The organism is Proteus myxofaciens ATCC 19692, assembly GCF_001654855.1.
Taxonomy (GTDB): domain Bacteria; phylum Pseudomonadota; class Gammaproteobacteria; order Enterobacterales; family Enterobacteriaceae; genus Proteus; species Proteus myxofaciens.
Genome location: NZ_LXEN01000050.1, coordinates 1 through 45,170, shown reverse-complemented (window position 1 = coordinate 45,170; position 45,170 = coordinate 1). Strand labels below are relative to the sequence as shown.

Below are 45,170 nucleotides of genomic sequence, written 5' to 3'. Positions count from 1 at the left end.
GATAGACAGTTCGTTGCAATATCAATGTATAAGCAAAAGGAACAGGTGTATTAGAAATACGCTCACAACCACCTAATACTTCAGATAAACAATTGATATCTTTATTTATTGATTGAAATATTACATCGCTAATTATTTTTTTATCTCTTAGCTCACCAATTTTTAAACTAATATGTAATAAAATTCGATTAGTGGGATAGGGACTGTGACTAATTTCATCAAATAATGGGCGAGGGAGTAAGCGATAAAGATCAACCATAGAACTAGTCTTTCTTAATTCATGTTTTAAGCTCCAACTAAAGGCAATTAATAAATTAGAAAATTCTCTATTAAAATTTTTATCTTCAGGCAATAAGCTTTTTACATTTCTTAATATATTTCGATGGGTAATTAACATATTACCCCATAAAGTTCTCGCCTCAACTAGGCGACTATAACTTGCATTATTTCTAAAACCAAGGAATATCGCGATAGCGATACCTAGCAAACTAAAGGGGGCTACTGTTAAATGTACACCTAATAATTCATACCATTGATATACTAGAATGGCGATAATAGACATAACGACATTAAGAAACAAACGAAAGGTTATTTTTGAAAGCACAGAACCATGCCAATCAAATAACCGAAAAAACCAGTGTTGATTAGGACGAATAACCATAATTATTTTGTATTTTAAATTGAATTAATTAATATATTATCTCAATTCCCGTATAAATAATCTATTCTTATTTTGTTATGGTTAGAGTATTAAGTAAATATTATTTAAAAAGTTTGTAATATAGTGAGATAACAATATTTAATGATGTTATTTTACTGCCCCTCTTTTTGTTCTAAATAATTATTAGCTATTTTTTTCGTGGTGTCTGAAGTGCGTTGTGTTGCCGAGTTAACTGGAATGAAAGATTGTTTTTCTTTTTTGTATTTTCTGAATTTGCATCCTATACCTGTATTATCTTTTTTGAAGCATCACAATTGATAGTTTATCAAATATCTTATCTATTAAGAGATTTAAGGTAAAAGGGAGATAACTGATATGAATAAAGCTCAGTGATAAAGATCGGCGCTAGGAAAGCAAGTGACAAATGATGAAGTAATACGAGGTATATAAAGCATTGTAGACATTTTGTCGCCATTAGCTTTTAGATACAAAAAAGCCACTTGCTAAGAAGTGGCTTAATGCGCTGATTTAACAGCTAAAATTTGGTGGCCCCTACTGGACTTGAACCAGTGACCAATCGATTATGAGTCGACTGCTCTAACCAACTGAGCTAAGGGGCCTTAATGGAGAGTGATTATACGTGCCATTTATCGCGAGGTCTAGCCTTTGTGTGACTGTATGCGCAATTTATGTTCAATTTAAACAAGAAAATTTTTTGTAAGATAATAACTTTGATATCAATAACATAGCGTATGTATTTTTGTTGATGTGGATACGTAAAAAAAGAATGAAGAATATTAGGGCTGTTTTTTATAAACTGATAAAAAAATATCATATGTTTACGATATAAAATATTAATTTATATAAAAAAGCGCCTGTGGTTTCTCACAGGCGCTTATGATGATTAATCTAAAGCGGATAAAGCTTTATTCATCAAGGAAGCTACGCAATACCTCAGAGCGACTAGGGTGACGTAATTTACGCAATGCCTTAGCTTCTATCTGACGAATACGCTCACGAGTAACGTCAAATTGTTTACCTACTTCTTCTAAAGTATGGTCAGTATTCATATCGATACCAAAACGCATACGAAGAACTTTTGCTTCACGCAGTGTTAAGCCACCTAATACATCATGTGTCGCTGAACGTAAGCTTTCTGATGTTGCTGAATCTAATGGTAATTCAAGCGTCGTATCTTCGATGAAATCGCCTAAATGTGAATCTTCATCATCACCAATTGGCGTTTCCATTGAGATTGGCTCTTTTGCAATCTTCAGCACTTTACGGATTTTATCTTCCGGCATCAGCATGCGTTCTGCTAATTCTTCAGGTAAAGGCTCACGTCCCATCTCTTGTAACATTTGACGAGAAATACGGTTTAGCTTATTAATCGTTTCAATCATGTGAACAGGGATACGAATTGTACGTGCCTGATCCGCGATTGAGCGAGTAATTGCCTGACGTATCCACCATGTTGCATAAGTTGAGAACTTATAGCCACGACGGTATTCAAATTTATCAACCGCTTTCATCAGACCAATATTCCCTTCTTGAATAAGATCAAGGAATTGTAAGCCACGGTTGGTATATTTTTTCGCGATAGAGATAACTAAACGTAAGTTCGCTTCAACCATCTCTTTTTTCGCGCGACGCGCTTTAGCTTCACCGATAGACATACGACGGTTAATATCTTTAACTTGTTCGATTGTCAGTCCAGTTTCGACTTCAATTTGTTGTAACTTTTGTAAGCTACGTTGTACTTCTTCTTCAATGCCTGCCAGTTTTTCAGACCATGGCTTGTTCATTGCACGTGCTGCTGTGAACCATGTATCGTTAGTTTCATTACCTGTAAATAATGTAATGAAGTTCTTCTTAGGCATTTTTACTTGTTCAACACAAAGACGCATGATGTGACGTTCATGAGTACGAACTCTATCCATCATTTCGCGCATATTGTTAACTAAATAATCAAACTGTTTTGGTACAAGACGGAACTGTTTGAATATTTCAGATAACTCAAGAATTTCGCGCTCAGTATCTTTGTGCTTGCGACCTTTCGCCTTGATAATTTGGCGAGTCTTTTCGTATTGCTCACGAAGATCAGTAAATTTTTGACGAGCTAATTCAGGATCGATGCTGTTATCGTCATCGCTATCGCTGTCATTGTCGCCATCTTCATCTTCGTCTTCATCTTCGTCATCGTCGGCGATTTCTTCGTTTTCTTTTTGTTTACCTAAATTTACATCTTCACTTTCTGCCACTTCTTCGGCATTAGGATCGATAAATGCGGTAATTAAATCAGAAAGACGGGCTTCGCCTGCTTCAACACGATCATATTGTTCAAGAAGGTAAGTAATAGCTTCTGGATATTCAGCAACTGAGCATTGAACTTGGTTAATACCATCTTCAATACGTTTTGCAATATCAATTTCACCTTCCCGGGTAAGCAGTTCAACAGTACCCATTTCGCGCATATACATACGCACTGGATCTGTTGTACGGCCAATCTCAGATTCTACGCTAGAAAGTACCTGAGCCGCGGCTTCTGCCGCATCATCATCAGTGTCATTTGAATTTTCTGCCAGCATCAGATCATCGGCATCAGGTGCTTGTTCCATAACCTGAATGCCCATGTCGTTAATCATCTGGATGATGTCTTCGATTTGATCTGAATCGACGATATCTTCCGGCAGATGGTCATTGACCTCAGCATAGGTCAGGTAGCCTTGCTCCTTACCTTTAGTAACAAGAAGCTTTAGCTGTGACTGCGGGTTTTGCTCCATAAGACGGTATCCACACTTCAAAGTAATTTGGGTTGGTGTCGGTCGGCGATAAACTGTTTAGCCAACAATAACTATAACTGCGAAGAGGCTTTTTCATTGTCTATTGCTACGGGCCTCTCAACGTAGCAAATGTAGGTTTATTTCCTACCGATAGCGGCAATTAAGCCGTGTTTTTAATCTTAATTCTGTATTTACTTTTTAACGCGAGCCTGTATTATCAATTGGACTTCTTTGCGCTCATCTTGCGTTAGTCCTTCTGTTCTCTCTTTGGCTATCAGATGGTTTAATCGTTCATCCATTGCCGTTAAAAAAAGATGATCTAATGTATCTGTGAATGTTTTTTCTGCAATCTCATCTATATCTATATCGTTCCACATTGCCAACTTTTCAAGCTGTTTACCGAATTTATTCTCTCTGTAGAGTTCGATAATTTGTCCTGTATTCAGGCCTGGCTGTGATTGGCAGACAGAAACTAATTCAACAAATAACGATAATCCTGCTATTTTTTCAGTGTTTAATCCCTCAAGAGGGGGCACTAATTTAGAGAACTCTGGATTTTGTATCAACAACGCAATAAGTATTCTCATTGGTGTCGTACGCAATTTCGTTGGTTGATACGATATTTCGTGATTATTTGTGGCTCGACCAAATAAACGATCCATCTGCTCAATATCGGGATTCCCCGTTAAACTTCCAAGCTCTCTTAATAAATATAGACGTAAAGTTTCACTTGGGATCTGATCAATTAATGGTCGGGCTAAGCTGTAGAGCTTGCCATTACCTTCTTGCGTGCTCAAATCCACTTGTGGAACTAAAGATTCAAATAAAAATTCTGATAAGTAATGTGCTTCTTCCATGCGCTTTTCAAAGGCTTCTTTACCTTCGCGACGCACCAATGAATCAGGATCATCACCGTCAGGTAAAAACATAAAGCGCAAAGAACGGCCATCATTTAAAAAAGGTAGCGCGGTTTCTAATGCTCGCCATGCAGCGTCGCGTCCGGCTCTATCCCCATCATAACAGCAAAAAATATTATCTGTTGTTCTAAAAAGTAACTGTATGTGTTCTGCTGTTGTTGATGTACCTAATGAAGCGACTGCATAATCAATACCAAATTGCGCTAACGCCACAACATCCATATAACCTTCGACGACTAATAATTTAGTCACATCTTGGTTTGACTGCTGTGCTTCATACAAACCATAAAGTTGACGACCCTTATGGAATATTTCTGTTTCTGGTGAGTTTAAATATTTGGGTAAATCATCCCCTAATACGCGGCCACCAAATGCAATAACGCGTCCACGCCTATCCCTAATAGGAAACATAACACGCTGACGAAAACGATCATAAGTACGACCATTATCATTCGTTATTATCATGCCTGCTTCGAGAAGTAGGGCTTTGTTATCGGCACTTTGTCCAAAACGTTTTAGGATATTATCCCAACCACTCGGCACAAATCCGATTGAAAAACGTGTAATAACATCTTCACTTAAACCTCGATGCTCAAGATAATGCCTTGCTTCTTGTGCCTCAGGTATATTGAGTGCATCACTATAGTAGTGATTTAGTTTCTCCATCACCTGATAGAGATTTTGTCTTAAATGTCGTTCAATTGGGCTACTGCCTGTTCCTGATTCATAAGGAACTTCTAACCCATGCATTGCTGCTAACTCTTCAATGGTTTCGACAAAATCTAATCTGTCGTAGTTCATTAAAAAATCAATAGCATTGCCATGCGCTCCGCAACCAAAACAGTGATAGAACTGTTTATCGCTATTTACTGTAAAAGAGGGCGTTTTTTCATTATGAAACGGACAACACGCTGAATGATTTTTGCCTTGTTTTTTAAGCGGCACACGAACGTCGATAAGATCGATAAGATCAGTTCGAGCTAATAAATCATTAATAAATGAACGTGGAATTCGTCCAGCCATAAGCCCTTTTACGCCTGTTGTTGAACGAGAATAAGCCGCGCTCTCAAAAGAAAGCACGGCCTTTAACTGCGACTACAGTGTCTGCATAATTTGCGGTGTTAACCCGCAAGTTACTAGTACAGACGAGTACGACGTGCGTTTTCGCGAGCTAATTTTTTAGCGTGACGTTTTACTGCTGATGCTTTAGCGCGTTTACGCTCAGTCGTTGGTTTTTCATAAAACTCACGACGACGAACTTCTGCTAATACGCCTGCTTTTTCACAAGAGCGTTTGAAACGACGAAGAGCAACGTCAAATGGCTCGTTTTCACGTACTTTGATTACCGGCATGTGCCTCTCACCTCAATAGAAATCGGTTTGTGCTGGCCTATTTTTAGCCAGCCGACATTTAAAATGGTGCGGAATTTTACTTCAATGCAGGGCACTTTGTAAAGAGATGCACAAAAATTGAAACGCAAACTCTCACTTTTGTGTCTTTTTTTAGTTAGCACACAAAGCGATAGTCGTTAACCACACATTTAAATTACATAAAATAGGCATAAATTATAGACCAAAAAAAGAAATTTGTCACATACTGGTGTGTAAAAGTTGTTATCGGGGCATATTAAATCATCGAAATAATGCTACAATTGCGTTATTACGCGAATACGCGAGGAATAATTTGGAAGCGTCATGCGAGTTTTAGGTATTGAAACATCATGCGATGAAACCGGTATCGCAATTTATGATGATAAAGCCGGTCTATTAGCAAATCAACTTTATAGCCAAATAAAAGTGCACGCTGATTATGGTGGTGTCGTTCCTGAGCTTGCCTCACGAGATCATATTCGTAAAACTGTGCCACTGATTCAAGCCGCTTTAAAAGAAGCAAACTTAACAGCAAAAGATATTAATGCCGTTGCTTATACAGCAGGCCCTGGGTTAGTAGGTGCTTTGCTTGTTGGCTCAACGATTGGTCGCTCACTGGCGTTTGCGTGGGATGTTCCTGCTATTCCTGTTCATCATATGGAAGGGCACCTACTCGCGCCTATGCTTGAAGAGAGAACGCCTGAATTCCCTTTTGTGGCTTTACTTGTTTCTGGTGGTCATACACAGTTAATTAGTGTGACAGGTATTGGCGAATATACCCTTTTAGGCGAATCTATTGACGATGCTGCTGGCGAAGCGTTTGATAAAACAGCTAAATTGCTAGGATTAGACTATCCTGGTGGGCCTGTATTATCAAAAATGGCACAACAAGGTGTTGAAGGGCGATTTGTCTTTCCTCGACCAATGACGGATAGACCCGGACTTGATTTTAGTTTTTCAGGATTAAAAACCTTTGCGGCTAATACTATTCGTAAAAATGATGATTCAGACCAAACTCGCGCAGATATTGCTCGTGCATTTGAAGATGCAGTTGTTGATACGCTAGCTATCAAATGCCGTCGTGCTTTAGAACAAACGGGCTTTAAACGTTTAGTGATGGCAGGTGGTGTAAGCGCGAATCGGGCATTACGAGCCAAAATGGAAGCCGTCATGAAGCAAATTGGTGGCGAAGTGTTTTACGCTCGTCCTGAGCTTTGTACTGATAACGGTGCAATGATTGCACTTGCTGGCATGATCCGTTTTAAAGGTGGCACGCAAGGTCCCCTTGCTGTTACGGTTCGTCCTCGTTGGCCATTAGCAGAACTTCCACCGTTAAAAGATAAATAATTATCTGAAATTTCTAAATAAAATGGCCCCTAACTGATTATTAGGGGTTTTTATTTTTTTAATATGTGGCAGGCAATATTCTGTTTTCATCTGCTTTCATAAATGTAATAAATTGTTCTATTGCAGTCTCATTTCTAAAACTTGCCCATGCAAGACAAGTCTCTGTTTTTATTAATTCTTTACCTACGATATTTTCTGGAAATTGAAGGTCAGTTATCACATTTTGTGGAACAAAACTGATACCAAATCCGTTGATGACCAATGCTTTAATTACCTGATAACTTTCAATATCCACGATATGGTAACGACCTTTAGGTTGACGTTTGATCCATGCTTCAATCATTGTTCGATATAGACAATCATTACCAAAGCTATAGACATTAATTCTAGAATCTCTTTTAGAATCCTTTGTTGGTAAACCTACTTTTTGTAAATATGACTGAAAGCCTGCTTGGCTCTCAATTTCAGGATGCTTTAGCGGGCCATCAGAACAAATAATATCGTAACGATTATCTAATAGCCCATTTTCAAGTTCACGTGAGTAGCCACGATAGAGTTTTAATTCATAATTCGGATAGGCTTTTTGAAAGGCAATTATTTTAGAAGGTAACCAATAATCAGCAGCAATATCAAGAGCACCAATTCTTAGAGTACAATAAGATGTATTTGATTGATATTTCTTCTCAATATCGCCTGCTAACGCTAAAAGTTGGCAGACTTCATCATAATAATGTAGCCCAAAAGTCGTGACGGTTAAGCGTCCTTTTTCTCTGGTGAAAAGAGGCGCTGAAAGATCTGATTCAAGTTCTTTAATCATTTTTGTGATATTTGAAGGAACACAAAATAATGCATCAGCCGCTGCTATTACACTTCCTAAGCGGACTACATGATAAAAAGCCTCTAAATATCTTATCTTTAGCATATTGATTCACTTTTTTTGAACTGTATTGTTTATTTTAATTCATTTTTATTAAAATATCACTTGCCTTAGGATCCATGCATCGGAAGTGGTATCGAAAAGATGAGCACTTCCTTTACTGAGTATTGAGAGATTTAAGATCCTCTCATGAAAATAATTCAAATAGGGCTATATATCATGATTATTCTCAATGTGTTTTTTAAAGTCGATCCTATGAAAAAAGCTGATTTTTTGCAGGTTCTACACAATATGGTCACCGAATCGAATAAAGAAGAAGCTTGTCTACGCTATCAACTTTGGAATAACGATGCAGATCCTTGCCATTATGCCTTAATAGAGGCATGGAAAAATAAAGAAGGATTAGAAAAACATCAAAAAACAGCGCATTGGATAGCATTTAATGATGTAGTGAATAGTTTTCTAACTGAAAATTATGACGAGAATCATTACCAAGAAATTATTAGCTAATGATATATGTCTTGATACTCGAGGCATTTAACAGAGTATTTTTATGAATAATACAATAAATAGTTCAGAAACCGACGATTACATCTTTAATCACACGATGATCCGAGTGAAATCATTAGGCCCATCATTGCATTTTTATCGTCAAGTATTCGGATTTATTCCAGTATATCGCCAAGATTTCAGCGAAGATGCTTTTACTATTGTGTATATGGCAAGAGTCGCTGAAAGTGATATACCTCAAGATGATACAATGCGCTATAAATGGGTGTTATCACAGTCTGGGATTCTTGAACTTACTTGGAATCATGGTACAGAGCAACAAAAGAAATTTAGATACCATAATGGTAATGATGAACCTCGTGGTTTTGGTCATCTGTGTATGGTTGTACCCGATATTACAGAGGCTTGTGAGCGTTTCGAACGTCTAGGCGTGACTTTTAAAAAGCGTCTTTCTGAAGGTCGTATGAGAAACGTTGCTTTTATTCTTGATCCCGATGGTTATTGGATAGAAGTATTAGAACTACCTCGTTAATATTACCTAAAATTAACGTTTCTATTGTATTAGAAAGCCACTTATTTTAGCTGTCATCGAATGATTGGATAGTTAAAATAAGTGGCTTTCGTATTTTAATTTTCAGTGGCGCTATTTTACATTAATCTTCTTTTTCTTGCTCTTTTGCTTCTTGAATAATTTCTTTATCTGTTTTTGCGGTCTTTTTTTTCAATTTATGCCAAATTCGGCTCTCTTGACCACGCCATAAACGTTGAATATTGTCATGATGGCGGTAAAGTACTAAGCAGGATAATAAAGCAACGGGATAAGTGAACTCGGGTTTAAACCACCAAACGTAAAAAGGTGCGAGTAATGCACTAACAATCGCACCTAGTGAAGAGTAGCCACTTAGTAATACGGTTAATAGCCATGTTCCTGCGATTAATCCACTGAGATCCCAACCAATAGCGGCTATGGCACCAAAGGCTGTAGCAACACCTTTTCCACCTTTAAAGTGGAAAAAAACGGGATAAATGTGGCCAAGACAAGCAGCAATAGCAACGATACCAAGGTAAAAAGGAGGCACATTGAGATAGTAAGCGAGCCAAACAGGGATCATCCCTTTTAGGACATCGCAAATAAGAACAGCGGCCGCTGCTGTTTTTCCACCGATACGTAAAACATTGGTGGCGCCTGGGTTACCAGAGCCAAATTTTCTTGGATCAGGTAATCTAGCTAATCGGCAGATCAAAATCGCGCTGGAGATTGAGCCGCACAGGTAGGCGAAAATGATCATTCCAAGTGCGTTAGCACTCATTTGTATTCTCCAAGGTTTAAGTAAGTTCGTTAAGCATGTATGGATAATACGCATATTTCATCGGAAGTGGTATCCGATGGGCAGAAAAAATAAGAGATGACGTGATGGATATCGTATTTATTGAGCAATTATCAGTAATAACCACAATCGGCGTATACGATTGGGAAAAAACCATAAAACAAAAATTAGTGTTCGATATCGAAATGTCTTGGGATAACAAACGCGCATCCCAAACTGATGATGTTGCTCATTGTTTAGACTATGCAAGTGTAAGTAATGCAATTATTGAGTATGTTGAATCGCAGCGTTTTGAATTAGTTGAACGTGTTGCAGAAGAAATTGCTCAATTGCTTATTACCCAATTTGCTGTGCCTAAAGTTAAAATAAAATTAGCAAAACCAGGTGCTGTATCACAAGCAACGAGTGTTGGTGTGATTATTGAGCGTAGTGCTTAATTTGTTATTCACTAATATTAGTGTGTACATAGTCGCGATTTCCATTTAATGATCGCGACTTCTCTTTGTTTTGTGAGAGCCTCTCTGATAGCACTGCCTTTTAATCCACTTTCTATAATCGGTTTTATATCAACTTGACTCGCTATATTAAAGGCTTGTCGTAAAAAATCCCCTTGAGGATAAGCGGTATTTTCTAATCCTTTACGGCCTCTTGCATCTGCTTCACTAACGAGTGCTAACTGATTGATACGCTCTGGTTTTCGCCAAGCATCAATCGCATCAAAAAGTCGGATAATTTTAGAAGGACGCATTCTATCAATGCGATGAATGTGATCATGATATTTTGCCACGAGTTTAGCTAAATCACGAATAGAGTTAGGAATGTGATAACGTAGACACAATGCTTCGACTAAAGGTACACCAGCAGGACCATGACCATGATGATGAGGCCATTTCTCCGGTGGTGTAATGCCTTTACCCAAATCATGACAAAGCGCGCTGAAACGGACTGCAATATCTTTTGAGAGCTGACTTGCCATCGCAAGTACCATCATGGCATGAATGCCTGTATCTATTTCAGGATGCCATTTTTCAGGAGCAGGAACACCAAATAGCGCATTAATTTCAGGGAATAGAACGCTTAGTGCACCACATTGGCGTAATACCTCAAAATAGACTTGAGGCGCATCACTTTCGAGCGCTTTTTCAGTTTCTTTCCAAACACGTTCAGCGGTAAGCGCATTAAGTTCACCACTTTGTGCCATCATATGCATTAATTGTAATGTTTCAGGTGCAATGCGAAATCCTAAAGGAGCATAACGTGCAGCGAAACGGGCTACGCGTAAAACTCTTAAGGGATCTTCAGAAAATGCATCTGAAACATGACGAAGCACTTTATGATGAATATCATCAATACCGTGGTAAGGATCAACATACTCACCTTCAGATGAGTATGCTATCGCATTAATCGTAAGATCACGGCGCTGTAAGTCTTCTTCTAAAGTGACATCAGGTGCAGCATAGCAACTAAATCCAGTATATCCTGAGCCTGATTTCCGCTCTGTCCTTGCTAATGCATATTCTTCATGAGTATCAGGATGAAGAAAGACGGGAAAATCTTTACCCACTTGTTGATAGCCAAGCTGTAAAAGCTCTGCCGGCGTTGCACCAACAACAACCCAATCTTTATCTTTAACAGGGACATTTAGCAGTTGGTCACGAACAGCACCACCGACAAGGTATATTTTCACTGGATTTATTCCTTATTTAGTGAATCTTAATTCATCCAACGATCATTACGCTTACGACGACGAGGAATAATGTGCGGAAGTAACAAACCAAGAATAAGACCGGCACCGGCAACACCACCACCATACATAAACCATTGTAAAATAATATCTCTTTGACGATCATCAAGTTGTTGATTAGCAAAATCGAGTTTTTTCTCAGCGACAGCGAGTTTGGTTCTCATTTGTTCGTTTTCTTTCTTCAAACCATTGATAATATCATCGCTGTTTGACACTTTATTTTGCATTTCTGTCGTACGTTGATTCCAGCTTTGGTCGATATTTGCTAGCTTATCGCGCAATGTTTGGATCTCTTTTTCCATTTCAGGAATACGAATACGCATGCTAGGTTGCGTATTTAATTGATTTTCAGGTAGCCAGACTGTGCGATTTTTATCGTCCTTAATTTGAACATAATCTGTTGCTGCATCACGAGAAAGAACCGTGACAGCAGTGCCTGAATTTAATGAGCCAACAATTCGATACTGGTTTCCTGGACCACTGTGAACATAAGTGGATAATTCATCGGAAACATAACGAGTTTCATCTGCGTGTGAGCTTAGAGAAAAGCCTAAGCCAAGTAAGGAAATAAAAAGTAAAGGTAATTTGCGCATTATGTTTTCAACTTTTTTATCTATACAAGAGAATATTTTTACTGATACTAAAGAGTAAAGTTTGCGTAAGCAAATAGTAAACCAGAATGAGAACAGTCTTAACTAGTAGAATATAGAGGAAATATACCTTTTATTCGTTCTTGTTATTAGGCTAGCATTTGCTAAGTAAAAATGCGTTAAAATTTTAATAATTAATTGATTTACTTAAGGTAAATAGAATGAGCCAATTAGAAACAGAACTTAAGTTGAGTGCTATCCCTGCTATAATTCCCCATATTATTCAGCGTATTCTGACTCTACCTAACCAGCATACTCCACCTAAAAAGCTGACTAATCTTTACTTTGAAACAGCTAATAATCAAATGCGCAAATGGGATATGGGATTACGCATTCGTGGTGTAGATACTCACTATGAAATGACAATAAAAACGTCAGGCAAGATTGTGGCGGGTTTACATCAGCACCCTGAGTATAATGTCAATCTTAAAGAGCCTAAGCTTAATTTATCTCTTTTCCCTGCTGATATATGGCCAAATGAATGTGATATAGAAGAGCTTCAATCGCAATTAACGGTATTATTTAATACAGATTTTCATCGTGAAATCTGGCTTGTTAAGTATCAAGAAAGCGTGATAGAAGTTGTATTAGATAAAGGTACAATTCGTTCTCACCAGCATGAGTTGCCTATTGAAGAATTTGAACTTGAACTTAAAAAAGGTAGTGTTGAGGCCCTTATTGCATTAGCGACCTTTTTAGGTGAAAAAGGTGGGTTGCGTTTAGCGTCTCGCAGTAAAGCGGCTAGAGGCTACTATTTAGCGAAAGATAAGCCTGCATTATCACTGAGTGTTGTTAATCTTTCTCCTAATGAAACAACCGCAGAGCAATTAACAAAATGGTTAAGTGCAATTCAATCATTAGAAGAAGCGATTTTTGCTAATTCAACGCCACCGACCATCACGATGGTAGCAATGCTCGCACTTTTTTCTGATTGGTGTAAAAAACAGGCTGATTTACCTGACGCTGTTAGCCAATCATTATCTGATATTTCATCACTGACATTTATCTCTGCAACGGATTATTATCATGTGCTGTGGCTAAACTTTAAATTATCGTCAATGGCATGGTTACTATCTATCGCTTAATTTTTTGACAACATGAGAGCCTTATTTATGTCTGTTATTGGTTTGTATCAACCATTGTGGGATAAAGCACAGCACTATTTTTCTACAAAGCTTAGTGCGCTAGCGCCTTTTAGTCAGCAAGAGCAACAATTTTTTGCCTTTAGTTCATTTGCATTAGAGCATCTTGCTATTCATCCTCAATGGTTAACGCATATTAGACAATATCCTCCAACAGGCATGGAGTGGCAGACTTATGAAACTCAGTTAGTCAGTTTATTAGCGAATATAGAAAATGAAGATGAATTGATGCGCACTTTGCGTGAATTTCGTCATCAGCAGTTAATACGTATTGCTTGGCTACAGCTATTTGAATTATGTGACATTCCTTGTGTATTAAAGCATTTAAGCATATTAGCGGAAACCTTAATTTGTACAGCAAGAGATAAGCTATATCAGCAATGTTGCGAACAATGGGGCACCCCTTGTGATAGTAATAAAGGTAAGGCTCAACCTTTACTTATTTTAGGTATGGGCAAATTAGGGGGTTATGAGCTCAATTTTTCATCTGATATCGATTTAATTTTTACGTATCCTGAGAATGGCGTTACACAAGGCGGACGACGAGAATTAGATAATGCCCAATTTTTTACACGATTAGGGCAAAAACTGATTAAAGCGCTAGATCAACATACGAGTGATGGTTTTGTATATCGAGTTGATATGCGATTGCGTCCATTTGGTGAAAGTGGACCACTTGTTATGAGCTTTGCTGCATTAGAAGACTATTACCAAGAGCAAGGACGTGATTGGGAACGCTATGCCATGATAAAAGCAAGAGTATTAGGCGCTGAAAAGAAAGAATATTGCCAAGTATTGCGTCAGATGTTACGTCCTTTTGTTTATCGTCGTTATATTGATTTTAGCGTTATTCAATCACTTCGTAATATGAAATCGATGATAAGTCGTGAAGTGCGTCGTCGAGGTATGATTGACAATATTAAACTGGGGGCTGGTGGTATACGTGAAATTGAATTTATTGCTCAAGTTTTCCAGTTGATACGTGGTGGTAGAGAGCCCGAACTACAAAGTAATTCACTTCTCATTGTGCTCAATGCAATTAATAAACTCGAATTATTAACCCAAGAAGAAACGCAAAAATTAATAGATTGCTATCTCTTTTTACGACGAGTAGAAAACTTATTACAATCTATCGAAGATAAACAAACTCAGACGCTACCCGATAACGAAGAGAATAAATTACGCTTAACGCTGGCTATGGGATATCAAGATTGGTCAACGCTATATCAAAATATCAATGATAAAATGCAAACGGTATCCGCTATTTTCACTCAACTTATTGGTGAAGATGATGAAAGTGAAGATGAAAAAGAAGTTTCTGAGTTTAAACGTCTTTGGTTATTAGGTCGCTTTCCTGAAACCTCAACATGCTTTCATGACGCATTAACAACAGAGGATATTGATTCTATTCGACATATCCTTCAGCTATTTCGCCAAGATATTGCTAAACGCACGATAGGACCAAGAGGGCGAGATGTTCTTGATATTTTAATGCCAAAATTGCTAGCAAAAGTTTGCCAGAAAGCACAAGCTTCAATGATTTTAAAGCGTATTACGCCTTTATTATTGAGCATAGTGAGTCGCACAACATATTTAGAATTAATGCAAGAATCTGACGAGGTTCTAACGCATGTTGTTCGCTTATGTGCTGCATCACCGATGATTGCAGAGCAGTTAGCCATTCACCCTTTATTATTAGATGAATTACTCGATCCTAATACACTCTATCAACCCTTACCTTTACATGCTTACCAAGATGAATTACGCCAATATTTATTGCGAGTGCCTGAAGATGATGAAGAACAACGCTTAGAGGCATTACGTCAATTTAAACAAGCGCAATTATTACGAATAGCCGCCGAAGATATTGCAGGCGTACTTCCTGTGATGAAAGTCAGTGATCACCTGACTTATTTAGCTGAGGCGATAATTCAAGCAGTTGTACACCAAGCATGGTCATATATGGTGAAACGCTATGGTGAACCTGAACATCTTGCACAGCGTGAAGGACTAGGCTTTGCTGTTATTGGTTATGGTAAATTAGGGGGCTGGGAATTAGGGTATGGTTCTGATTTAGACCTTGTCTTTTTATTGGATTGTCCAATAAATACAGTAACGACAGGTGATAGATCAATCGATGCACGGCAATTCTACTTACGATTAGCACAGCGTATTATCCATCTTTTTAGTACAAGAACCTCCTCTGGTGTGCTTTATGACGTTGATGCTCGTTTACGGCCTTCTGGTGAGTCAGGTATGTTAGTGAGTACTATCCAAGCTTTTGATGAATACCAAAAAAATGAAGCATGGACATGGGAACATCAAGCACTTATTCGTGCTCGTATGATTTATGGTGATGATGAATTACAGCAGGTATTCTCACGTATTCGTCATGAAACACTCTGTTTTTCTCGTGATGATAAAGTGCTACAAACCGAAGTGCGAGATATGCGAAAAAAAATGCTCGAACACCTTGCGCCAACTCAAGCTGATAAATTTGATTTAAAAAATTCATCTGGCGGCATTACAGATATTGAATTTATTGCACAATATCTGGTGTTGCGTTTTTCACATCAATATCCTGCATTAACACGTTGGTCTGATAATGTGCGTATCTTTGAATTAATGGCAAAATATCATGTTATGTCAAAAGAAGAAGCCCAAGCATTAACACATGCTTATGTGACATTACGAAATGAATCACATCATCTCGCGTTACAAGTTGTTCCTACTATTGTGGATAGCGGCTGTTATATTGCTGAGCGTGAGAGTGTATTGAAAAGTAAAATAAAATGGCTTGATGACGAGCCTTGATAAATAAGATATGCATTTAATCGTATATATCTGTTATGTGTTTCTCTTTTCGTTTAACAAGTTATGATATTATTCGAGCTTATTATTGAAAATAAATGTGGAGTATGGGATGAAAGTAACGCTGCCGGATTTTAATAAAGCCAATGTTTTGGTTGTCGGTGACGTCATGTTAGATCGCTATTGGTATGGTCCAACTAGTCGAATTTCGCCTGAAGCCCCAGTTCCTGTTGTTAAAGTTGATACAATAGAAGAACGTCCTGGTGGCGCGGCTAACGTTGCGATGAATATTGCCTCTTTAGGTGCGAGTTCACGTTTAGTGGGTTTAACCGGCATTGATGAAGCGGCTAAAGCATTGAGTAATACGTTAAATCAGGTCAATGTGCGTTGTGATTTTGTCTCTGTTGCAACACATCCAACAATTACTAAATTACGAGTGCTTTCTCGTAATCAACAATTAATCCGTCTTGATTTTGAAGAAGGATTTAATAATGTTTCTCCTGAGCCAATTTATGAACGCATTCAACAAGCGCTTCCTTCAATTGGTGCACTAGTTCTGTCAGATTATGCCAAAGGTGCACTCTGTCATGTGCAAGAGATGATCCTAAAGGCAAAAAAAGCAGGTGTACCCGTTTTAATTGATCCTAAGGGAAGCGATTTTGAGCGTTATCGTGGAGCAACACTGCTAACCCCTAATATGTCTGAGTTTGAGCAAGTAGTCGGCGTTTGCCATGATGATGATGAACTTGTTGAAAAAGGTGCAAAACTCGTTAAAGAATTAGAACTTGAAGCATTATTAATTACACGCTCTGAGCGTGGTATGAGCTTATTACGCGCTAATGAGCCTCCTTTGCATTTACCAACGCAAGCACAAGAAGTCTACGATGTTACAGGGGCTGGTGATACGGTGATTGGTGTTTTAGCAACAGCATTAGCAGCTGGTAAATCATTAGGTGAGGCCTGTTTCCTTGCCAATGCAGCAGCGGGTGTTGTGGTTGGAAAACTAGGCACATCAACTGTCTCACCAATAGAGCTTGAAAATGCGATTCGTGGTCGTTCAAACGATGGTTTTGGTATCATGACAGAGGCCGAGCTTAAACATGCTGTTGAATTAGCTCGTCAACGCGGTGAACGCATAGTTATGACGAATGGTTGTTTCGATATTCTTCATGCAGGCCATGTTAGCTATTTAGCAAATGCGCGTAAATTAGGTGATCGCTTAATTGTTGCTGTAAATAGCGATGCATCGACAAAACGTCTTAAAGGTGAGACACGTCCAGTTAATCCACTAGAACAGCGTATGACGGTATTAGGCGCATTAGGTGCGGTTGATTGGGTTGTTGCCTTTGAAGAAGATACCCCACAGCGTTTAATTGCCTCTGTTTTACCTGATATATTGGTTAAAGGGGGAGATTATAAACCTGAAGATATCGCAGGAAGCCAAGAAGTTTGGGCTGCTGGTGGTGATGTTAAAGTGCTTAATTTTGAAGATGGTATCTCGACAACTAATATTATTAATGCCATTAAAACAAAATAGCGTAATAACATAAACTTTTATTACGATTGTAAAAGCACTCTTTGGAGTGCTTTTATTTTTAATGATAGATAAATTCAAAATAAATAAAATAATAAAGAAAGACAAAATGAGAATAATTATTGTTCTCTCTTTAGATGGTATTCAACAATATAATCTTGAGTATTACGATACATAATAGAATAATTAATATAATCCCCTTGAACGCTATAAGATAATGTACTTAGTCTTAATATTGGAATATTATTTTCAACTTGAAGTAACTGACAAATATTTTGGTCTGGAATAATAGGATGAAAAGTTTCATAACTTCCGGCAATTTTTATTTGGCAAACATTTTCAATAAAATCAAACTTAGATCCTTCTAAATGGGCTAACGTTAAATTACCAAAATATTTTACAGGCATGTAGCTATCTTCAATAATAAGAGGTTTATTATCGACATAGCGTATTCTTCGTGAATAAAAAATACGTTCATTAGAGTTAATTCTTAATTTACTTGCTATAGATAAAGGACATTGAATAACACTAAATGCAATAACCTCACTTTTTACGTTATGCCCCGTATTTGCCATTAATTCAACAAATCCTTTTAAGCTCGCATTCTCATGGTGTACATCTTTATCTTTGATATACGTTCCTGAACCATGCTTTCTTTTTAATAATCCCGCCTCAACTAATAAATCAATCGCTTTGCGTATGGTCATTCTCGAAACATGGTATTGCTCTGCTAATTTCTTTTCAGAAGGTAAGTGATCACCAATTTGGTATCCAGCTGAATTTATTTGTATTCGTAATTTTTTTGCAAGTTTTTTATAGATCACTTTTATACCTCTTATTATTTTTTTATTTTTAATTATTTATTTATCTAAAATAAGACTAATTCATTGATAAAAAAGATAATAATAATTAATTTAAAAGTGTGAACACTATCAAATAATTAAAAGTGATCTACTTTATAGACAAATATTAGATCATTTAATTTAAATATTAATATGAATTAGATCACGAATAACTAATTTTAGCTGAGAGAATAAATAAAAAAAAACTTAGTCTGAATGCACAGAATAAAAATGAATTAAACAAAATTTAATTTAAGTGGCAGTCAATAAGAGGATATTTCTATGCTCAGTCAAATACAGCGATTTGGCGGAGCAATGTTTACTCCTGTCCTGCTATTTCCCTTTGCAGGTATTGTCGTAGGCATTGCAATTTTATTACAAAACCCATTATTTGTTAGTGAAGATTTATTACAGCCCGACAGTTTATTTGGACAAATAGTACATATTCTTGAAGAAGGTGGTTGGACTGTCTTTCGCAATATGCCACTTATTTTTGCTGTTGGTTTACCAATAGGATTAGCAAAAACAGCACACTCTAGAGCATGCCTTGCCGTTATGGTGAGTTTCTTAACTTGGAACTATTTTATTAATGCAATGGGGGTTATTTGGGGAAGTTATTTCGGCGTTGATTTTTCCAGTGAAGTTGGTGGAGAAAGTGGATTAACAATGATTGCCGGAATAAAAACACTCGATACGAGTATTATTGGAGCGATTATTATTGCGGGTATTGTGACAGGAATTCACAATCGCTATTTTGATAAACAATTACCCGTTTTCTTAGGTATTTTCCAAGGCTCTTCTTATGTTGTCTTAATTAGTTTCTTTGTCATGTTGCCTTTAGCATGGATAACACTTTTCTTTTGGCCGAAAGTACAAATAGGCATTCAATCATTACAAGTTTTTATGGTTGATTCAGGCTCCTTTGGTGTGTGGATATATACTTTTCTTGAGCGTATTTTAATTCCAACAGGATTACATCACTTTATTTATGGGCCTTTTATTTTTGGTCCTGCTGTGACTGAACATGGTATTCAAGTTGATTGGGTACAAAATTTACAATATTTCAGCCAAAGCACTGAACCTTTGAAATCACTTTTCCCTGAAGGCGGATTTGCATTACATGGGAATAGCAAAGTTTTTGGTTCTATCGGTATTGCATTAGCGCTTTATTATACAGCGGCACCTAAAAATCGGGTAAAAATAGCAGGGTTACTTATTCCTGCAGCATTAACCGCAGTTTTTGTTGGTATTACAGAACCTTTAGAATTTACTTTCTTATTTATTTCACCTTTATTATTTGCAGTTCACGCAATATTAGCTGCAACACTGGCAACCACACTTTATTACTTCGGTGTTGTAGGGAATATGGGGGGAGGAATTATTGATAATTTCTTACCGATGAATTGGATACCGATGTTCCACAATCACTACACCATGATTATTACACAAATTGTCATCGGTCTTATTTTTACCTGTATTTGGTTTGTTGTATTTAGAACATTAATTATCAAACTTGATTTAAAAACACCAGGTAGAGAAGACAGTGATGACGATATAAAGCTTTATAGCAAACAAGATTACAAAAATAAGAAATCTCAAACATCAGACACAGCAACTGTATCCAAAGAAGACGCAAAACGTGCACTTCCTAAAGGCATTCTTGCGGGGTTAGGTGGATGCCAAAATATCAAATCGTTAAATAACTGTGCAACACGTTTACGTATTGAAGTGATTGATAGTGAAAAAGTAGAAACAGATAGTTATTTCAAATCATTAGGAGCTCATGGTGTGGTTCGTAAAGGCCATGCGCTACAAATTATTATTGGATTACATGTGTCTCTCGTCAGAGACAAAATCGAACAACTTATGAAAGAAGATACACAAAATATCACCTTGTCGGAGGCTATAGAATGAAAAAGTTTTCAGTCGTAATCGCAGGCGGCGGTAGTACATTTACACCAGGTATCATTTTAATGTTACTTGAAAACTTAAAACGTTTTCCTCTAAGAGCGATTAAGTTTTATGATAATGATGCACAACGCCAAGAAACTATTGCTAAAGCATGTGAAATCGTTCTTACTGAAAAAGCGCCAGATATTGAGTTTTGCTATACAACTGATCCTAAAACGGCATTTACAGATGTGGATTTCGTGATGGCGCATATTCGTGTTGGTAAATATCCAATGCGTGAAAAGGATGAAAAAATACCTTTACGTCACGGTGTATTAGGCCAAGAAACGTGTGGTCCTGGTGGTATTGCTTATGGTATGCGTTCTATTGGTGGTGTATTAGAACTTGTTGAATATATGGAAAAATACTCACCAGATGCATGGATGTTAAACTATTCAAATCCAGCAGCAATTGTTGCTGAAGCGACACGTCGTTTAAAACCAAATTCAAAAATTTTAAATATCTGTGATATGCCAATTGGTATAGAATCGCGCATGGCGCAAATCGCAGGATTAAAATCACGTAAAGAGATGAAAGTTCGTTATTACGGCTTAAATCACTTTGGCTGGTGGACTCAAGTTGAAGATTCACAAGGTAATGATTTACTTCCTGTTATTCGCAAACATGTTGCTGAGCATGGTTATATCCCTAAAGTAGAAGGTGAACCAGTCGAAGCTAGCTGGAATGATACTTTTGGTAAAGCAAAAGATGTTTGGGCATTAGATCCTGAAACAATGCCAAATACTTATTTGAAATATTATTTATTCCCTGATTATGTGGTTGAGCACTCTAACCCAGATCATACGCGTGCTAATGAAGTGATGGAACACCGCGAAAAGAATGTGTTTAGTGCATGTCGTGCTATTACACAAGCAGGTAAATCATCAGCAGGCCACCTAGAGATTGATGAACACGCTTCTTACATTGTTGATCTGGCTACAGCGATCGCCTTTAATACACAAGAAAGGATGCTATTAATCGTACCTAATAATGGCGCGATTATTAACTTTGATCCTGAAGCAATGGTTGAGATCCCATGTATTGTTGGTAGTAATGGACCAGAGCCTTTAGTCATGGGTAAAATTCCATTATTCCAAAAAGGGATGATGGGACAACAAGTCGCTGTTGAAAAACTGGTTGTTGAAGCTTGGATTGAAAAATCGTACTTAAAACTTTGGCAGGCGATTACGATGTCTAAAACAGTGCCAAGTGCCAGTGTTGCTAAGGCTATTTTAGATGATCTTATTGAAGCGAATAAAGAATATTGGCCTGAACTAAAATAAAATTTTATTACTAAATTATAGAATATTAATCCCTGTATCTATTGTTGATGCAGGGATTTTTTATTGCTAGACCGTAATTGATTTAATGCGATTTAAGCTTTAGTTTCAGGTTGAGTCTCAACAACAATATCGACTTCTTCAACTTGTGCCATTTCTGGTTGAGAAACAGCCTGCTGTCCAGCTTCTAAGTCATTTAAACGTTGTTCTAAACGAGCTAATTTTTCACGAGTACGCAGCAGTACTTGAGTTTGTACATCAAACTCTTCGCGATTAACTAAATCTAATTTGTTTAATTGAGATTGCAAAACAGTGCGGATTTTTTTCTCAACATCATCACCAAAATCTTTCAAGCCTTGTGGCATAACATTTTGAATTTGGCGCGCAACCTGCTCAATTTTTTTAGGGTCCAACATGGGAAGTCCTCATCATAATATAGAAAGCTAAGGCTAAGTGTAATATGAGGGCAACGGGAATTAAACAAGATATCAGAATTATTGTTACTTTTTTATGATAATTCGCTAAAACTCGCAGTATTATTGGATAAAGATGTGATATCGCAAAAAGAGTCATCGATTGATGATTGCCTCTTATAATTTTAAAGCGTATAGTTTCCTCGTTAATCTCAGGGCGGGGTGAAAGTCCCCACCGGCGGTAGATATCTGATTTATTAAGATAAAGCCCGCGAGCGCTTTGTGTTGCGATAGCAATGCTTAGGTCAGCAGATCCAGTGTGATTCTGGAGCCGACAGTTAAAGTCTGGATGGGAGAGAATAAAATAGCATCAGTAGGATCATTGTATCCATTCCTGTTGTTTCTGCTTATTTATTGTTTAAGTAGAGATCCACTCCTAAGACTGCCCTGGTTCTGGTAACTTTCATTAATTATTGAGGTTTTATTACCATGAATCAGACGCTACTTTCCGAATTCGGTAATCCATTTGAGCGTGTAGAACTTGCTCTTGAAGCACTTCGTGCTGGTAAAGGCGTAATGGTACTCGACGACGAGAACCGCGAAAATGAAGGCGATATGGTGTTCGCTGCAGAAACAATGACCACAGAGCAGATGGCAATGTCTATTCGCCATGGTAGTGGCATTGTGTGTTTATGCATTACAGAGGAACGCCGCCAACAGCTTGAATTGCCTATGATGGTTGAAAATAATACTAGTCATTTTCATACGGCATTTACTGTCACTATTGAAGCATCACAAGGTGTGACAACAGGTGTTTCAGCATCAGATCGTTTAACGACAGTACGTGCAGCCGCTGCTGATGATGCAAAACCAAGTGATCTTAATCGCCCTGGTCATGTATTCCCATTACGTGCTCAACCTGGCGGTGTATTAACACGTGGTGGACATACTGAAGCCTCTATTGATTTAGCAACACTTGCCGGTTTTAAACCTGTTGCAGTGTTATGCGAGCTAACGAATGATGATGGTACTATGGCAAGAGCACCAGAAGTAGTGACTTTTGCTAAACAGCACAATATGCCTGTGTTGACGATTGAAGATTTAGTGGCTTATCGTCTTCGCGAGGAGAAAAAAGCTGGCTGAAATTAACATGTTATAAACGACACTGAAAACACACACACACTTATATCAAGCCGTCTAAAGAAATTTAGGCGGTTTTTTCATTTTTTTTGAATAACTATTTCATGCTTCTTTGACTATATTTCAAGTAAGAAACTTGTATTCTTATGTCATAGAATAACAATGCCATAGAGGTGATTATGGACACAAAAATGATGCCAGCACTATTTATTGGACATGGTAGTCCAATGAATGTATTGGAAAATAATCGCTACACTCGCCTCTGGACTAAATTAGGGGAAACACTTCCTCAGCCCAAAGCGATTTTAGTGATATCAGCACATTGGTATACAGAAGGCACTTTTGCTACGGCAATGTCTCAACCAAAAACAATTCATGATTTTTATGGATTTCCACCAGAGCTTTATGAAATAGAATATCCAGCAAAGGGATCTATCAGCCTAGTTGCACTTATAGAGGATCTCATTAATCCGATCCCGTTAAAACTCGATATGGATCAATGGGGACTTGATCATGGTAGCTGGGGAATACTGGAAAAAATGTACCCTAATGCGAATATCCCTGTAGTTCAACTCAGTATAGATATGCGTCAATCAGCTCAATGGCACTATGAGTTAGGGCAAAAATTAATTGAATTACGTCGTGAAGGTGTTCTCATTATAGGAAGTGGTAATGTTGTACATAATTTACGTATGATGGATTGGCAAAATGACAATTCAGAGCCGTATCCATGGGCGTTATCATTTAGTAAAACAGTCGAGAATGCTTTACAAAGTGAAGAAAAACCTGAAATATTATTTGATATTTTATCAACGGAAGAAGGGCATCTTGCACATCCCACACCAGAGCATTTTATTCCCGTTTTATCTCTTTTAGGACTAAGAAATGAGAATGAAAAAGTCACATTACTTAATAATGATATCATTAATAAATCACTTAGTATGATGACATTTCAGGTAGGATAAAATTATTCAAAGAAATATCTTTAATTATTTAATAAAGAAATTAAAGAGATAAGAGGCTAAATAAAGTTAATATTATTTAGCCTTTTTTATTAAAATTACATATGTAATTTATTAAATAATTATTTTCTTATTTCCTTTCTAATTTTCTAAATCTATATAATTAATAATTTTAACTATTTGTTTTTATTTGTTTTATTCTATTTTTAATAAAAATTTGGTAAGCTTTATTATCATTAAATAAACAGCTTTTTATAATGGTTAAATAAATTGCTTAAATTTTTTGTATATATTCTAATTTGATGCCAATAATTATCTGCTCTACAATTATGTGTATAAATAATACGCATAAATGGAGCGAATAACATTGATGACGAGTAAAAAGAATAAGCGGGGGGTTAATGTGTATCTAACAGCAAAATTAGTGGATGAGGCGCGAGAGCTTGGAATTAATCTCTCTGCAACACTCGATCATATGTTATCTGATGCAATTCGTGAAAAAAAACAGGAAATTTGGAAAACGGAAAATAAAAAAGGTATTCAAGCTCTTAATGAATTTGAACAAGAGGTGGGATTGTTTACTGATGATGATGAATATGGAGTTATTTAATGTCTCAATATACGGTATATCGTAATACGTCGCCTAATTCGAGAGAGCAATACCCATATTTCATTGATATTCAAAATGAATTGCTTAGTGATATTGATTCTCGCGTTATTATGCCTATTTCGCTATTAGTTAATAAGAATTCACAAGTAAAAATAATCACACCTGTTATTGAGATAAGTAATCTAAAATATGTAATTATGACAAAATCAATAACAACACTACCAAAGGATAGATTAAAGGTATCTAATATTGTCTGCATTAAACCTGAGGTACATTCCTCCATTGTAGCTACGATGGATTTGATAATTTCGGGTATTTAGTTATATTCAAAAATAATGAATAGATTCAAAATATAAAGATATTACAATAAAAAAACACCCCATGATAATTTACCAATGAGGTGCTTAAATAAATATTTAACTGATTTTAGATCAATCCAAAATAATATGTGGATAGAATCGTGAAAGATCTTGTGTAATTAGCTCTTTATCTTCTCTGATACAAATACCTGCGGATTGATCATTGACTAACCAGCTACCAATCAGTGTGTAGTTATCACCAAATTTTGGTAATGGATGGTATTCTTGAACAATAAAGCCTTCTTCGCCATAAGGTCCATCAGCTACTGCGATTTCTTGTCCATATTCTACAATGCGAATATTTGCGCCTTCACGTGAGAATAATGGCTTAATTACGTAACGAGATAGCGTATGCGGTACTTTCCCATCATAGAAATAAGCCGGTAACAAGTTTGGATGATTAGGAAACATTTCCCAAAGCATTGGTAATAGCGCTTTATTGGAGATAATACTTTTCCAAGAAGGTTCTAACCAGCGAATACCTGCATCTGCAAGCTTGGTTGAAAAATCTTCACGGAACATAAATTCCCAAGGATAAAGCTTAAACATGTTACTGATAATCTGATCTTGTAGATCAGTTAATTCACCGCGTTCACCTAAACCGATATCTTCGATAAAGACAAATTCTGTCGCAATTTCGGCTTCTTCTGCGCAATCTTGTAGATATTGTACTGTACCGCGATCTTCTTGAGTATCTTGGCAACACGTCATATGTAAATAACGCATACCTTGCTTATCACGCATTTCGCCAAAGCGATCGATCAGTTTTTCTTGGATACTATTAAACTGATCTGCATTTTGCGGTAAATTTCCTGCGTTTATCTGATCTTCAAGCCAGATCCATTGAAAAAATGCAGATTCATAAAGTGAAGTCGGTGTATCTGCATTATTTTCTAACAATTTTGCAGGGCCTTTACCGTCATAAGCTAGATCAAGGCGTGAATAAAGCGAAGGTTGTGACGATTTCCATGAATCACGCACAAAATCCCAACAATGACGAGGAATTTGAAAGCGAGTGAGAAGCTCTTCACTGTTCGCGACTTTATCTGCAACTTGCAGACACATCTGGTGAATTTCTTCTGTTGTTGCTTCTAGTGTCTCAACTTCTTCCATTGAGAATTGGTAGTAAGCATCTTCTGACCAATAAGGTTCGCCATACATAGTATGGAAATTGAAGCCAAATTCATTTGCTTTTTCACGCCAATCAGGGCGCTCAGTAATTAGTTCACGCTTCATACTCTATTAGCCACCTGAACGATAGGAAGATGATCCTGTTGAGCTACGGCTGTTGTTTGTTGCACTTGCACGCTGAGTTGCCGCTTGTTTTGATACGGTATGACCAAAGCCACCACGTGTCATTGTTGATGTGGTTGATGGTTTTGGTGTCATTGCTGTTTTTGGTACGTTCATTTGACGACCACCGACAGCAGGACCATAGTTACGGCCTGTTGAGTCAACAAATTTGCCATTAGCTGGACTTGTTGGGTTACGAGAACTAAATAATGGCTGAGCTGGCGCACCACCTCCCATTAATCGACCCATCATATAACCCGCCATTAATGGCATAAAAAAGCTACCACCAGAGTTGGCTTGAGCAATTTGTGAGTTATCTGTATTGTGATTATTGGCATTTTCAGTATGTGTATTTGTATTATTTACTGGTTGCCCATCAATAGAAGCTGTTTGCGTACATTGTGAATCACCAAATTCAGCCACACACTCTTCCAATGTTGCGTATTTAGGTGCAGTACGTGATGCCTCTTGTAATGCAGTGCGATAAGAGTCTTCACATTGTGCTGCTTGTGAAGGATTTGCTTGCGCGCACTCTTGAGCATTCATATACAGTGATACAGTCTCATCGCTCTCTTCACATCCTGAAAGAGCAAATACAGCGGTTAATGCAATAGCAACAGGGGCTAAGCGATAAGGACGAAATGCTTTACGAAAAGCATCACGATTAATGGATTTGGTACGTTTCATTGGCATATCGGTAAGGTCCATAAAAAAGTAAAACGTTCAAAATAGAAGCTAGAATAGGTTAAATGCTAGAGAAAATAAATAAGAAACGCCTTATCATCAGGGATAACAGGAAATTTGTGATCTTTATAGGGTTAAACCTAGTGATATTGGCTAAGTTCTCTCTTTTTAACGAAATTGTTTAGTATAATCGCTATTATAGTACAGATAAAAATAACGATTAGTAGTCTATAATTGTATCAGTTTAAGACAAAATATCTTGTTTTATTATTGGATTATAAACGAAAAAACCGCTTATCAGTAAGCATTTCACTGAAAGCGGTTTTTGTCTAAAACAACATAAAACAGTGGTAATACGTTGATTACCGATTGCTTATAACAATTAACGAACGTTAATTGCAGGGCTTGTTAAGTTACGAATTATGCTATCTGGTGACGTTGAAACTTCTTGACCTAATGCATTATTCAGCTGGATTAAATCGTTTTCATTTAACATACCACGAGCAAATTGAATGTTTAATTGGTTAATTAAATAGTCGTAACGTGCACTTGATAATTTTTGTTTTGCATCATAAAGCGTTGTAGTTGCATTTAACACATCAACGATAGTACGAGTACCAACTTGATAACCTGCTTCTGTTGCATCTAATGAGCTTTGTGCAGACACAACAACTTGTTGATATGCTTTGATGCTACTGATTGATGCAGAAATATTGTTATAAGAAGAACGTGCGATTTGTACAATAGAACGATAAACCGATTCTAATTGCTCGCTTGCACCCGTAAAGCCATATTGTGCTTGTTCAACTTGTGAACTTGTTCTTCCGCCTGTGTATAAAGGAATACTTAAAGACAGACCAATACTGTTTTGACCGGTATAGCTGTTACGGCTAGAGCCAGTGCTTTCTGGTGGTAATCCACTACCATGGTTATGTTTATTTGAAACACCAGTAGAGGCTTTTAAATCTACGGTTGGTAGATGGCCTGATTGCGCTAATCGAATATTTTCGCGAGCTAAATCTTGCCCTAAACGTGCACTTAATAAGCTTAAGTTACGTTCTTCTGCATCTTTTAGTAATTTATCAATAGCTTCTGGTGGTGTTGTAGAGAATTTATCAATATTCAGTGACGCTAAGTTGATATAATAAATACCACTTACTTGGCGTAATTTCTCTAATGCATTATCTAAGTTATTACGGCCAGAAACTTCTTGTGCCAGTACGCTATCATAGTTTGCACGAGCATTTTGAACGTCAGTAATTGCAACTAAGCCTACGTTAAAACGTTGGGTTGTTTGATCTAACTGGCGATAAACTTGTTCTTTTTGCGCTTCGATAAATGAGAGAGAATCAATTGAACGCAGAACATTAAAGTATGCTGTTGCTGTATCTAAAATCAGTTGTTGCTGACTCGTTTGATACGTGACATCACTCATACCAGCTGTTTTTTCTTGAACATTAAGTTGACGCCATAACGACATATCAAACACCGTTTGTGTCAATGTTAAATTCGCGCCAAGAGAGTTTGATTCAGTATTTCTACTATCACGATAGCCACTACCATAATCCATAGAACCGGTTAGTCCTAATTGTGGTAATAATGGGCTACGAGCTTCGTTAATTTTCTCAAACGCTTTGTTTCGTTCCGCTAATGACTTACGTAACTCAGGGTTACTGTCCTTTGCTTTTTGATAAACTTGAAGCAGATCCTCAGCCTGGCTTGCAGTGCTGAATCCTGCCAAACTCATCGCGACCAAAAGAGAGAGCAGTTTTTTCATTTTAATTCCTTGTTGCAACAGTTTCGCTGAGTTGCCTCTGTTAATCTTGAACGGGAAAGATTCTAGCAGATAGTTTCCCAAAGTAGGGGTAGCCATTTGTGCCATATCCTTTTATTTTAGATTAACTTTACATGAATTGTTGGCAAATATCTTTAAATCTGTATTAAACATCATCAACAAAAGACGTTTAAATATAACTTAAGGAGCATTGTATGAAGAAAAAGGAAAATATACCATTTTTATACACTCGTCATGATGTGGAACTTTTAGGTAAAAAAGATCTTTATAAAGGCTTTTTTCGCATGACGGAATACCGCTTTAAACATCGATTATTTGCAGGTGGTTGGAGTAACGAAATTAAGCGAGAAGTGTTTGAACGTGGTCATGCTGGCGTGTTATTAGCTTATGATCCTAAAAAAGATAGCGTGGTTCTTATCGAGCAAATTCGTATTCCTGCTTATGAAACGAGTGATACGCCTTGGTTACTTGAAGCTATTGCAGGCATGATAGAAGAAGGTGAAACACCCAAAGAGGTTGTTAAAAGAGAAGCTCAAGAAGAGGCGGGAATTTCGATAGGACGATGTGAGCCGATTATTAGCTATCTTTCAAGCCCAGGTGGTGCAAGTGAAAGAATGCACGTATTTGTGGGTGAAGTTGATTCGACAACAGCAAAAGGTATTCATGGTTTAGACAGTGAAAATGAAGATATTCGTGTGCATGTTGTCAGTAGGGAACAAGCTTACCAATGGGTTGAGCAAGGTATTATTGATAATGCGGCGACAGTTATCGCTATTCAATGGTTACAACTTCATTATGAGACGCTAAGAAAACGATGGTTGTAGCATTTGTATACAATTAAGAATTGTTGAGATGCTTTAGTGGATATTATCAAGTAGAGTTACTATCTGTAAGTATACGAGATCCAACCATTTAGCGTATAAATAAGGCTAAAAATTAGGTGTTGATATCGAGAATATTTCTCAACAATTTTTTTGAAATGTGTATTGGTTGGCAGATCTTTAATACGATAATACGTTAGAATTACGCCTAAAAGAAGTGAGACAAGGAAACCTTTTGGAAAGCCAGCTTGAGTTATCAGTGTCACCAAAAAGCACTGTAAGAATACTACAAATCACTGATACCCACCTTTTTGCAAATGTGGATGATACGCTATTGGGCATTAATACTTATCGCAGTTATCATGCAGTATTAAGCTCTATTAGAGCGCAAGGATTAGATGTTGACTTGATTGTCGCCACAGGCGATTTAGTTCAAGACCAAACATTTAAAGCGTATCAACATTTCGCAGAAGGGATTTCAACATTAACACCACCTTGTGTGTGGTTGCCGGGTAATCATGATTATCAACCCGCAATGATTGATGCGTTAAATCAAGCAGGTATTCTTTCAGCAAAGCAAGTGCTTATTGGTGATGATTGGCAATTATTATTGCTTGATAGCCAAATCCAAGGGGTTCCTCATGGTGAATTATCGGATTGCCAATTAGATTGGTTAACGCGATGCCTTGAGAGCCAAAAAGACAGAGAAACCATCATATTGTTGCATCATCATCCTATGGCATCAGGTTGCACATGGTTAGATCAACACAGTTTGAGAAATTCGCAACAACTTTCTGAACGTGTAAAAGGGCATTCCCAAGTTAAAATGATGCTATGTGGCCATATTCATCAAGAAATGGATGAAATGTGGCATGGTGTTCGTTTATTAGCGACGCCATCAACATGTATTCAATTTCGACCTCATTGCACTAATTTTACGTTAGATACGGTATCTCCAGGATGGCGTTATTTAGAGTTATCCATTGAGCCTAATGGCCAACGAAAAATAGAAACGCAAGTGTATCGATTAGAAGGAACAGAGTTTTGCCCTGATCTTGATTCTGAAGGCTATTAGAATATGCCCAGTATTCTTTATTTACATGGTTTTAATAGCTCACCTAAGTCGGCAAAAGCGCAAGCTTTTCGTCAATGGCTTAAGGTTACCCATCCTGAAATTAAGCTCTTAGTTCCTCAATTACCGTCTTTTCCTGAAGAAGCTGCTAAATTTATCGAGCAGATTGTTAATGAAAACAGCAAAGATAAACTTGGGCTGATAGGTTCCTCATTAGGAGGCTATCTTTCAATCTGGTTATCTCAACGTTTTCATTTACCTGCGGTTGTGATAAATCCCGCTATTAGGCCATTTGATTTATTGCAAAATTTTCTTGGTGAAAACGAAAATCCTTATACATATCAAAAGTATACGTTAGAACCTCATCATATAAATGAATTACTTGCTTTACGTATTCCTTCGATAATTTCACCAGAGCTTATTTGGTTGCTTCAACAAACGGGAGATGAAATACTTGATTATCGCCAAGCAGTTTCATATCTTGGCGCATGTCGGCAAACCGTAGAACCGGATGGAAACCACGCTTTTGTCGGTTTTGAACGTTTTTTTCCGGAAATTATTCAGTTTTTAAATATAATTTAGCCTTTCGGTTGATAAACCTGTAAAACATGGGTTGCTATATCTATCTGAAAATAAATACCATATTGCCGCTAACAACTGTTATTATAAACAGTATTTTCTAACAGCGAACCGCAGATTAAAAACAATGACTCAATCAAGTTATAATGCAAAGGATATTGAGGTCCTTAATGGTCTAGAGCCTGTGCGTCGTCGTCCCGGTATGTACACTGATACGACTAGACCGAACCATTTGGCTCAGGAAGTGATCGATAATAGCGTGGACGAGGCGCTTGCGGGGCACGCATCTAAGGTCGATGTCATTTTATATGGCGATCAATCCATTGAGGTTATTGATAATGGGCGAGGAATGCCTGTCGATATCCATCCTGAACTTAATGTATCAGCAATCGAATTAATTCTTGCCCACCTTCATGCCGGAGGTAAATTCTCTAATAAAAACTATCAATACTCTGGCGGATTACATGGTGTTGGGATCTCGGTTGTGAATGCGCTTTCTAAGCGTATTGAAGTGACTGTTCGTCGTGAAGGTAAAATCTATCAAATTGCTTTTGAAAATGGTGATAAAGTCGAAGAATTACATGAAATAGGCACTTGTGCTAAACGTGATACAGGGACAAGTGTTCACTTTTGGCCTGATGGTAGCTATTTCGATAATCCCCGTTTTTCCGCAAAAAGTTTATCTCATATCCTCAAAGCAAAAGCCGTATTGTGCCCCGGTGTTAATGTTTCTTTTGTTGATAAAGTTAATAATACAGAAGAGAACTGGTGCTACGCTGATGGATTAACTGACTATTTAAGTGAAGCCGTTTGTGAATTTATCCGTCTTCCTGAAGAGCCTTTCACCGGTAAATTTGAAGGTGATAATGAAGCCGTTGAATGGTCAATGCTTTGGCTGCCTGAAGGCGGTGATTTACTCACAGAAAGTTATGTTAACTTAATTCCTACCGTGCAAGGTGGTACACACGTTAATGGCTTACGCCAAGGTGTGTTAGATGCTATGCGTGAGTTTTGTGAGTTCCGTAATCTATTACCAAGAGGCGTGAAGTTAACCGCAGATGATACATGGGACCGCTGTGCATATGTCCTTTCTGTGAAAATGCAAGATCCACAATTTGCAGGGCAAACAAAAGAACGTTTATCCTCGAGACAAACTAGTGCATTTGTCGCTAATGCAGTAAAAAATGCGTTTAGCTTATGGCTTAACCAGAATGTCCAAGTCGCAGAGCTATTAGCTGAAATGGCAATTAGTAGTGCGCAACGCCGTATGCGTGCTTCTAAAAAGGTTGTCAGAAAAAAACTGACATCAGGCCCTGCTTTACCGGGTAAATTGGCGGATTGTACTTCTCAAGATTTACGTTATACCGAACTCTTTTTAGTTGAAGGGGATTCTGCGGGTGGATCAGCAAAACAAGCGCGAGATAGAGAATATCAAGCAATAATGCCATTGCGCGGTAAAATTTTAAATACTTGGGAAGTTTCATCAGATGAAGTACTCGCTTCACAAGAAGTACACGATATTTCTGTAGCGATTGGTATGGATCCTGATAGCGATGATTTAAGTCAACTGCGTTATGGTAAAATTTGTATTCTTGCGGATGCTGACTCGGATGGTCTACATATCGCAACATTGTTGTGCGCATTGTTTGTTCGTCATTTTCCAACTCTGGTAAAACAAGGTCATGTATATATGGCAATGCCACCTCTTTACCGTATCGATTTAGGTAAAGAAGTTCATTATGCACTTGATGAGCCAGAAAAAAATGCTATTTTACAGCGTCTTAGCCGTAAAAAAGGTAAGCCCAATGTACAACGTTTTAAAGGATTAGGTGAAATGAACCCTATCCAGTTACGAGAAACAACGCTTGATCCAAATACTCGTCGCTTAGTGCAATTAGTCATTGAAGAAGAAAACTATCAAGAAACACTTGGCATGATGGATATGTTACTCGCGAAAAAACGCTCTGAAGATCGCCGCAATTGGTTGCAAGAAAAAGGCGATGAAGTTGACATTGAAGTGTAATGCATACCATAAGAGTCTGAGGAAAATATTGAATGAGTGAATTGACTCATGATGGTGTAGAGCGTCAACCGCTCCACTTATTTACGGAAAATGCCTATCTCAATTACTCCATGTACGTGATTATGGATAGGGCATTGCCCTTTATTGGCGATGGGCTAAAGCCAGTGCAGCGACGTATTGTGTACGCCATGTCTGAACTGGGTTTAAGTAATTCGGCTAAATTTAAAAAATCAGCACGTACTGTGGGTGATGTATTAGGTAAATACCACCCTCATGGTGATAGCGCATGTTATGAAGCCATGGTTTTAATGGCTCAGCCATTCTCTTATCGATATCCATTAATTGATGGACAAGGGAACTGGGGTGCACCTGATGATCCGAAATCATTTGCTGCAATGCGTTATACAGAGTCACGCCTATCTAAATATTCACAAACGTTATTAAGTGAATTAGGGCATGGGACTGTTGATTGGCAACCTAACTTCGACGGCACAATGCAAGAGCCAAAAATGTTGCCAGCGCGTTTACCCAATATTCTATTAAATGGGACAACGGGTATTGCTGTCGGTATGGCAACAGATATTCCGCCGCATAATGCGCGTGAAGTAGGACAAGCATTAGTCATGTTATTAGATAATCCTGATGCCGGATTATCAGATGTAATGCAATATGTTCAAGGACCTGATTATCCAACTGACGCTGAAATTATTACAGCACAAGACGATATTAAAAAGATTTATAAAACAGGTCGTGGTTCTGTCAGAATGCGAGCAGTGTGGCAAAAAGAAGAAGGGTGTGCGGTAATTACCGCACTTCCTCATCAAGTTTCTGGTGCCAAAGTGTTAGAACAAATTGCTGCATTAATGCGTGCGAAAAAGCTACCACTAGTTGAAGATTTACGTGATGAATCCGATCATAAAAACCCAACGAGATTAGTAATTGTTCCTCGTAGTAATCGTGTTGATTTGGAGCAAGTTATGTACTACTTGTTCGTCAATACTGATTTAGAGAGAAGTTATCGCGTTAACCTGAATATGATTGGGTTAGATAACCGTCCTTCGGTTAAAGGATTAGTTACCATTCTAAATGAATGGTTGATTTATCGCCGTCAAACAGTCACTAATCGTTTAAATCACCGATTAGAAAAAGTATTACGCCGCTTAGAAATTCTTAAAGGCCTATTAATCGCTTATCTTAATATTGATGAAGTGATTGAAATCATTCGCCATGAAGATGAACCAAAAGCGGAATTAATGCGCCGTTTTTCATTATCTGATATTCAAGCAGAAGCTATTTTAGAGCTACGTTTACGTCATTTAGCGAAACTTGAAGAATTTAAATTAAAATCAGAAAGTGATGAGCTTGAAAAAGAACGTGATAGCATTGAAAAGCTACTTAGCTCACCACGTCGTTTAAATACATTACTGAAAAAAGAAATTGAATCTGACGCCAAAGAATTTGGTGATGATCGTCGTTCCCCTATTCGCCCGCAAGAAGAAGCGAAAGTGGTCAATGAACAAGATATGTTGCCTTCAGATCCCGTCACTATAGTGTTATCTGAAATGGGATGGGTAAGAAATGCGAAAGGACATGATATCGACCCTAGTGGTATGAGTTATCGCGCTGGTGATAGTTATCATAGTGCGGTAAGAGGAATGAGTAATCAACCTGTGATGTTCCTTGATTCTACAGGTAGAAGTTATACTTTAAGCCCAAATGATATGCCATCAGGGCGTAGTCAAGGTGAGCCATTAACCGGTAAACTGACTTTTCCACCTGATGCACATGTAAAATATATGCTGGCAGGAAGTGCAGGACAAGAGTACTTACTGGCAACGCAAGAAGGTTATGGCGCAGTTCTATCTTATGATGAGATGGAAACGAAAAATAAAACGGGTAAAGGCTTACTCACTGTTTCAGAAGAAACAGAATTACTTGAGCCTTTTCTTGTTGATGCCCAAAAGAAAAATGACCAGTACTGGTTAGTTATCATCACTGATAAAATACGTATTTTAGCTATTTCAGCAGAGAAATTGACTGATTTGAACAAAAAAGGTCGGGGAACTCGTTTAGTTTCGTTAGGTAAAGAGCAAAGCGATGTGATTGACCAACTATTATTAGTGCCAAAAAATGAAGCATTGATATTTACTGCTGATGGGCAACAAGAAGTCTTAAAAGCAGATGAAATCAATTACTTTAGTGGTCATGTGGGGGATGAACCCACACCGCTTAAACATCTTCACCCTGAAGCAGTGACGGTGATTATGTCTGAAAAAGGGCTTATTCGTTGCCAAAAAGGACATAATATAGATGCAGAAACAGTCGGTTTTAAAGCGGATGATAATTATTTTGAATCGGTAGAAGGGATGAGCAATCAACCTGTTCATTTAATTGATACAACAGGTCAAAGCTATACTGTTGATGTTGATGCTTTACCTTCAGGTAGAAGCAAAGGTGACACTTTACGCGATAAACTTAAAGTTCAAAAGGGTGCTCAATTACGCCATGTAGTCATGGGTGATGCACAAGATAAGATCTTAATGGCCTCTGATGCGGGTTATGGATTCATTTGTCAGGTAGATGATTTAACCTCTAAAAATAGAGCTGGAAAATCACTTCTCACTTTACCAGAAAATGCATTACCATTAACGCCACAACATCTGAATGATGAGCTTAATTCATTAATTATGATCATAACAAAAGGTGGTCGGATGTTGATTTTTGAAGCATCAGAATTACCAACTATGGCGAAAGGGAAAGGAAATCAAATGGTTTCAATCCCTGCAACACAAGTGGTAAGTGGTGAAGATAAAATAGCATGGTTACGAGTATTACCGGAAAATGCCTCAGTGACATTGCATTTTGGTAAACGTAAGTTAACGATGTCGATGAATGAATTACTGAGCTTTAAAGCAAAGCGTGGTCGTAGAGGTACGTCATTACCACGTGGTGCACAAACTATCGATAAAATTGATATTGAAAGCCATTAACATCTAAAGCGCTATTTATTCAGTGGGTCTAAAGACCCACTTCTCTTTTTATAATGTAGGACGCTAAAAATTTATGTTAGCAATTATTAGAGGCATCATTGTCGTTCTTTACACCATTCTTGTGGTGACATTTGGAATGATTTATTGCATGTTTTCGCCAAGAAACCCTAAGCATGTGATGACTTATGGACACTTATTCGGCAAGTTATCACATGTGTTTGGTATCAAGATGATAGAACGTATTCCTGAAGAAGCGAAAAAATACGGACCAAGCATCTACGTTGGTAACCATCAAAATAACTATGATATGGTGACAATGTCGAATGCCGTACAACCTAATACGGTGACGGTAGGTAAAAAGAGTTTAGTTTTTATTCCTTTTTTTGGGCTACTTTATTGGATAACGGGTAATATTTTAATTGATAGAGGAAATCGCTCTAAAGCGCATGGCACTATTTCCCAAGTTGCTGATCAGATAAAATCTAAAAAAATCTCAGTATGGATGTTTCCTGAAGGTACTCGCAGTCGTGGCCGTGGTTTACTACCTTTTAAAACAGGTGCATTTCATGCGGCGATTCAAGCAGGTGTTCCTATTGTTCCTGTTTGTGTATCTACCACTCAAGGCAAGATTAAATTAAATCGTTGGAATAACGGATATGTCATTGTTGAGATGCTACCGCCAATTGATGTTTCAAAATACGGTAAAGACCAAGTTCGCCAATTAGCAGAAGAATGTCGCCAAATCATGCTTGCTAAAATAGCCGAATTAGATAAAGAAGTTGAAGCGATGAATAGCCCTGCTTCATCTAAGAAATAAATAAAAAACTCTCGTCTTAATCATTATTTAGTTTTAATGTTTGTTTAATCTTTATAAGAGTCTATAAGCCTGATATTCAGGCTTATATTGCTTTTAATTGATGAAAATATCCCATTCTATTAACTATTTTTAGGTTTTAGGCCGTATCCGCGCTATTATGCTTACGTAATTTCATTTAAGTCTTTTGTATTTTAAAATCACAGCAGCTTTTCTCCTCTTATGGTTTTGCCATTGAGAGAGAGGTGTATTTTGTTGCGGAGAAAATATGTCATTTAGTCGTCGCCAGTTTATTCAGGCTTCAGGCTTAGCGGTATGTCTGGGCTCATTACCTTCTGTTGCTTACGCAGATCCTGTCATCGATAAACAATTACCCATACCGCCACTATTAGAGTCGCATAATGGTCAGCCACTGTTTGTCACATTGCAAAAAGTGCATTGGGCGTTTAATGGCAACAAAAAAGCAGAGGTTTGGGGAATAAATGGCTCAACACCTGGGCCGACTATTAAAGTTAAAAGTGGTGATGATGTAAAACTGATTTATAGCAATCGTTTGAATGAACCCGTTTCAATGACGGTGAGTGGTTTGTTAGTGCCAGGTACACAAATGGGTGGAGCTGCTCGATTAATGTCACCTGGAGCCTATTGGTCTCCTGTATTACCTATACGTCAAAAAGCAGCGACATGTTGGTATCATGCGAACACTCCCTTTAAAATGGCACCGCATGTTTATAATGGGCTCGTCGGTATGTGGATTATTGAAGATGATGAAAGTAAATCATTACCACTACCAAAACATTATGGTGTTAATGATTTCCCTATTATTATTCAAGATAAGCGAATCGATAACTTTGGATCACCAGAATATGATAAAGATGCAGCAGTAGATGGGTTCTATGGTGATACCCTTTTAGTTAATGGTAGAGAAGACCCTTATATTGAGGTTTCGAGAGGTTGGATACGTTTACGCTTGGTCAATGCCTCTAATGCACGTCGTTATGAACTACAAGCGAATGATGGTCGCTCTCTTTATCTTATCGCATCAGATCAAGGCCTATTAACTGCACCTGTAGAGCTTAAATCAATACCAATGGCACCAGGAGAACGGCGCGAAATCTTGGTTGATATGTCAGAAGGTGATGAGGTTATCATTACCGCAGGAAATAGCGCTGGTTTTATGGATAAATTACGCGGCATTTTCGAGCCATCTAATTTATTACGTAATGCAAATGTATTAACGATAAGACCTACTGGATTAATGTCCTTAATGACAGATAAAATTCCAGAGCAATTAGCGGTTGATAATACACAAATTACAACATCTATTCAGCCAAGAACTATCCAACTTCATGATAGTCCTCCTGGTATTAATAATGCGCGTTGGGAATTAACTCGAATAGATTTAGTGGGTAAACAAAATGGCTGGGAACGCTGGATGGTAACAACGTCATCGCCTCAACCTTTTCATATAGAAGGTGCACGATTTAAAGTCATTAATCATGATGGACAAAAGCCAGAACCTGCTGATTTTGGGTGGAAAGATACTGTGTGGATTGATAATCAAAGTGAATTGCTGGTGGAATTAAAACAGCCTTCCTACACGCATTTTCCTTTTCTCTATTATAGTCAGATTTTAGAAAATGCCGATATTGGTATGGCTGGGCAAATGGAAATTACGCCATCGGAATAAAGGTATTCATTTAAAAATCACGTCACTTAAAGGCAGTATAGTGAAATAAATATGCTGTCTTTTTTATAAATAGAATAAATAAGATAATCTTTGTGATACTAAATGTTAACTAAGGTTATTTGATTGTTTATTTATTTGATTTACTATTTCCAATTTATTTTAATATTAAAATTAATGGTCTAAAGATCATTAATATCTTATTTTATTTGTTCTTCTTTTGTTTTATTTAACTGTTAATTTGTGATTGCTACGTCAATTTATCTATTTTTATGAATGTGATTATTATTTTTGGGATTTCTCTCAAGTCATTATATTTACAGAAAATAGATGATTCTAACGCTTTTGTATTTTGATTCTTAATCGATATTATTCATCTAAATATAACTAAGGTGTCAGAATGAACAAAAAAATAGCGTTAAATCATCACCGATATTTTAATAATAGCCGTTCAATACATAACTCTATATTTAAACTTTCTCTTGTTGCCTCAGCACTTTTATTTTCAGGCAATTCCATTGCTTATGCAGAGAATGGTCAGTTAGGTAATAAGCAGAGTTGGGAAAGCCAAGAATATAAAAAAGATTGGGGATTAGCTGCAATGAAAGCCTCTAGTGCTTATGCACTGGGTTATCATGGTCAAGGCGCTAATATTGGCGTTATGGATTCTGGTGCGTTGCTTTCTCATCCTGAATTATCAGGTGAGCGTTTTCATGCAGTGAAAGCGAAAGGAGAATATGGCACCACAGGCATGCGATATCCTCAAGACAAAGGCGGTCACTATAAGAAAGGCGAGTCTTTTGGTGTTGATGGCGCTTGGATAAAAGGGGTTAACGATACTCATGGCACCCATGTAACGGGCACTGTGGGGGCTAACAGAGATGGTAATGGAATGCATGGCGTTGCTTGGGGCGCCAATATTTATATTGGTAATACAGGTGCAACAGATAGTAATAATTATGGTCCTTATCAAGACTATCAATATTTTTATACAGGCTGGAAAGCCATAGTTGATGCCGGCGCCCAAGTGATTAATAACAGCTGGGGAACTAATACTCGCATTATCAATAATATACCGACATATGGTATTGATGGTGGCAATACAACGGTGCATTTACCTGTTGATACCACTGCACAGACTGAGTATGAATATTTTTATTTTAAAAAAGTCTATGGTGATAATCCTTCATTCGTTGATGCCGCTTATGATGCAGTAAAAAACACGAATGTTGTACAAGTATTTACAACAGGGAATCGTGATTTTGCACAACCTTATTATCGTGCCCTTTACCCTTATTTTAATCCTGAAGCAGAAAAGCATTGGATTACGGTTGCAGGGCTTGAACAAAATGCAGATAAATCGGGTTATGTGTTAATTAAAAGGTTTAATGAAGCGGGGAATGCAAAATGGTGGACTGTTGTTGCTCCTGGTCGAGATATTTACTCTTCAATTGTTGATGAAGAAGGCAAGGGAGACTGGGCTTCTTTTAGTGGTACCTCAATGGCAGCTCCTCATGTTACAGGGGCTATGGGTGTCTTGATGTCGCGTTACTCTGCAATGAGTGCAATGCAAGTACGTGATGTAATGTTTACAACAGCGAGTCATCGTAATCCTGATGGCTCTCTATATAATAGCTGGACTGCTAGCGAAGGCACACCTGATGTACGTTATGGTTGGGGTACTCCTGATCTTGATAAAGGAATGTATGGTCCTGGTCAATTTTTAGGTAAATTTGAATATCAACTAGATGCTGTACCTTTAGATGTTTGGACTAATGATATTTCACAAACAGCATTAGATTTACGTAAAAAAGAAGATCTTGCTTGGCTAAAAGAATATCAAGAAAAAGGTATTAAAGCGGGTGGTGATTATGAATTAGGCGCTAATTTAAATATTAATGATGGAACAAATGATCCTAATGCCCACATAATCAATAAAGAAGATGCAGAAAAATGGCGTAAGGAATATTACCAAAAACGCGCTGATACTATTCAAGAAAAAATAAACTTAGGTTTATATAACGGTACATTAATTAAAAAGGGTGAAGGTACATTAGTTTTAACAGGGGATAATACATATCGTGGTGGTACTATTGTTGAGCAAGGCTCCCTATTAGGTTTTACAGAATCTTTTGGTACTGAGGCAATTAATGTTAATGGCGGTAAACTCAGTATTGTTGAACACTATAACGACACTTTTACTGGAAAAGGTGAATTAACTTCAAATCAAACGAATAAAGCGAATATTAATATTAACGACAAAGGGACTTATTTAGTTGCTATTGATCATGATGTTAATGTGAGTAATATGTCACTTAATAACGGTGCAAATTTAGATGTTGGTGCGGAGAATACAAACCAGTTAAAAGATATTTATCTAAATAATCAAATTGCGACAGGCTCCGTTAATGCAGACAATTTAGTTGATAATCGAAATAAAACTAAAATGTTAGCGAATAATGAGGTTTCTTCAAATAGTGATTATGCTTTATTTGATAAAAATGTTTCATTAACAAATAATACAATTACAGGGACATTGAGCAAGAAAGAAAATACTTCATTGGTAACTTTTGCGAATAATGAAAATGGTCGCTCTATTGCTAATACATTAGAAAATCACGGCAGTGGTGAACTATTTAATACTATCTTACCGATGAATAAACAAGATTTAACTAAAACCTATGATTCTTTAGGTAGTGATATGTATTTAAATGCCAATAATGCCAGTGTGGTAAATATATTGGGATTAACTCGCACTGTTAAAGATCAAGCTATGGGTATTGGTCATGGTCGTAGTGCTAGTTTAGAAAATAGTAATGCACGTATATGGATTACAGGTATTGGTCAATGGGGAAAAACAGATTATGGCCATAGTAACATGGATGTTGATTTCTATGTTGGTTTATTAGGCGCTGAAATTAATGTGGCTGATAATACTAAAGCAGGGCTATTCTTTGGTGCAGGCACAACCAAATATAAAGGTAATGAATCGGGTAAAATAGACAGTAATGATATCCATATTGGTGCTTATGGTATCTCTAATTTATATAATGTTATTTCATTAAATTATGGTATTACTCATACCAATCAAGATAGAGAGGCAAAAAGAACACTTTGGGTAGGGCAAAATGCAGGTTATAACTCAACTAACTATGATGCCAAAATAACACAGCTCTTTTTAGAAGGCGCCTACACACAATTTAATACACAACACTATTCAATTGAACCTTACTTAGGATTTAATTGGTTACGTGTATCAACAGATAATATAAATGAACATGTGGGTAATATGTCCTTTGCTACCCATACCGATTCACAAAATATTCAAGTAGGTACTATTGGTTTACGTGGTGGTTATCCATTTACGGCGGGTAATATCAATATGGCAGTAAAAGGTGATATTTCAGCAAGTCACTTATTTGGTGATAATCGCCCGGAATCACGTCTTTTCTTATCAAATTCGGGTGATGCAACGTTACGTGGTGGTAAACTGGATAATCTGTTTGGTGTTGGCTTAGGTATTGATGCGCAATTAAGTAGATCAACTACTTTAGGTTTATATTATCAAGGGCAATATAATAGTGACATTCATTCAAGTGGTATAAATACAACATTGAAAATAAATTTCTAGTTTTATTTGGTTTTTTTCTATAAAAGGCCCTTAGTAATAAGGGCCTTTTTTGTATTCAAAAAAAATTTTTTCATATAAAAATATAAAAATATAAAAATGGGTGGTAAAAATGGGAAATAAAATAAAAGTCACATTCTATAAAAATATAAATAACGTTGATATTAAGGATCAAAATCCTCTTTTTGAAAAGATCAAAGATAGCATAAGTCATATAGGAAATACTAATTATTCACTAATCATTCATAAAAAAACGGAAGGTTTCTTTTGTTTCATTTTAAATAAATTAAAATTAGCTTTGAATATAAAGATAAGTATTAAAAGTTGTAAAAATAAAGTAAATGAATGTTTTTATACTCAACTAAATGCTAATACCTCTTTATGCAAAATCAAAGATATCAATGATATTACTTTAGATGAATTTAGAGTGATGAATTTATTCTTTAATTTAGATAATAATGAGATGATTAATTCATTTGTAAAAAGACATGTGAAAACTAAAGCAGATTTAATTTTAATTGATACAATATTTAATTGTTATAAAAATAAAGATTTTGGCAAGGTCAATTTGCGGGATTTTGTAGGTGAGAAGTTCAATATTGGAAAGATTGTTAATTTATTTAATACAATTATATTAGATGTGAATAATGTTATAAATAATAATGTTTTTTTATTTATTATTAATTGTTGTTTTAAAAAAAAGAGTGAATGTATTTCTAGAGTATTAAAAGATATTATAATACCAATAAGATATTATGAATATTTATTTAAAATAGATAAGTCTATTTTAAATATTGAAAAAATGACTAAAGTTACTAAAAATATAAATATTGAAAAAATTGTTTCTGAAATAGAAAAAAATTTAAAGATAGAAAAAGTATTAATTGATGAGTTTGTTAGTGATGTATTACAAAAATATAATAATGCTGATAATTATGTTAAAACACAGGAAGCCTGGATTAATGAACTTTATAATAAAAAAGAAAATAATACAATTATATATAATATAAATAAAAACAGAATGTTGATTATACAAGAAGTTGAAGAAATAGCCAATTCATTAGATGATGATGCGTTGATTATAGGTATGCCGAAAGATCAGTATCTTATTAGAATGGAACAAATAGTTGATATATTCGCTACTTTGCCAATAATGTAAGGAGCACCTATTTGGTGCTTCCAATAATTAGCTTAATGCTACTTTAATCCCTAAACCAATCAGCACCACGCCCAATACTTTATCGATACGTTTTTGTATTTTATTAAGTACTTTTCTTACAGGAGCACTTTGTATCAACAGTACCAATATAGGCCAGTAGATAATTGCTAATCCCCAAATAATGAGTGCATACCAAAGCTTTTCGCCTATGCTGGAATCAACACTGAGTACTTGCGTAAAGATAGCGAGAAAAAATAGAGTTGCTTTAGGATTGAGCAAGTTACAAAGAAAGCCCTGCATAAAGGCTTTTTTGAAACTGACTTGCGTATGTGCATCTGTATCATTATTAATCGTATGATTAGATTTTGAGAGCAAACTTTGTAAGCCAATCCAAAGTAAATAAGCCGCGCCTGCGTATTTTAAAATAGAAAAAAGCCACGGTGTGGTTGTTATTAAAATAGCAATACCTGCAACACAGTAGGACATATGAACCAGTAAAGCGGCAATAATACCGAATGCGGTCATCATTGCAGCAGCTCGTTGATAACGCATGGCATTTTTTACAACGAGAAAAAAGTCAGGTCCTGGAGAAATCATTCCTAGTAAAGCTATTGTAAAAACAACTAAAGAAGTCTCAAGCATAATAGCGCCTTTTATATAACAATATTATAATGACTGGATATTATATGATTAAGTTAACAATTCGAGTATAAAGCAATTGTTTACTATTAATGAAGCATAATTTGTATCGACTAGGGTTTTAGCTTTACGTATAGTGTGAGCAGTTTTTTCCCATCTTTACCCGTAGGTATGTAAATGAATATTAGTTTAATCGCAGCATTAGCGATGGATCGCATTATTGGTATGGAAAAGGCAATGCCTTGGACATTACCTGGCGACCTTGCATGGTTTAAAAAAAATACGCTAAATAAACCCGTTATTATGGGCAGAGTGACTTATGAATCTATTGGGCGACCTTTACCAGATCGTCTTAATATCGTATTAAGTAGTCAACCTGGTACTGATAACGATGTTGTTTGGGTTAAATCTGTTGAAGAAGCATTGCAAGCAGCTGAAAATCATGAAGAAATAATGGTTATTGGCGGTGGTAAAGTTTACGAACAATTCTTACCTATAGCGAATACCTTATACTTAACTCACATCGACGCTGAAGTCATTGGTGATACAACTTTCCCCGATTACGAGCCTGATGAGTGGGATTCTACGTTTATGGAATATCATGACGCTGATGAAATAAATTCCCATAACTATTGTTTTGAAATACTAAAAAGAAGAAAATAATTAAATTCAAATAAAAAAGGAGATTTAATATCTTCTTTTTTATTATCTATAATTTATAAATATAATAATATTTAAGAAATAGATTTATTATTC

General features: G+C 36.9%; 37 protein-coding genes, 1 tRNA gene and 1 riboswitch. Of the genes, 23 read left to right on the top strand and 15 right to left on the bottom strand.

From position 1 onward, the window contains the following. The 5 genes from M983_RS05985 to rpsU form a co-directional block, all read right to left on the bottom strand. Positions 1–661: bestrophin family protein (locus tag M983_RS05985; RefSeq protein WP_066748570.1), on the bottom strand; the 661-nt coding region annotated here is incomplete at its 3' end. 543 nt (positions 662–1,204) lie between these two features. Further along, a tRNA-Ile gene (locus M983_RS05980) sits at positions 1,205–1,281 on the bottom strand. Between the two features lie 306 nt (positions 1,282–1,587). Beyond that, positions 1,588–3,444, bottom strand: coding sequence for an RNA polymerase sigma factor RpoD (gene rpoD / locus M983_RS05975; RefSeq protein ID WP_066748568.1), 1,857 nt, complete (start codon positions 3,442–3,444; stop codon positions 1,588–1,590). 191 nt (positions 3,445–3,635) lie between these two features. After that, complete coding sequence (gene dnaG / locus M983_RS05970) at positions 3,636–5,384, bottom strand: DNA primase (protein WP_066748576.1); 1,749 nt, start codon at positions 5,382–5,384, stop codon at positions 3,636–3,638. A gap of 113 nt (positions 5,385–5,497) precedes the next feature. Next, positions 5,498–5,713 carry a 30S ribosomal protein S21 gene (gene rpsU / locus M983_RS05965; RefSeq protein ID WP_001144069.1) on the bottom strand — a complete coding sequence of 72 codons (216 nt, stop codon included), beginning with the start codon at positions 5,711–5,713 and terminating at the stop codon, positions 5,498–5,500. A gap of 342 nt (positions 5,714–6,055) precedes the next feature. Here rpsU and tsaD point away from each other — a divergent pair, with 342 nt between their 5' ends. Continuing rightward, a complete protein-coding gene (gene tsaD, locus M983_RS05960; protein ID WP_066748566.1) occupies positions 6,056–7,078 on the top strand; it encodes a tRNA (adenosine(37)-N6)-threonylcarbamoyltransferase complex transferase subunit TsaD in 1,023 nt (340 codons plus the stop codon). Between the two features lie 58 nt (positions 7,079–7,136). Here tsaD and M983_RS05955 read toward each other — a convergent pair whose 3' ends face one another. Beyond that, positions 7,137–8,000: a LysR family transcriptional regulator gene (locus M983_RS05955; protein ID WP_066748563.1), complete on the bottom strand. Its 864-nt coding sequence runs from the start codon at positions 7,998–8,000 to the stop codon at positions 7,137–7,139. A 144-nt stretch (positions 8,001–8,144) separates the two neighbouring features. On the opposite strand from M983_RS05955, the gene M983_RS05950 reads away from it, so the two are divergent. After that, on the top strand, positions 8,145–8,465 hold the full coding sequence (locus M983_RS05950) for a putative quinol monooxygenase (protein WP_245684019.1): 321 nt from the start codon (positions 8,145–8,147) through the stop codon (positions 8,463–8,465). A 43-nt stretch (positions 8,466–8,508) separates the two neighbouring features. Beyond that, positions 8,509–8,997 carry a lactoylglutathione lyase gene (gene gloA, locus M983_RS05945; RefSeq protein WP_066748559.1) on the top strand — a complete coding sequence of 163 codons (489 nt, stop codon included), beginning with the start codon at positions 8,509–8,511 and terminating at the stop codon, positions 8,995–8,997. 121 nt (positions 8,998–9,118) lie between these two features. Here gloA and plsY read toward each other — a convergent pair whose 3' ends face one another. Beyond that, positions 9,119–9,775: a glycerol-3-phosphate 1-O-acyltransferase PlsY gene (plsY, locus tag M983_RS05940; protein ID WP_066748556.1), complete on the bottom strand. Its 657-nt coding sequence runs from the start codon at positions 9,773–9,775 to the stop codon at positions 9,119–9,121. A 104-nt stretch (positions 9,776–9,879) separates the two neighbouring features. On the opposite strand from plsY, the gene folB reads away from it, so the two are divergent. After that, a complete protein-coding gene (gene folB / locus M983_RS05935; RefSeq protein ID WP_066748553.1) occupies positions 9,880–10,230 on the top strand; it encodes a bifunctional dihydroneopterin aldolase/7,8-dihydroneopterin epimerase in 351 nt (116 codons plus the stop codon). A 17-nt stretch (positions 10,231–10,247) separates the two neighbouring features. Here folB and M983_RS05930 read toward each other — a convergent pair whose 3' ends face one another. Together M983_RS05930 and M983_RS05925 are read right to left on the bottom strand one after the other, a co-directional pair. Beyond that, the gene (locus tag M983_RS05930; protein ID WP_066748551.1) at positions 10,248–11,480 is read right to left on the bottom strand and encodes a multifunctional CCA addition/repair protein; all 1,233 of its coding nucleotides are present in this window, start codon (positions 11,478–11,480) and stop codon (positions 10,248–10,250) included. 26 nt (positions 11,481–11,506) lie between these two features. Then, a complete protein-coding gene (locus M983_RS05925) occupies positions 11,507–12,130 on the bottom strand; it encodes a TIGR04211 family SH3 domain-containing protein (RefSeq protein WP_066748549.1) in 624 nt (207 codons plus the stop codon). A 218-nt stretch (positions 12,131–12,348) separates the two neighbouring features. Between M983_RS05925 and M983_RS05920 the strand changes: the two genes are divergently transcribed. The 3 genes from M983_RS05920 (at position 12,349) to hldE (ending at position 17,677) form a co-directional block, all read left to right on the top strand. Further along, positions 12,349–13,272 carry a CYTH domain-containing protein gene (locus M983_RS05920; protein ID WP_066748546.1) on the top strand — a complete coding sequence of 308 codons (924 nt, stop codon included), beginning with the start codon at positions 12,349–12,351 and terminating at the stop codon, positions 13,270–13,272. A gap of 27 nt (positions 13,273–13,299) precedes the next feature. Beyond that, positions 13,300–16,143 carry a bifunctional [glutamate--ammonia ligase]-adenylyl-L-tyrosine phosphorylase/[glutamate--ammonia-ligase] adenylyltransferase gene (glnE, locus tag M983_RS05915; RefSeq protein WP_066748544.1) on the top strand — a complete coding sequence of 948 codons (2,844 nt, stop codon included), beginning with the start codon at positions 13,300–13,302 and terminating at the stop codon, positions 16,141–16,143. A gap of 109 nt (positions 16,144–16,252) precedes the next feature. Next, positions 16,253–17,677, top strand: a complete 1,425-nt coding sequence (gene hldE, locus M983_RS05910; RefSeq protein ID WP_066748541.1) for a bifunctional D-glycero-beta-D-manno-heptose-7-phosphate kinase/D-glycero-beta-D-manno-heptose 1-phosphate adenylyltransferase HldE — start codon at positions 16,253–16,255, stop codon at positions 17,675–17,677. A 116-nt stretch (positions 17,678–17,793) separates the two neighbouring features. On the opposite strand, the gene M983_RS05905 is transcribed toward hldE, so the two are convergent. Further along, positions 17,794–18,498, bottom strand: coding sequence for a GntR family transcriptional regulator (locus M983_RS05905; RefSeq protein WP_066748538.1), 705 nt, complete (start codon positions 18,496–18,498; stop codon positions 17,794–17,796). Between the two features lie 300 nt (positions 18,499–18,798). Between M983_RS05905 and M983_RS05900 the strand changes: the two genes are divergently transcribed. Together M983_RS05900 and M983_RS05895 are read left to right on the top strand one after the other, a co-directional pair. Beyond that, complete coding sequence (locus tag M983_RS05900; protein ID WP_066748535.1) at positions 18,799–20,430, top strand: alpha-glucoside-specific PTS transporter subunit IIBC; 1,632 nt, start codon at positions 18,799–18,801, stop codon at positions 20,428–20,430. Continuing rightward, positions 20,427–21,749 carry a 6-phospho-alpha-glucosidase gene (locus M983_RS05895; protein WP_066748533.1) on the top strand — a complete coding sequence of 441 codons (1,323 nt, stop codon included), beginning with the start codon at positions 20,427–20,429 and terminating at the stop codon, positions 21,747–21,749. The genes M983_RS05900 and M983_RS05895 overlap by 4 nt, the downstream gene beginning before the upstream one ends. A 92-nt stretch (positions 21,750–21,841) precedes the next feature. On the opposite strand, the gene ubiK is transcribed toward M983_RS05895, so the two are convergent. After that, complete coding sequence (ubiK, locus tag M983_RS05890; protein ID WP_066748530.1) at positions 21,842–22,162, bottom strand: ubiquinone biosynthesis accessory factor UbiK; 321 nt, start codon at positions 22,160–22,162, stop codon at positions 21,842–21,844. 201 nt (positions 22,163–22,363) lie between these two features. Then, positions 22,364–22,524, top strand: a riboswitch (FMN riboswitch). A 124-nt stretch (positions 22,525–22,648) separates the two neighbouring features. Between ubiK and ribB the strand changes: the two genes are divergently transcribed. The 4 genes from ribB to M983_RS05870 all read left to right on the top strand — a co-directional run bounded on the left by ribB (position 22,649) and on the right by M983_RS05870 (position 25,191). Further along, the gene (ribB, locus tag M983_RS05885; RefSeq protein WP_066748527.1) at positions 22,649–23,302 is read left to right on the top strand and encodes a 3,4-dihydroxy-2-butanone-4-phosphate synthase; all 654 of its coding nucleotides are present in this window, start codon (positions 22,649–22,651) and stop codon (positions 23,300–23,302) included. Between the two features lie 176 nt (positions 23,303–23,478). Next, complete coding sequence (ygiD, locus tag M983_RS05880; protein WP_066748524.1) at positions 23,479–24,264, top strand: 4,5-DOPA-extradiol-dioxygenase; 786 nt, start codon at positions 23,479–23,481, stop codon at positions 24,262–24,264. 349 nt (positions 24,265–24,613) lie between these two features. Then, positions 24,614–24,871, top strand: a complete 258-nt coding sequence (locus M983_RS05875; protein ID WP_066748521.1) for a type II toxin-antitoxin system CcdA family antitoxin — start codon at positions 24,614–24,616, stop codon at positions 24,869–24,871. Further along, positions 24,871–25,191, top strand: a complete 321-nt coding sequence (locus M983_RS05870; RefSeq protein WP_066748518.1) for a CcdB family protein — start codon at positions 24,871–24,873, stop codon at positions 25,189–25,191. Before M983_RS05875 ends, M983_RS05870 begins: the two co-directional genes overlap by 1 nt. 111 nt (positions 25,192–25,302) lie before the next feature. Here M983_RS05870 and M983_RS05865 read toward each other — a convergent pair whose 3' ends face one another. The 3 genes from M983_RS05865 to tolC all read right to left on the bottom strand — a co-directional run bounded on the left by M983_RS05865 (position 25,303) and on the right by tolC (position 28,984). Further along, positions 25,303–26,466, bottom strand: coding sequence for a glutathionylspermidine synthase family protein (locus M983_RS05865; protein WP_066748515.1), 1,164 nt, complete (start codon positions 26,464–26,466; stop codon positions 25,303–25,305). A gap of 6 nt (positions 26,467–26,472) precedes the next feature. Then, positions 26,473–27,216, bottom strand: a complete 744-nt coding sequence (locus M983_RS05860; protein WP_066748513.1) for a DUF1190 family protein — start codon at positions 27,214–27,216, stop codon at positions 26,473–26,475. 373 nt (positions 27,217–27,589) lie between these two features. Next, complete coding sequence (tolC, locus tag M983_RS05855; protein ID WP_066748510.1) at positions 27,590–28,984, bottom strand: outer membrane channel protein TolC; 1,395 nt, start codon at positions 28,982–28,984, stop codon at positions 27,590–27,592. 212 nt (positions 28,985–29,196) lie between these two features. Here tolC and nudF point away from each other — a divergent pair, with 212 nt between their 5' ends. From nudF to M983_RS05810, 9 genes are all read left to right on the top strand, one after another. Next, positions 29,197–29,826, top strand: coding sequence for an ADP-ribose diphosphatase (gene nudF, locus M983_RS05850; protein WP_066748508.1), 630 nt, complete (start codon positions 29,197–29,199; stop codon positions 29,824–29,826). Between the two features lie 232 nt (positions 29,827–30,058). Then, positions 30,059–30,898 (top strand): 3',5'-cyclic-AMP phosphodiesterase, encoded by an 840-nt coding sequence (gene cpdA, locus M983_RS05845; RefSeq protein WP_066748505.1) that lies wholly within the window; start codon positions 30,059–30,061, stop codon positions 30,896–30,898. Positions 30,899–30,901: 3 nt separating this feature from the next. Then, on the top strand, positions 30,902–31,477 hold the full coding sequence (yqiA, locus tag M983_RS05840) for an esterase YqiA (protein WP_066748502.1): 576 nt from the start codon (positions 30,902–30,904) through the stop codon (positions 31,475–31,477). Between the two features lie 124 nt (positions 31,478–31,601). Beyond that, on the top strand, positions 31,602–33,497 hold the full coding sequence (gene parE, locus M983_RS05835) for a DNA topoisomerase IV subunit B (protein ID WP_066748499.1): 1,896 nt from the start codon (positions 31,602–31,604) through the stop codon (positions 33,495–33,497). Positions 33,498–33,529: 32 nt separating this feature from the next. Continuing rightward, on the top strand, positions 33,530–36,487 hold the full coding sequence (gene parC, locus M983_RS05830; RefSeq protein ID WP_066748495.1) for a DNA topoisomerase IV subunit A: 2,958 nt from the start codon (positions 33,530–33,532) through the stop codon (positions 36,485–36,487). A gap of 73 nt (positions 36,488–36,560) precedes the next feature. Next, positions 36,561–37,304 carry a 1-acylglycerol-3-phosphate O-acyltransferase gene (locus M983_RS05825; protein WP_066748492.1) on the top strand — a complete coding sequence of 248 codons (744 nt, stop codon included), beginning with the start codon at positions 36,561–36,563 and terminating at the stop codon, positions 37,302–37,304. Between the two features lie 265 nt (positions 37,305–37,569). Beyond that, a complete protein-coding gene (gene ftsP, locus M983_RS05820; RefSeq protein ID WP_066748489.1) occupies positions 37,570–38,991 on the top strand; it encodes a cell division protein FtsP in 1,422 nt (473 codons plus the stop codon). 397 nt (positions 38,992–39,388) lie between these two features. Further along, positions 39,389–42,619 (top strand): autotransporter Pta, encoded by a 3,231-nt coding sequence (gene pta / locus M983_RS05815; protein ID WP_066748486.1) that lies wholly within the window; start codon positions 39,389–39,391, stop codon positions 42,617–42,619. Positions 42,620–42,728: 109 nt separating this feature from the next. After that, complete coding sequence (locus M983_RS05810; protein ID WP_066748483.1) at positions 42,729–43,775, top strand: hypothetical protein; 1,047 nt, start codon at positions 42,729–42,731, stop codon at positions 43,773–43,775. A 27-nt stretch (positions 43,776–43,802) separates the two neighbouring features. Here M983_RS05810 and M983_RS05805 read toward each other — a convergent pair whose 3' ends face one another. After that, on the bottom strand, positions 43,803–44,417 hold the full coding sequence (locus M983_RS05805) for a LysE family translocator (protein ID WP_066748475.1): 615 nt from the start codon (positions 44,415–44,417) through the stop codon (positions 43,803–43,805). A 174-nt stretch (positions 44,418–44,591) separates the two neighbouring features. Here M983_RS05805 and folA point away from each other — a divergent pair, with 174 nt between their 5' ends. Further along, on the top strand, positions 44,592–45,077 hold the full coding sequence (gene folA / locus M983_RS05800; protein WP_066748472.1) for a type 3 dihydrofolate reductase: 486 nt from the start codon (positions 44,592–44,594) through the stop codon (positions 45,075–45,077). The last annotated feature ends 93 nt before the right edge of the window (positions 45,078–45,170 follow it).

Coding starts and splice junctions, on each gene's coding strand:
- rpoD (WP_066748568.1), bottom strand. CDS start 3,444: ATGGAGCAAAACCCGCAGTCACAGCTAAAGCTTCTTGTTACTAAAGGT.
- dnaG (WP_066748576.1), bottom strand. CDS start 5,384: ATGGCTGGACGAATTCCACGTTCATTTATTAATGATTTATTAGCTCGA.
- rpsU (WP_001144069.1), bottom strand. CDS start 5,713: ATGCCGGTAATCAAAGTACGTGAAAACGAGCCATTTGACGTTGCTCTT.
- tsaD (WP_066748566.1), top strand. CDS start 6,056: ATGCGAGTTTTAGGTATTGAAACATCATGCGATGAAACCGGTATCGCA.
- M983_RS05955 (WP_066748563.1), bottom strand. CDS start 8,000: ATGCTAAAGATAAGATATTTAGAGGCTTTTTATCATGTAGTCCGCTTA.
- M983_RS05950 (WP_245684019.1), top strand. CDS start 8,145: ATGAAAATAATTCAAATAGGGCTATATATCATGATTATTCTCAATGTG.
- gloA (WP_066748559.1), top strand. CDS start 8,509: ATGAATAATACAATAAATAGTTCAGAAACCGACGATTACATCTTTAAT.
- plsY (WP_066748556.1), bottom strand. CDS start 9,775: ATGAGTGCTAACGCACTTGGAATGATCATTTTCGCCTACCTGTGCGGC.
- folB (WP_066748553.1), top strand. CDS start 9,880: ATGGATATCGTATTTATTGAGCAATTATCAGTAATAACCACAATCGGC.
- M983_RS05925 (WP_066748549.1), bottom strand. CDS start 12,130: ATGCGCAAATTACCTTTACTTTTTATTTCCTTACTTGGCTTAGGCTTT.
- M983_RS05920 (WP_066748546.1), top strand. CDS start 12,349: ATGAGCCAATTAGAAACAGAACTTAAGTTGAGTGCTATCCCTGCTATA.
- glnE (WP_066748544.1), top strand. CDS start 13,300: ATGTCTGTTATTGGTTTGTATCAACCATTGTGGGATAAAGCACAGCAC.
- hldE (WP_066748541.1), top strand. CDS start 16,253: ATGAAAGTAACGCTGCCGGATTTTAATAAAGCCAATGTTTTGGTTGTC.
- M983_RS05900 (WP_066748535.1), top strand. CDS start 18,799: ATGCTCAGTCAAATACAGCGATTTGGCGGAGCAATGTTTACTCCTGTC.
- M983_RS05895 (WP_066748533.1), top strand. CDS start 20,427: ATGAAAAAGTTTTCAGTCGTAATCGCAGGCGGCGGTAGTACATTTACA.
- ubiK (WP_066748530.1), bottom strand. CDS start 22,162: ATGTTGGACCCTAAAAAAATTGAGCAGGTTGCGCGCCAAATTCAAAAT.
- ribB (WP_066748527.1), top strand. CDS start 22,649: ATGAATCAGACGCTACTTTCCGAATTCGGTAATCCATTTGAGCGTGTA.
- ygiD (WP_066748524.1), top strand. CDS start 23,479: ATGGACACAAAAATGATGCCAGCACTATTTATTGGACATGGTAGTCCA.
- M983_RS05875 (WP_066748521.1), top strand. CDS start 24,614: ATGGAGCGAATAACATTGATGACGAGTAAAAAGAATAAGCGGGGGGTT.
- M983_RS05870 (WP_066748518.1), top strand. CDS start 24,871: ATGTCTCAATATACGGTATATCGTAATACGTCGCCTAATTCGAGAGAG.
- M983_RS05865 (WP_066748515.1), bottom strand. CDS start 26,466: ATGAAGCGTGAACTAATTACTGAGCGCCCTGATTGGCGTGAAAAAGCA.
- M983_RS05860 (WP_066748513.1), bottom strand. CDS start 27,216: ATGCCAATGAAACGTACCAAATCCATTAATCGTGATGCTTTTCGTAAA.
- tolC (WP_066748510.1), bottom strand. CDS start 28,984: ATGAAAAAACTGCTCTCTCTTTTGGTCGCGATGAGTTTGGCAGGATTC.
- nudF (WP_066748508.1), top strand. CDS start 29,197: ATGAAGAAAAAGGAAAATATACCATTTTTATACACTCGTCATGATGTG.
- yqiA (WP_066748502.1), top strand. CDS start 30,902: ATGCCCAGTATTCTTTATTTACATGGTTTTAATAGCTCACCTAAGTCG.
- parE (WP_066748499.1), top strand. CDS start 31,602: ATGACTCAATCAAGTTATAATGCAAAGGATATTGAGGTCCTTAATGGT.
- parC (WP_066748495.1), top strand. CDS start 33,530: ATGAGTGAATTGACTCATGATGGTGTAGAGCGTCAACCGCTCCACTTA.
- M983_RS05825 (WP_066748492.1), top strand. CDS start 36,561: ATGTTAGCAATTATTAGAGGCATCATTGTCGTTCTTTACACCATTCTT.
- ftsP (WP_066748489.1), top strand. CDS start 37,570: ATGTCATTTAGTCGTCGCCAGTTTATTCAGGCTTCAGGCTTAGCGGTA.
- pta (WP_066748486.1), top strand. CDS start 39,389: ATGAACAAAAAAATAGCGTTAAATCATCACCGATATTTTAATAATAGC.
- M983_RS05810 (WP_066748483.1), top strand. CDS start 42,729: ATGGGAAATAAAATAAAAGTCACATTCTATAAAAATATAAATAACGTT.
- M983_RS05805 (WP_066748475.1), bottom strand. CDS start 44,417: ATGCTTGAGACTTCTTTAGTTGTTTTTACAATAGCTTTACTAGGAATG.
- folA (WP_066748472.1), top strand. CDS start 44,592: ATGAATATTAGTTTAATCGCAGCATTAGCGATGGATCGCATTATTGGT.